Below are 55480 nucleotides of genomic sequence, written 5' to 3' on the forward strand. Positions count from 1 at the left end.
CGTGTCCTGGCCGTCGACGCGCCAGGCGGGGATGCCGAAGCCAATGCCGCGGCTCGACAGCCGCGACTCGCCGGTGGCCTCGTCGACCGAGGTCGAGACGGCGTACTGGTTGTTCTCGATGAAGAACAGGGTGGGCAGCTTCCAGGCTGCGGCCAGGTTCATGGCTTCGAGCACTGAGCCGATGTTGGCGGCACCGTCGCCGAAATAGGTCACGGCGACGCGGTCGGTGCCGGCCTGCTTGTGCGACCAGGCGAAACCGGTGGCGAAGGGCACGGCACCGCCGACGATGGCGTTGGTGCCCATCGCGCCGTTCTCCTTCCACTGCAGGTGCATCGAGCCGCCGCGGCCCTTGCAGTAGCCGTCCTTGAGGCCACAGATCTCGCTCATGGTGCGGTAGAGCACGTCGATGATGTCGGTGCTGAACTCACCGTCGAGGGTGAAGCCCTCGGGGTTGACGGCGTTGAACACCTTCGCCAGGAACTGGTGGTGGCCACGGTGCGAGCCGTTGATCTGGTCTTCGCGGCTCAGCGGCAGCGTCGAACCGACGGCGCCACCCTCCTGACCGATGGATGAGTGCGCCGGGCCGTTGACGAGCTTCTGGCCGGCGAGGTTCAGCACCTCTTCTTCGAAGGTGCGGATCAAGTGCAGCTGCACCAAGGCGTTCTGCAGGAACGCCGGCTCAGCCGCGTCGTAGTCAGCGTTGGTGGTCTTGAGTTCGACCCACGGAGTGGTCGGCTTCAGGTTCTTGACTGTTGACATGGATCCTGTCCTCGTCGCGGCGTCGAGCGCCTTGCTGTTGGGGGGCGCGCCACGCTGGGCGCCACACCGGGTAGTGCCTGGTTCCAGTTCTACAATGTGTGAACCCCGGAAGTGCGGCAGCACCCGATACAATCAGGAGTATACATGCCTATACATGTATGCATCACCCGTCCAGATGTTGTCCGCGCCCCCTGACCAGCGCTTCGTGAGAGAGGCACCCCCCGTGACCGCCGAAGTCCTCAACCGCAAGTCTGCGGTGCCCCTCTATGTGCAGCTGGGTGACATCCTTCGCAAGAAGATCCAGGACGGCGAATGGGCACCGGACGAGAAGATCCCCTCTGAGAACGAACTCAACCGCATGTACGGCCTGAGCCGCATGACTGTCCGCCAGGTGCTCACCAACCTCGTCGACGAGGACATGCTGTACCGGGTGCACGGCAAGGGCACCTTCGTCGCGCACCGCAAGATCTCGACGAAGTCGCCGTCCTACCAGGGCATCCGCGAGCAGCTCGAGGAACAGGGCTTCAACACCCACACCGAGATCCTGGACGAATCAGTCGTTCCCGCGGACGCCCGTACGGCCCGCGCGCTCGAGCTCGAGGTCGGCGCCCCCGTCTACCGCATCCGACGGCGGCGGCTGGTCGAGGGCTCACCGCTGTCGATCCATGAGAGCTATGTGCCCGAGAAGCTGGCCCCCCACCTGCTGGAAGCCAACCTCGCCACGCAACAGCTGTGCATTGTGCTCGAGCGCGACCACGGCCTGCGCATGGCGAGTGTGCACGAGTCGCTGGAATCGGCGATCGCCAGCAAGTCAGAGGCCGAGGCTCTGGATGCCCGCCCCGGGGCGCCGGTGCTGCTGCTGCAGCAGCACATCCGCCACGACAACGGGGTGATGTTCGAGTTCACCAAGATCGTGTTCCGCGGCGACAAGGTAAAGCTGGACTTCCAGTACAACCTGTGAGGTTTGCCCACCTGGCTGGCGTTCTTCGACCTGGCTGGCGCTCTGCAGACCAGCTACGTCGAACAACGCCAGCCACGTGGACGACCTCACGGCGTCCAGCGCACACACCACCATCGGACGACCGCCCCGCCGGCCCAAACCTGCACAACTGGCACCAGCGCCACCAACGCGCACCGCCGCGGCGTTTCGAGCTGCACAACTGACACCAGTGCCACGACTGCACCGGCGGGGTCGTCTCAGCACCCCTGACGAACCCGGCCAGCACGCCCAAACCTGCACAACTGACACCAGCGCCACGAATGCAACCAGCTGGGTCGTCCAACCACACCCCTCGACCACCTGGCTGGCGATACTCGACATGGCTGGCGCTCTGCAGACCAGCTACGTCGAACAACGCCAGCCACGTGGACGACCTCACGGCGTCCAGCGCACACACCACCATCGGACGACCGCCCCGCCGGCCCAAACCTGCACAACTGGCACCAGCGCCACCAACGCGCGCCGCCGCGGCGTTTCGAGCTGCACAACTGACACCAGTGCCACGAATGCACCGGCGGCGGCGCTCACGGCGTCCAGCCGCTCAGTCGCGCGCCGCGCCCTCGAGCATGCCGCTGATGAACTGCCGGTGCAGAAACACGAAGACCAGCAACATCGGCAGCGCCACGATCACGGCGGCGGCCGCCAACAGCGCCGTCTCGGCCGTGTACTGGCCCTGGAAGTTCGCCAGCCCCAGCGGCGCTGTCCGCAGACGCCCGCTCGGCGCCATCACCAGCGCGACCAGGAACTCGTTCCAGGTCCAGACCAGCAGCAGCACGCCGAGGGTGACGATCGACGGCCGGGCCGCCGGCACCAGGATGCGGGTGAGCCCCTTCACCGCAGTGGCTCCGTCCAACGCCGCGGCCTCGAGCAGGCTGCGCGGCATCGAGCGGAACTGCGCGCGCATCCAGAAGGTGCCGAACGCCACCGACTGCGCCACCTGGGGCATCGCGATGGCGAAGTAGGTGTCGGTCAGCCCCATCGTCCGCAGGTCGAAGAACAACGGGATGACCACCGCCTCGCTGGGGATCATCAGCCCCAGCAGGAACAGCTGGAACAGCACCTGCGAGCCCCTGAACCGCATCGTCGCGAAGGCATAGCCTGCCAGCGTCGACAGCGCGATCGCCAGCACGACCACGATCACCGCGACCACGACCGAGTTGATGAACGTGTCGGTAAAGTTGCCGATGCGCCATGCGTCGATGAAGTTGCCGGGGTGAAAGTCCCCCGTCTCGCCCAACCTCGCCGAGAACGCCGTGCGCAGGATGATCACCATCGGTGCCGCCGCGAACAGCGCGAACAGCACCAGGATGACGTAGTTCATGGTGCGCTCGGCGGCCGAGACCCTCATGCCTCACGCTCCCCGATGCGGGTGATGCCCAGGTTGATCACGAAGATGATCACGGTCAACACGATGGCGACCGCGCTGGCCGAGCCTACGTCCTTGAGTTCGAACGCGCGGCGATAGACCTCATAGCTCGGCACCGTCGTGGCCGTGCCGGGGCCACCGCCGGTCGTCAGGTAGACCAGGTCAAACGTCTTCAGCGCCGCAATCACCGTCAACACCAGCGCCGTGACGATCTCGGCGCGCACCGCCGGCAGGGTGATCGCGAAGAACTCCCGGACCGCACCCGCGCCGTCCAGCCGCGCGGCCTCGTACACCTCGTTCGGGATGCGCCCCATGCCGGCCAGCAGCAACAACATCACCAGGCCCATTTCGAGCCAGGTGCCGATGAAGCCGACGGCGGGCAGGGCGGCACCGGGCTCCCCCAGCCAGCCGCGGGCCAGGTTGTCGAGCCCGACCGCCTGCAAGAACTGGTTCAGCGGGCCGTTGGGGGCATAGATCTGGCGCCACGCGACAGCCACCACCGCCAGCGCGATCACCTGCGGAAGAAAGATGATCGTCCGGAAGAAGCCCATGCCCCGCACCTGCCCACGCCGCAGGATCGCGGCCAGCGCCAGCCCAATGACCAGCGGCAGCACGGCATAGAAGAACATCAGCACGAATGCGTGCCCCAGCGCCGCGCGGAAGTTGTCGTCCGCCGCCAGGTCGGCATAGTTCTGCAGTCCGACGAACGTGGCCGGGCCGAACCCCGACCACTCATAGGTCGAGAACTGCAATGCCCGGACGAGCGGGTACAGGCTGAAGGCCCCGTAGACCACGAGCGCCGGGGCGAGGAACAGGTAGGGGGTCCACCTGCTGCTCGCCAATACCGACGGCCGGGACCGTCGCCGGCGGACGGGCTCGGTCACTTGGTGAACTCGGCGTAGTCCTTCTGCAGCGCATCGGCCGCCTGCTGCGCGTTCTTCTGGCCACCGATGAGTTCCTGCAGGGTGTTGCCCGCGGTGTCGCTGAACGTCGGGGTGGCGTAGTCGAGGTAGGGCAGCAGCACACCATTGGTCGAGACCTCGTCGAATGCCGCGTAGACCTCTTTGTTGACCCCGCTCGCGGGGGCCAGCTCGGCGGTGTTGAGCACCGGCATGCCGCCCTTCTCGGCGATGATCTTCATGGCGTCAGCACTGGTGATGAAGTCGATGTAGGCGGCCGCTGCAGCGGGCTGCTTGGCCTTGGCCGGGATCGCGAACGGGATGCCGGTGCCGCCGGTGGTGGCCACCTTGCCGTCCTTGCCCGCGGGCGGGGCCATGAAGTGCAGGTCGTCGCCCATGACCTTGCCCATGTCACCGGCCAGCCACGAGCCGCCGATGAGCATGACGCCGGTGCCCTTGGTGAACGCGGGCCAGGCGGCGTCGTACGACAGGCCGTTCGGCGAGGGGCCGAGCCACTTGTCCTTGGCCATGTCGCCCAGCGCCGTCAGCGCCTCGAGGTTCTCGGCGCTGGTCCAGCTGGCGCCCTTGTTGCCCATGCCGAGCTTGATGATCTCGTCCGAGGCGACGTAGCGGCCCTGCAGCGGGCCGAAGACGTGCAGCGCGGGCCACTTCTCGAGGTTGCCCAGCACCAGCGGCTGCTCGCCGGCAGCCTGGGCCTTGGTCAGCGCATCGGTGAGCTCGTCCCAGGTCTTCGGGGCCTGCACGCCGAGGGCCGCGAGCTTCTTGGCGCTGTAGAAGATGCCGACGATCTCGCCGGTCTGCGGCAGCCCCCACAGCGAGCCGTCGCCGAAGGTCACGCCGTCGGTCGAATAGCGGGCCTTCGACAGCACCGAGGCACCGAACCGGTCGGTCCACTTGTAGGCCGCGGCATAGCCCGACAGGTCGGTCAGCTGGCCGGCCTTGACGAACTCGCCCATGTCGGCGCGGGCGTTGTTGACCTGCAGCACGTCGGGCACGTCATTGCCCGACAGCGCCAGCGCGGTCTGCTTCTTCAGGTCGTCGAAGCTCTGCTTGACCCGGTCGATGGTGACATTCGGGTACTTGGTCTTGAAGGCGGCGATCAGGGCCGTGATGGCCTCGTCCTGCGGGCCACGCACCTCCTGGTCCCAGACCTTGAGCGTGATCGCGCCGAGTGAGGCGATGTCGGTGCTGACGTCCGAGGCGGACGGCGCCGGGGCGCTCTGCTGGGGCTGGTCCGACCCGGGCGCACAGGCGGCGAGGGTGGTGACGGCTCCGGCGGCGATGCCAGCCGAGAGCAGGGTACGGCGACGCATGTGTGCCTCCTGGTGCAGGTCCGCCCGATCGGGCGCGGACAGGTGTGCCCATCATGCCACCCCGGTTGCCCGCCCCACTAGCCGTGTCACCGGCTTGTGACCAACCCAGGCTGGCTCCCCGGGCTGGTGCTGGCAGACTGTGCCCAGTGACTGCCGCTGCCCCCATCCCGCCCGAGACGACCGCGACGGACTCGCGCCAGACGGCCCTGGCGGCGCTGATGGTGGTCGGTTCGTGCACCTCGCTGCAGTTCGGTGCGGCGCTGGCCACGCAGCTGTTCCCGGCCGCCGGGTCGTGGGGTGCCAGCACCGCGCGCCTCGTGGTCGCCGCGCTCGTGCTGCTGGTCTGGGTGCGTCCACGAGTCTCGGGATGGTCGCGACGCACGTGGACGTCAGTGATCATCTTCGGCCTGACCCTGGGCTTCATGAACGGGTTCTTCTATGCGGCGGTGGCGCGGTTGCCCCTGGGGATCGCGGTCACCTTCGAATTCCTGGGGCCGCTGCTGCTGGCTGCCGCCCTGTCGCGCCGGTGGACTGACCTGTTCTGGGTGCTGGTCGCGCTGGGTGGGGTGGCGCTGCTGGGGCTGGATTCGCTGCTGGGTGCCACGTCGCTCGACCCGGTCGGCGTGGCGTTCGCGCTCGTCGCGGCGGCGAGTTGGGCGGCCTACATCGTGGCCGGGAACCGCGTGAGCCGCACGTTGCCGGGTCGCGACGGGTTGGCCGTCGGCATGGCTATCGGCGCGCTGGTCACCCTGCCGCTGGGCGCGTCCGGTGCGCTGCGCGTGCTGGACGACCCCTGGCTGGTGTTGCTGGCGCTGGGCACGGGCCTGCTGGCCTCGGTGATCCCCTACACGCTGGAATTCGCCGCCCTGCGCCGCCTCGACCCCGGCACCTTCGGCATCCTGGTCAGCCTCGAGCCGGGCATCGCCGCCCTGATCGGCATGCTGGTGATGGGCCAGGTGCTCGGGGTCTGGTCCTGGGTGGCCGTGGTGCTCGTCATCGTGGCGAGCGTGGGGGCCACGCGCATGCGACGCGCCACCGCGGCCTGAACGCTCCGCTGGGGCCGCCCGCCACGACGGCGGACGACCCCAGCGGGTGGCACGGCTCAGTTCTGGTGGGCCGCCAGCGCCTGCTCCAACGACTCGACGGTGATGATGCCGTCATGGGTCAGGTCAGGTCCGGCAAGGGTGGTGGCCGGGTCGTCGGCCTCACCCAGGTAGGTCACCACGGTCGACGCCGCCGGGAACGGGTCGTTGGTGGTGTAGTGGCTGACCGTGACGACATGGGCCAGGCCGGCGGCCTCAGCAGCCTTCGCGCCCGCCTCGGAATCCTCGATGACGACGGCCTCATCCTTGCCGACGCCCAGGTGCTCGAGCGCCATCAGGTAGATGTCGGGCGCGGGCTTCTTGGCCTTGACCATGTCACCGGCGAAGACACCGGCCATGCGGGCGCGGGTCTCGTCACCGACGACGGCCTTCAGCACCGCCTCGACCGAACCGACGGCCGAGGTCGAGGCGACCGCGACCTGCCAGCCGGCGTCGAGCGCCGACTCGATCAGCCGCTTCACACCGGGGCGTCCGGGCAGTTTGCCTGCCTCGACGATCTCGACATAGGCGGCCGACTTGGCCTTGTGGAACTCGGCAATGCGGGCGTCCAGCTCGTCACCCTCACCCAGCGCATGCTCGGGGTGCAGCGACAGGTAGTGGCGCAGGCGTTCCTTGCCACCGCCGATCTTGAGCAGGTCGCCGTACTCTTCAGCGCTCCAGGTGAAGCCGGTGCCGGCGTCGGCGAAGACCTTGTTGAATGCGACGAGGTGGCCGTCGAGCTCGGTGTCGGCGAGCACGCCGTCGCAGTCGAGGATCAGCGCGCGGCTCATGCCTGGCCCGCCTTGCCTGCCGAACCGAACAGCTCGATGTGTTCGGTGACCGCGGCCTTCATGGCGGTGATCTGGTCGGCGAACAGCTTCACGGGCTCCCACTTGCCGGTCTCTTCGGCCTTCTTGAGGTGGTCGAGTGCGCTGTGCATGTAGGCCAGCTTCAGGGCCGTCGAAATGTTGATCTTGCCCACGCCCGCGGCGATGAACTTCGCGAACTCCTCGGCTGACAGACCGGTGCCGCCGTGCAGCACGACGGGGATGTCGGTCTTGGCGGTGAACTCGGACACGCGGTCGAACAGCAGCACGGGCGAGGCCTTGTACAGGCCGTGTGCGGTGCCCAGCTGCGGGGCGATCAGGTCGGTGCCGGTGTCGGTGGCGACCTCGATCAGCTTGTCGACGCTGTAGGAGTGGGTGGCCTCGTCGGAGCCCACGCCGTCCTCGACACCAACGATGTTCTCGATCTCGGACTCGACGTCGACGCCCGCAGCGTGGGCTTCGGCGACGACCTCGCGGGTCTCGGCCCAGGCGGTGTCGAGGTCACGGTCGGACGCATCGAACAGCACCGACGACCAGCCGTTCTGGATGGCGAGGGTGATGACCGAGCGGTCCGGGCAGTGGTCAAGGTGCAGCGCGACGGGCACGGAGACGCGCTCGGCGGCGAGACGGGCAGCGGCGGCAAGCTCGGCGGCACCCAGCACCTTGATCGTCTTGACCGAGGTCTGCAGGATGATCGGCGAGCCCGCCTCGTTGGCTGCGTCAACCACGGCGTTGAGCGACAGCTGGTCAACAATGTTCACGGCGGGCACGGCGTAGCCACCGGCCCGGGCCGCAAGGCTCAGGGCCTTGGTGCTGGCGAAGGTCATGGGTTCTCCTCGGACAGGGTGGAAGTCATGGGGGGACGGGCCCAACTTCGGACCCGACGCTGTCGATCATACATGTATATACGAGTGTGTACAACAAGCGCCCGAAGACTGGTCCTGCGCTCAGCCCACGTCCGACTCGGCCGCCGCAACCCGCTGTTCCAGCGCCCGCAGGGCATCGCGGGCGGCCTGGTCGGCATCGATGCCATGGGCCTGGGCCCGGACGACGAGGCTGATGATGCCCTCCCCCACCTCGGACGACGCGAGCGGCGCATCGGGCAGGTCGACCGGCACCCGGTGGTTGCGGGCGCGGCTGGCCACCTTCGTCGCGCGGGCCACCACCGACAGCGACTCGGCGATGCCCTCGAGCGACGACGAGCGACCCTTCTCGGCCCGCTTGCGCGCTTCCCAGGTCGAGTTCAGGTCGTCAGGCACCTCGCCGTCACCGAACACGTACGGGTGTCGCCGCACCAGCTTGTCGGCGATGCCCCGGGCCACGTCGTCCAGCGTGAACCGGCCCTGCTGCGCGGCGATCTCGGCATGGAAATAGACCTGCAACAGCAGGTCACCGAGCTCTTCGCGCAGGTCATCGTCGTCACCGGCCTCGATGGCGTCGACGACCTCGCCGGTCTCTTCGACCAGATAGGTGACCAGGCTGCGGTGGGTCTGTTGGGCGTCCCAGGGGCATTCGCGGCGCAGGCGGTGCATCACCTCACGCAACCGGGCCAGCTGGTCGTCCATCGACATCAGCCCTCAGAATCGAGACTCGCGGGGCCCACCTTCGACAGCGAGCCGTTGCTGTTGCGCAGCGCCAGCTCGTCGGCGTCCCAGCTGCCCAGACGCGGGTTCACCTGCACGTCGAGCGCCTTGAGCTGCTTGGTCGTCTCTTCGTTGCCCAGCTGGGCGGCGGCCAGCAACAACTTGGCGGCGCCCTGCACCACGGGGGCGCAGTCGGCCACGGCGTTCGCAGCGGCCAGGTCTTCATTGGCCAGCACCTGCTGCACCTGGGCATCGCTGAAGGTGAGCCCATTCTGCTTGGCCAACGCATCACCAACCAGCGACTGCAGCGCCAACCCGCGGATCGCGGTGTCCATCACCGGCTTCGCCACGCCCAGGGGCGCGGCGCAGGCCTCGCCCGCGTCAGCCAGCTGGTTCAGCGACATCTTCTCGCCGGCCACCTCGAAGGCGGTGCCGCCCCCGGGCTGCGAGCACGCGCTGAGCGCGATGGCACAGGCGACGGCAAGGGCGACGGCGCCGAGGCGGGCACGGTTGGGACGCGACATTGGTGATCCTCACATTCTCAGGCCAGTTGGCATGATCCTAGCCCGTCAGGCTTCGGCGGCGACCGGCGGGAAGATGGTGGTCACCAGCTCGGTGGCCCAGTCCAGCAACTCCGAATCGGCGATCAGTCCCGAGGTCACCGAGGTGCGTGGACGAGGCACCAGCACCACGTTGAGCGCATTCTTGATCACCGCGCCCGGATAGAGCCGCTGCAGCCGCAATTGCCGCGACTCGGGCAGTTGCGCCGGCGCGATGCGCACATTGGTGCCGACCGTGGTGACCTCGCTGATGCCATGGTCACGGCACAACAGCCTGAACCTGGCCACGTCGAGCAGTGCCTGCACCGGCGACCCGAAGTCGCCGTAACGGTCGCGCAGCTCGCCTGCGACCTCGTCGATGTCGGCCTCGCCCCGCACCTCGGCGATGCGCTTGTAGACCTCGAGTCGCAGGCGTTCGGACTCGACATAGTCGGTGGGCAGGTGGGCATCGACCGGCAGCTCAATGCGCATGTCGGCCTCCTGTTCGACCTCTTCACCGCGAAAGTTCGTCAGTGCCTCACCGACGAGCCTGATGTAGAGGTCAAAGCCGACATCGGCGATGTGGCCGGACTGCTCGCCGCCCAGCAGGTTGCCCGACCCGCGGATCTCGAGGTCCTTCATGGCGATGGCCATGCCCGCACCCAGGTCGGTGTGCGCCGCCATGGTCGAGAGCCGGTCGTGGGCGGCCTCGGTCAGGGGCTTGTCGGGCGGGTAGAGGAAGTAGGCGTAGCCGCGCTCCCGGCCACGGCCCACGCGTCCACGAATCTGGTGCAGCTGCGACAGGCCCATCAGGTCGGCCCGGTCGATGATCAGCGTGTTGGCCGTGGCGATGTTCAGGCCAGCCTCGACGATGGTGGTGGAGACCAGCACGTCGGCGCGGCGCTCCCAGAAGTCGAGCATGATCTGTTCAAGCTGCTTCTCACCCATCTGGCCATGCGCGGTGACGATGCGCGCCTCGGGCACCAGTTCGCGCAGCCGGCGGGCGGTCTTCTCGATCGACTGCACCCGGTTGTGCACGAAGAAGGTTTGGCCCTCGCGCGCCAGTTCGCGGCGGATCGCGGCGGTCACCTGGGCCTCGTCATAGGGGCCGGCGAAGGTCAGCACCGGGTGGCGTTCCTCGGGAGGGGTGGCGATGGTCGACATCTCGCGGATGCCCGTGACCGCCATCTCGAGCGTGCGCGGGATCGGGGTGGCACTCATCGCGAGCACGTCGACGTTGAGGCGCAGCTTCTTCAGTGCCTCTTTGTGCTCGACACCGAAGCGCTGTTCCTCGTCGATGATCACCAGGCCCAGGTCTTTGAAGACGATGTCGCTGGCAAACAGGCGATGGGTGCCCACCACCACGTCCACCTTGCCGCTGGCCAGGCCGTCCTTGGTCTTCGCGATCTCGCCATCGGACTGGAACCGGCTCATCGGCGATACCGTGACTGGGAAGCCTGCATAGCGCTCGGTGAAGGTCTGGTAGTGCTGCTGCACGAGCAGCGTGGTGGGCACGAGCACTGCGACCTGCTTGCCGTCCTGGACGGCCTTGAACGCAGCGCGCACGGCGATCTCGGTCTTGCCGTAACCGACATCGCCCGAGACCAGCCGGTCCATGGGGACGACCGATTCCATGTCACGCTTGACCTCTTGCAGGGTCGCGAGCTGGTCGGGGGTCTCGACATAGGCGAAGGCGTCCTCGAGCTCACGCTGCCAGACGGTGTCGGGGCTGAACGCGTGGCCGCGGCTGGCCTGGCGGGCGGCATACAGCTTGATGAGTTCGGCCGCGATTTCTTTGACGGCCTTGCGGGCGCGGCTCTTGCGCTGGCGCCAGTCGGCACCGCCCATCCGGTCGAGGGACGGGTTCTCGCCACCGACATAGCGTGTGACCAGGTCGAGCGCGTCCATGGGCACGAACAGCCGGTCGCCGGGCTGGCCGCGCTTGCTGGGGGCGTACTCGATGACGAGGTATTCACGCGTCGCGCCCTGCACGGTGCGGGTGGTCATCTCGAGATAGCGACCCACCCCGTGGTGTTCGTGCACGACGGGGTCACCGGGCACCAGTTCAAGCGGCTCGATCTGGTTCTTGCGGCGCGACGGCATGCGGCGCGCGGCCTTGTCAGCGGCCTGTTGGCCCGACAGGTCGGCGATGGTGAGCACCGCCAGGCCAATCGCGGTGGCCCTGAAGCCGTGCTGCTGGGTGCCGGTGGCGATGGTGATCAGGCCTGCGGCGGGGGCGTCGGTGATGGCTTCGACGACGGCGGCGGGAATGTCGTGGTCGCCGAGCACTTCTTTCATGCGCGAGCCCATGCCGGGGCCGTCGACGGTCAGCACGACCCGTTCTCCGCGCGCCAGCGATTCCGAGATGTCAGTGACCGCGCCCTCGACATCGCCGCGCCACGACTCGGTCGCCTCGATGGCGAGGGTTTCACTCGGTACGCCGTCGAGGTCGTCGAGCGAGGGGGCCTGGTCGGTGGTGGCCGCTGCCGCCTCGGGGGCGGCGAACGATGACAGGGTCCACCAGGACTGGCCGCGGGCCAGGGACACCGCGCGCACGTCACCCAATTCGCGATAGGCCGAGCTGCTCACATCGATGGGCGCCTTGCCACCACCGGCCGCACCCGACCAGGAGGCCTGCAAGAACTCGTGGCTGGTGCGCACCAGGTCAGTGGCGCGGCTGCGCACGAGCTCGGGGTCGCTGACCAGCACCATGGCGCTGGTGGGCAAGACCTCGACGAGCAGTTCGAGACCATCGACGAGCACCGGGGTGAGGGCCTCCATGCCCTCGACGGCGTGGCCCTCGGCGAGCCGGTCGAGCATGTCGGTCAGCTCGGGGTGTTCAGGGATCAGCGCCCTGGCGCGGGCGCGCACGGTGTCGTTGAGCAGCAGCTCGCGGCAGGGGCTGGCGATGACCTCGTCGAGCTGTTCATCGCCCGAGCGCTGGTCGGCGACCGAGAAGGGGCGGATCTCGTCGACCTCGTCGCCGAAGAAGTCGATGCGCACGGGATGCTCGCGCACGGGCGGGAACACGTCAACGATGCCGCCGCGGACGGCGAACTCGCCGCGGCGCTCGACAAGGTCGACGCGGGTATAGGCCGCTGCGACAAGGGCTTCTGCCAGTTGGCGCGGGCCCATCTCGGCCCCCTTGGTGATGCGCACGGGGGCGAGGTCGGCCAGGCCCTTGGCCTGCGGCTGCAGCACTGATCGCACGGCTGCGACGACCACCAGCGGCGGGTTCTGCTCGTCCTTGCCGGTGATGCGGCGCAGCACGGCCAGGCGGCGACCGACGGTGTCGGAGCGTGGGCTCAGCCGCTCGTGGGGCAGGGTTTCCCAGGCCGGGTAGTAGGCGACGTCTTCGGGTGAGAGCCACGACTCGAGGCTGGCGGTGAGTTCTTCGGCTTCGCGAAACGTCGAGGCGACGAGCAACTGCATGCGCCCGGTCTTGCGGGCCAGCGTGGCCGCGATCGCTGCGCGGGAACTCGCGGGGGTGGTCAGGTCGAGGGCCGGCAGCCCGGCGCGGGCCTGTTCGATGGCCTCGGCGAGCTGGGGATCGGTGGCGAGCAGGTCGACGAGTCCGGAAAGTGTCACCGGACGAGCTTAGTCGTGGGGGTGGCCGATGCCGAAGCTGATCGCTGAGGGCGTCAGGGGCCAGGCAGCCTGACACCCCAGCAGCGCGCACCGACCGGCCGAGATTGCGCGAATTCGGCCGATTCTGCCCCGGTCGATGCGCATTGCTGGACCGCAGGGCCTGTGGATGGAGCACCCTCAGCGAATTGCTCCTGTGGACAACCGGCGCTCAGGGCGAACTCGGCACATAACCGGGGCATGACCACCACACACCACTGCCTGATCATCCGCCGAGAGGTGCCCGCCAGCCATAGGTCCCACCTCGATGAGCAAGTGCGCCGGGGCGCATTGCACGCCCTGCTGCCAGGGGTCTACACGGCCCACGAGAGCACCACGTGGCTCGACCAGGTGCAGGCCGCACAGGCCGCGCGGCCAGAAGCTGCCATCGTCTCTGCCACCGCGGCCAAGCTGTTGTTCTGGCCGCGCCTCGAGTGTGACAAGGTGCACATCTCCCCTGCCCGTTTCCGCAATCCCCCGGAGTGGCTCGTGCCCTGCATGGACCGAATTCCGGATGAGCTGACCGTGCGGGCGAGCGGGCTGAGGCTGGCGAGCCCGGCACTGGCCGCCCTGCAGTTGGCCGCAACCCTTGGCGGGGAACCGATCGACCAGTTGCTGCGCAGCCGCCGCGGCACGATCCAACAGTTGGTCGACGCGCACAGGCAATGGCCGCAGCGCGCGGGCAACCGTGAGCGGGCCCGCCTGCTGCGCGACTCGCGGGACAGCCCGTGGTCTGAACTGGAACGTCGAGGACATCGCGTGCTGCGCAAGGCTGGCCTGCAGGGGTGGCGCGCGAACCACCGCGTCGTCATCGCCGGCGAGGTCTACTACATTGACGTCGCATTCCCAGGGCTGAAGCTCGCGATCGAGTTCGACAGCTGGGCCTATCACGGCGACCGCGAGGCGATGGAGGCCGACGCCATCAGGCACAACAACCTCGTGGCCGCAGGGTGGACCGTGCTGCGCTTCACCTGGAAGACCGTGCACGAGATGCCCGCGGTGGTGATTCCCATGCTGCGCAAGCTCGCTCGGCGCTGAGGGGACGCCGGGTCAACCCAGCAGTGTGCATCGACCGGCGCGAATGGCACCGAAATCGCCCGTTTCGCAGCAGTCGATGCACACTGCTGGGCCCAAACTCAGCTGTTGAAGCGGTTCTGGGCCGCTGCCAACCCCTCGGACACCAGTAACTCGACGGCATCGACGGCGCGGCCTGCCTCGACGAGCACGTCTTCACGCATCGATGCGGGGAACGGCTGCAGCACGTAATCGGCCGGTGCCTGCCTCCCCGGTGGCCGCCCGACGCCGTACCTCACGCGGTAAAAATCACCCGAACCCAGGTGCGCCCGGGTCGACTTCAACCCGTTGTGGCCGTTGTCGCCACCGCCGAGCTTGATGCGCAGCTGGCCGAAGTCGATGTCGAGTTCATCGTGGACGACGATCACCCGGTCAACCGGGATCTTGTGGAACGTGCACAGGGCCTTCACCGCACGACCGGACTCGTTCATGTAGGTGCGCGGCTTGGCCAGCACCACCTTCACGGCATCGCCGATGGCCCCGAACCCCGAGGCACCGAGCCGCGTCTCGGCCACATCGGCGAACATGCCGCGCGGGCCGGAAAATGAAACCCCGCCGCGCCGGGCTGCTTCGTCCACGACGAAGAACCCGGCGTTGTGGCGGGTGGAGGCGTAGGCGGGGCCCGGGTTGCCGAGCCCCACCACCAGCCAAGGGGTTGCCATGCTCAGGCTCAGGCCTCGTCAGCCTCGGCCTCGGCAGCCGGGGCCTCGTGCTCGATGCCGGCCTCAGCCTCGGCACCGGCCAGCTCAGCGTCCAACTGGGCCTGGGTCGGGGCGTTGGTGATGTTGATGACCAGGGTCTCGGGGTCACCCTCGGCCTCGACACCCTCGGGCAGGGCGATGGCGCCGAGCAGGATCTGGGTGCCGGGGGTGAGGCCCTCAACTGAGACCTCGATCTCGCCGGGGATCGAGGTGGCGGGGGCCAGCACGGTGATCGACTGCAGGTCGACACCGACCATCGAACCCGACTCGGCGTCGCCGACGACGATCAGCGGGACGTCGACCGAGACCTTCTCGCCACGCTTGACGATCAGCAGGTCGACGTGCTCGATGAAGCCCTTGATCGGGTCGCGCTGCACCTGCTTGGGCAGGGCCAGCTGACCGGCCTTGCCATCGATCTCGATCGACAGCAGGGCGTTGGCCGTGCGCAGCGCCAGCAGGGTCTCGTGACCGGGCAGGGCGATGTGGACGGGGTCGGTGCCGTGCCCGTACAGGACGGCGGGCACCTGGCCATCACGGCGCAGGCGGCGGGCAGCGCCCTTGCCGAACTCGGTACGGCTCTGGGCGGCCAGGGTGATCTCAGCCATGGGTTCTCCTCAAACTTCGCAACTCAGTGGGGGCACAAGGCGCTGCGAGGGAGGAATCCGCAAGTCGATCACGGACACCGTCGTCCCTCGCCAAGCAACCTGAAAATACTAGCCCACCATGTGGGCGCGGCTCAATTCGAGGTCGGTTCGGTGACGTCGGCAACCTGCGCCCCGAGCACCCTGATGACGTCGTCGCCGTGGATCGTGGCCGCCACCCCGTGTGCCCCCGCCCCCAGCGACACTGTGCGCCCGGCGACGGTGGCGTCAGCCACCACCGGCCAGGCGGTCGTCGAACCGAACGGCGTGATCGTGCCCCGCTCATAGCCGGTGACCTCGAACGCCTGCTTGGCGTCAGGCATCGACATGCGGTTCACACCCAGCAGTTCGCGCAGCTTGGGCCAGCTGATCTCGCGGTCGCCCGGCACCAGCACGAACAGGTAGTCACCCTCACCCCGCCGGACGACGAGGCTCTTGATGATGTCGGCCGGTGCGACGCCACGCGCCTCGGCCGCCTCGGCGAGCGAACGCACCGGGCCGTGTCGGGTGATCGTGAACGGCACGCCGCTGGCCTCAAAGGCAGCCAGGGCGCGCTGTTCGGGCGGCTGCTCGCCCATCAAGCGTTGCCGTTGAACAGGCTCGTCACCGAACCATCCTCGAACACCTCATGGATGGCCTTGGCGATGAGCGGCGCGATCGAGAGCACCGTCAGCTTGGGGATGTCGACCCCGATGGGCTTGGGCAGCGTGTTGGTGACGATGACCTCTTCGAACGGGGAGGCATTCAGACGGTCCGCCGCCGGGCCCGAAAGCACCGGGTGGGTCGCTGCGGCGATGACCTTGGCAGCGCCGCGCTGCACCAGCGCCTCGGCGGCCTGGCAGATGGTGCCGGCGGTGTCGATCATGTCGTCCACGAGCAGGCAGGTCTTGCCGACGACGTCACCGACGACCTCGTGCACCTCGACCTCGTTGGCCTTGTTGGGGTCACGACGCTTGTGGATGATCGCGAGCGAGGCGTCGAGCCGGTCGGTCCACATGTCGGCCAGGCGCACACGTCCGGCATCTGGCGACACGACGACGATCTCTTCGTCGGCGTACTTCTGCTTGACGTAGTCGGACAACACCGGAAGCGCCCACAGGTGGTCGACGGGGCCGTCGAAGAAGCCCATGATCTGGGCGGCGTGCAGGTCAACCGACATGATGCGGTCGGCTCCGGCCACCTTGAACATGTCGGCGACCAGCCGGGCCGAGATGGGCTCGCGGCCCAGGTGCTTCTTGTCCTGGCGGGCATAGGGGTAGAACGGGGCGACCACGGTGATGCGCTTGGCCGAGGCCCGCTTGAGCGCGTCGACCATGATCAGTTGCTCCATGATCCACTCGTTGACCGGGGCACAGTGCGACTGGATGACGAAGGCGTCCGAGCCGCGCACCGACTCTTCGAAGCGGACGTAGATTTCGGTGTTGGCGTAGGCCAGGGCCCGGGTGGGTACCAGCGGCACACCCATCAGGTCCGAGATCTCCTGGGCCAGCTCAGGGAATGCTCGGCCCGTGAAGAGCTTGATCTCTTTGTCGTTGGGGCGCTTGACGCCAGTGCTCACTGATGCTCCTCGGTGGGGGTGTTCGGCTGGGCGTTCACGTGGATGGTTTCCGCGTCAAGGATGATCGCACCCGGCTGCATCACGGTACCGCTTTCGACCTCTACCCCGCCCACATAGCTCAGCGGAGCAACAGTCACGCCGTCGCCGATCGAGGCGTTGCGCACGGCCACGAAACCCGCAACGGTGGTGCGGTCACCGATCTGGGCACCCGGACGAAGGTGTGCCCACGGCCCGACCACGGCCCCGGCGCCCACGACGGCCAGTTCGCCATGGGTGCGCACGACGGTGGCACCCTCGCCCACTTCGACATCACGCAGGCTGGTGTCGGGGCCGATGGTGGCGCCCTCGGCGATCGACGTGGCCCCCTGCAGGTGCGTATTGGGCAGCACCGTGACGTCGCGGGCCAGATCGACCTCCGACTCGATCCACGTGGTGACCGGGTCGAGCACCGTGACGCCGGCCCGCATCCACTTCTCGACGATGCGCCGGTTCATCTCGGCGTTCATGCGGGCCAATTGCACCCGGTCGTTGACGCCCTCGGTCTGCCACAGGTCGTCGATGATGTGGGCGCCCACGCGGTGGCCCTCGCGGTTGGCGATGGTGATCACGTCGGTCAGGTACAGCTCGCCCTGGGCGTTGTTGGTGTCGAGGTTCGACAGGCCGAGGCGCAGCACCTCGGCATCGAAGACGTAGATGCCCGAGTTGATCTCCTGCACCGCCGCCTCGGTGTCGGTGGCGTCCTTCTGCTCGACGATGCGGGCCACGGTGTCGCCGTCGCGAATGATGCGCCCGTACCCGGTGGGGTCGGGCACGACCGCGGTCATGACCGTGACCTGGTTGTGTGCCCCGCGGTGGGCATCGACCAGTTGCTGCAGCGTCTCACCCGTGAGCATGGGCACGTCGCCGTAGGTCACGACGACCTCGCCCTGAATGTCCTCGAGCCCCACCAGCCCACAACCCACCGCATGTCCCGTGCCGTTCTGCTGTTCCTGGACGGCGGTGGTGACCTCGGGAGCGATCTCGTGCAGGTGCTCGAGCACCTGTTCGCGGTTGTGGCCGACCACCACGACAAGGTGCTGCGGGTCAAGTGCCTGGGCGGCCGAGACGGCATAGCTGAGCATCGTGTGCCCGCTGACCTTGTGCAACAGCTTCGACAGTGACGACTTCATGCGGGTGCCGCCACCCGCGGCCAGGACGACGACGGCCGCCACCGGCTGCGGTTGGGGTGTTTCCTGCGTGGGCTGGGTCACGGGGTTCTCCTCAATCACCGGCGCGTGGCCATGTGCCCACGCCATTCCTGCACGTCAGGGCCCACTCTAGTCAGTGCGCCCGGCGCGGGGTGCCGTCGGCGGGCAGGTATGACAGCTCGTCGAACTCGGCAACCAGGTCGTCGAGCACTGCCTTGGCGGTGTTCCAGTTCGCCACCAGCGGGTGGTGCAGCAGGGCCAGTTCGGCTGCTGTGCGCGACGGTTCAAGCGCCGCAGCGATCGTCTGGTTCTCGACGTACTTGGCATTGGCGACCAGGCCCCGGGCGTGCGGCCACAGGTCGTCGATCGGCAGCGGTGTGATGCCCGAGGCGTCGACGCGGCACGGCGCCTCGATGACGTCGTGATCGGCCAGGCCGGCGATCGTCCCGCGGTTGGCGACGTTGAGAATGAGCTCAGCCGGCTCGTCGTGGGCGATGGCGTGCATGATCGCCAACGCAACCTGGTCATAGCCGCCCGTCGCGAGGTCAGCCTCATCACGCTCGAACGAGCCGGCGGCCTCACGGTTGGTGGCCATGTAGGTCTGTTCACGCTCGAGCCGGACGGCGTTCCACAGCTCGAACGCGCTGGCGTCGTCCGACAAGTGCGCCATGCCTTCGTAGAAGCGGGCCTGCTGGCCCAGCAGGAACTTGCCGCGCGGTGCCTCGGCGGCATGTTCGGTGGCCAGGTTTTCGCGCCCGAAATAGTAGTAGTGCAGGTATTCGTTCGGGACGGCACCCAGCGCCCGGATGAGGTCGGCCCCGAACAGGCGCCCCTCTTCGAACGTCTCGATCAGGTCTGGTCGGGCCAGCAGCAGCGGCAGCACGTCGTCGCCGTCGACGTGCAGCCCCCGCAACCAGCCCAGGTGGTTGAGGCCAAGGTAGTCGAGGCGCACGCGACCAACCTCGGACGAGACCAGCCCCGCGCCCTGCAATGTGCTGAGCACCCGACGGGCCAGGCCCACGGGCGAGTCACAGATGCCGACGACACGGTCGCCCAGACCATTGGTGCCATTGGTGCCGTCGCGCAGCACCTGGGTGATGATGCCGGCGGGATTGGTGAAATTGATCACCCAGGCCTCGGGAGCGTGGCGGCGCACCTGCTCGACAAGGTCAAGCGCTACCGGGATGCCCCGCAACGCATACGAAATGCCGCCGGCGCCCACCGTCTCTTGCCCGATGATGTCGTGACCCAGGCAGATGCGCTCATCACTGGCCCGGCCGGCGGTGCCGCCCACCCGCATGGCAGAGAAGACGAAGTCGGTGCCCTCGAGCGCGGCGCCGAGGTCGGTGGTGGCGGTGACGACGGGGGCGTGTGGGTGGCCGTCGGCCAGTTCGCGCAGCACGCGGGTGATGGCCGCCAGTCGTGCTTCGTCCACGTCGTGCAGGCGCAGTTCACTGACGCCGCCCTCACGCTCGTCGGCGAGCAGGGCCTTGAACACCAGGGGCACGCGGAATCCACCGCCGCCGAGCAGGGTCAACTTCATGTCACCCACCGTAGTGGGCGGGTCTGACAAGAACTCGCCTGAGCAATTTCACAAGGTCTTTTGGGCGAGAACCGGCGTAGGCTGTAGTCGTTATCCAGTTTCCTGAGGAGGAGTCATGTCTGAGATAACGCCCTTACGCCGTGCAATGGTGCATGGCAGCGGGTTGAAGCGGACCGGCGGCCTGTGGGGGGAACTCCTGGCGGAGTTCCTGGGCACGTTCGTCCTCATCGCATTCGGCAACGGTGTCGTTGCCATGGCCGTGGTGGGCCTGCCGGGATCGGGACGTACGCAGGATGCCACCACCTTCTTCCTGGGGACCGGCGACTGGTTGCTGATCACCTGGGGGTGGTGCCTCGCGGTCGTCTTCGGCGTCTATGTCGCCGGCGGCGTCTCGGGGGCCCACTTGAACCCGGCGGTCACGCTGGCCTTCGCCGTGCGGCGCAAGTTCGCCTGGGCCAAGGTGCTGCCGTACTGGCTGGCCCAGTTGGTGGGTGCCTTCGTGGCAGCCGCGCTCGTCTACCTGCTGTACTACAACGCCATCGATGCGTACCTGCAGGCGGCCGGAGCGGTCAGGGCCGACAACATCGCGACGTACTCAATCTTCGCGACCTTCCCGGCCCCGTACTTCCACGGCAACCTGTTGATCCCGCTGATCGACCAAATCGTGGGCACGATGTTCCTGGTGATGCTGATCGCGGCCGTCGTCGACGCCCGCAACAGCGCAGTCAAGGCGAACCTCGGCCCTCTGGTGATCGGCTTCGCCGTCGCGGCGATCGGCATGTCGTTCGGCGCCAACGCCGGGTACGCCATCAACCCCGCCCGTGACCTCGGCCCGCGGTTGTTCGCCTGGCTTGCGGGCTGGGATGCACTCGCCATGCCCGGTACAGCACCGGGTGATGGCGGTTACACGGCCTACTTCTGGGTTCCCATCGTCGGGCCGCTGGTCGGCGGCGTGGTCGGCATCCTGATCTATGACCTGTTCATCGGCGATGTGCTGCACGCGCGGCAGCTGCTGGCCGAGAAGACCAGTGAAGCGGGACCGGCGAAGGAGGAGGCTGAGATCTGACCTGCACCGGGCACCGGCAGACCACGGATGCAACGAGCCACGAAATTCCCTAGAGTGGGTGTGCTGTTCGTTCCCCGGTTGGTCTGCCGGCAGGGCCCGCCTGACTTTGAATCAGGACTAGCGACGGTGGTTCGACTCCACCCCGGGGAGCCAGGATTGGGCCCTCTTTGCCCCTGAACGCAACAGTTGCCCTTGCTTCGAAGCAGGGGCAACTGTTGCGTTCAGGGGCAGTTGCGGTTCCGGGGTGTGCGTCCGGGCGGCACCACCCCCGGACGACGCCAGCGCCGCCCGCGATTCATGGACCCCGCTTGCATCCGTGCTGATGTGCGCCCTAAACTCCAATGTAACCGGTTTCAGAGACCGGTTACATCACGCCGAAGCGATCAAGGGATGACACTGTGGGCAGTCGGGCAGCAGCGGATGACGCCACGCGCGGCACGGGTTTTGGCACCCTGTCGCTGGTCACGGTCACCGCGATCTGGGGTTCGACATTCTTCATCATCAAGGACGCCGTCGCCCAGGTCGACCCCATCGACTTCCTGGCCGTCCGCTTCGCCATCGCGGCGCTCATCCCAGCGCTGATCTTCTGGAGGTCGCTTCGGGGCCTGACCCGGCGCCAGTGGGCCATCGGCCTGGGGTTGGGCGCCGTGTACGGCTTCGCCCAGATCGCCCAGACCATCGGCCTGGCCCACACGGCCGCATCAGTCTCGGGGTTCATCACCGGCACCTATGTGGTGCTCACCCCGCTGTGTGTATGGATTGGCTTCAGGGCCAAGCTCTCCCCCGCCACGTGGCTCGCGGTCGTGCTCGCCACCGTGGGCCTGGCTGTGCTCAGTCTCAGCGGCGGCGGCAGCTTCGGCATGGGCGAGGCCCTCACCCTGTTGGGCGCACTGCTCTATGCCATCCACATCGTGCTGCTCGGCCGCTGGGCGCGCAGCATGCCCGGCATGGCACTGACCATCCTGCAGCTGGTCGCCGTGGCCATCGTGTGCGGCGTGCTGGGGCTGCGCGGCGGCATCTCCGTGCCCGCCACCGCAGGAGTCTGGGGACCTATCTTCTACACGGCGATCGTCGCCGGCGTGGTGACCATGGGCCTGCAGTCCTTCGGCCAGCGCCACCTCAGCGCCACCCGCGTCGCCCTGCTCTTCACCCTCGAACCCGTCTTCGCAACCCTGTTTGCGATCTTGTTCGGCGGCGAGCACCTCACACCCCGACTCGTCGTCGGCGGTGTCCTCATTCTGCTGGCCACCCTCCTTGGTGTGCGTGGTGGCCAGTCCGAGTCACTCGACCCGGAACCACGGTTCGCCCGACGCCATGTCCACGAGCCGAAAACCATTTCCGTCATCAATGCCGATAACAGGAGCACATCATGACCAGTATTTCCCGTCGTCACTTCGCAGGACTCGCCGCAGCGCTCGCCTCGGCAGCCGCACTGTCGGCCTGCTCGGGATCGAGCGGCAGCAACGGCAGCTCCACCGGCAAGGTGGTGTGGTCGACCTGGGGTTCGCCCGAGGAACTCAAGGTCTTCGACACCTTCCAGGATGCGTTCAAGAAGGCCAACCCCGACATCCAGCTCGTGTTCCAGCCCACCCCGTCGTACTCCGAATACCACTCGAAGTTGCTGACCCAGTTGTCGTCCAACACCGCCCCCGACGTCTTCTACGTGGGCGACGACCGCATCGCCTCGGTCATCCGCAACAAGGTGCTCATGCCCATCGAGGGCGCCAGCGTCACCGAGGCGGATTTTGCATCCAGCCTTCTCGACATCGCCCGCTGGGACGGCAAGCTGTACGCCCTGCCCAACGACGTGAACCCCGACACCCTCTGGTACGACAAGCAGGCACTCAAGACCGCGGGTATCACCGAAGACCCGGCCGAGCTGGCCACCAAGGGCCAGTGGACCACCGCGAAGTTCTTCGAGATGACGGCCAAGCTGAACGCCGCCAAACTCACCGGCGCGGTCTACTGGAACTACTGGGCCACCCATGACGGGTTCATGACCACCTTCGGCGGCAAGGTCTATGACAACGAAAAGTTTGTCGCCCACGAGGATGCCAAGAGCGTGCAGGGCCTGTCGGAGTACGCCAAGCGCTTCCAGTCCGGCGAGTTGAAGCTGGCCGACCTGCTGCCTGAGGGTTCTGGTGAGGACACCCTGCTGGTCACCCACAAGCTCGGATTCCTGGCCGCCGGCCGCTACACCATCGGTGCGATCAAGGGCGCCGGCGTCGACAAGAACCTGTACGACGTGGTGCGCTGGCCCACCCCGGACGGCAAGGCTGCCCCCACGGGTGTGGCCGCCTCGTACCTGGCCATCAACGCCAAGACCAAGGACGCCAAGGCCGCCCTGACCTTCTTCTCCTCCTTCCTCAATGCCGAGGGCCAGAAGCTGCGACTGGAGGGTTCGGGCAATGCCGTGCCGTCGATCAAGGGCGCCGACGACATCGTGCTGGCCGACAAGTACCCGGCGCACGCCCAGACCATGCTCGACATGCGCGACAACGGCTACTCGAACTACCCGGCTGAGGCTGCGATCCCCGACCTGTCGAACGCGATCGCCGTCGACTACATGCAGCCGCTGTACCAGGGCAAGAAGACCGACGCCCAGGCCGTCCTCAACGAGGTCGCCGCCTTCGTCGCGAAGAAGCAAGGCTGATGTCCCAGGCGCTCACCGCCGGGCCCGCACCCCGGGCCCGGCGGGGCTGGCGCCGCGAAGACAAGCTCTGGGGCATGTTCTTCGTCGCGCCGCAAACACTGGGCATGCTGCTGTTCACGTTGCTGCCCTTCCTGGCAGCCTTCGTGCTGGCCTTCACCTCATGGAACGGCTTCGGCACACCCGAATGGGTGGGCCTCGAGAACTTCCGGGACCAGCTGACCAGCCCACTGCTGGGTCGCGCCATCGTGAACACGCTGGTGATCGCCGTGGTCACGGTGCCGATCGGCCTGTTCCTCGCCATCATCACGGCCGTCGTGCTCAACAAGATCCGCGGCCGCGCCGTCTACATGGTGATGTTCTTCGCGCCGGTGGTGACCAGCTCGGTGGCCATCGCCATGATCTGGCAGCAGCTGCTGCGTCAGGATGGCGTGGTCTCGGGCGTGCTGTCGCGGCTGTTCGGCATCGCGCCAATCGACTGGCTGGGCCACCCATGGCTCGCCCTCATGGCCGTCTGCCTGGTCACCGTGTGGTCGTCCCTCGGCCTCAACGTCGTGATCTTCATGGCTGGCCTGCAATCGATCTCACCTGCCGTGCTCGAGGCCGCTGCCATCGATGGGGCGGGTCCCGTGCGACGGTTCTTCAAGGTCGTGCTGCCGCTGCTGTCCCCCATCGTGTTCTACCAATCGGTGATCGCGTTCATCTCGTCCCTGCAGACGTTCGACCTGGTCTTCGTGCTGGTCCACAACGCCGGTCCCGACAACGGCACCCGCACCATCGTCTACCACATCTACGACCTGGGCTTCGCCCAATCGCAGTTCGGGTTGTCGAGCGCTGCGTCCATCGTGCTTCTCGCGCTGACCCTGCTGATCACAGCGGCCCAGTTCGGTGCGCAGAAGAAGTTCGTCCACTACGAGGCATGAGCATGACCACCACCACTGAGACCCCCACCCTGCCCGCGCCTTCGATGAGCCCCAGCCGCGCCCGGACCCGTCGCCGGCTGACGGGGGGATGGGCCGTGCACACCGTCGTGCTCATCGGTGCCCTGTTGATGGTCGCCCCTTTCATCTGGATGCTGCTGACCTCGCTCAAAGGCCTGCCGCAACTGCTGAACGACCCGCTGTCGGTGCTGCCCGACCCCTGGGTCTTCACCAATTTCGCCGATGCCTGGAACGCACTGCCCTTCGGGCGCGCCTATGCCAACTCGATCTACATCACGGTTCTGGTTGTGGCCGGCACCCTGCTGACGGCATCCATGGCCGCCTACGGGTTCGCCCGGCTACCCTTCCGCGGCTCGAAGACGCTTTTCTGGGTGTTTCTCGCACTGCAGATGGTGCCCAAGCAGGTGACGCTGGTGCCGTTCTACTTCCTGATGGCCAGGCTGGGCTGGGTCGACTCGCACTTGGCGCTGATCATCCCGGCGATCATGGTCAACCCGTTCGGCGTCTTCCTGATGCGGCAGTTCATTGCGTCCATCCCGGTCGAGCTCGAAGAGGCGGCACTCATCGACGGCGCCTCACGCTGGCACGTCTACTGGCGGGTGATCATGCCGGTGCTGCGCCCGGGGCTGGGGGCGCTTGCGATCATCGTCGCCCTGGATGCCTGGAACAACTTCCTGCTGCCGCTGGTGCTTCTGAACTCGACCGAATTGTTCACCGTGCCGCTGCTGCTTTCGCAGTTCCAGGGCCAGTACGGCGGAATGAACTACGGCCTGGTCATGGCGGCCACGGCACTGTCGACGGTGCCGATGCTGATCGCCTTCGTGATCGGCCAACGCCAGATCATCGAGTCGCTGGCCACCTCGGGGCTGGGCGGCCGCTGATGACGCGCGACCTCGGTGACGACCTCGTCGGGTTCATCAACCTCGACGACGTGGCCTACACCACCCGGTTCTCGCGCCTGCTGGTGCGCACCGGACCGGACGGTCTCGAGGTGGTCAGGGCGGCCTACGAGCGCAGGCTGGCCGACAGCCGCGTGCTGGGCGGGCTCGCGCTCGTCAGCCCGGACGGTCGCCGCGCCGAGGTCGCCCGCGTCAGCCCATGGCGCATCGAGTTCGACAACGGTGCCACGCTGGTGGTCACCCCCGAGGACGAGGTGCACATCGAGCACGTGCCGACCGGTTGGTCGGTGCGTGCCGACCTCGGCCTGCCTGCTGAGGAATCACGGCATGTCCCCGCCAGCCGGGTCGCCACGCTCGGTGGGGGTGCACACGTGGCGTTCGCGTGTGCCGGCCCGTTCGCCGACCTGCCCGGGTCGGCCGCCGAGAGGGTCGCCCACGACCTGGCTGAATGGATGGGCGACTGCCCCACGGTCACCGACCGGTGGCAGACCATGACCCGGCGGTGCTGGTGGGTGCTCGGCGTGAACACGCTGCACCTCGCCACCCCCACAGGCCCGCGCGATGCGGTGGTCCCATCCAAGGCCGGCTATGTGGGCCTGTGGCAGTGGGACGCGTACTTCATGTCCATCGGGCTGCGCCACGGCGACCCCGCGCTGGCCCTCGAACAGCTGCGGGTGGCCGCCGAGCATGTCACGGTCGACGGACTGCTGCCCGATGTGGTGCACGAGCAGGGCATCCTGGCCTCGAGCGATGACCTGCCACCCGGCGACCTCGAGACGTTGCGGGCCATGGCGTCGCCGTCGCTCGCGCATGCCCGGGTGCCACTGACCAAGCCGCCGCTGCTGGCGCTGGCAGTGGCGAAGCTGGCCGAAGTGCTCGGACCTGGCGTGGTCGATGAGTTCCTGCCCGTGATGCTGGCCAACCAGTCGTGGTGGTACGAGCGCTCGACGCTGTCAGGCCGGCCGGTCTACCTGCACCCCTATTCGTCGGGGCTTGATGACTCCCCCATCTTTGACCACGACGCCATCATCAGTTCCCCCGACCTTGACGCCTACCTGGTGCTCTCGGACGGGCTGCTGGCCCAGTGGCTGGCCGAGCGTGGCCGCGACGACGAGGCCGCACTGTGCCGGGGCCGAGCGGCCCACACCGCGTCCGACCTGGCCGCCGGCTTCGATGCCCGGCTGGGCTACCACCCATCCCATGGAGAGACGGGTGAGCCGATCGCGACCCAGACCGTGGTCTCGCTGATGCCGGTGCTGGCCCAGGGACTGCCCGGTGACCAGGTCGCAGCCGTGGTCGCGGCGATCGACGACCCCGCGAAGTTCGGTGCACCGCACCGGCTGCCCACCGTCTCGCAGGACGACCCCGCCTTTGCACCCACCCGCATGTGGCGGGGCCCGGTCTGGGTCAACACCACCTGGCTGGTGGCCCAGGGCCTGCGCAGCCAGGGCCACGGGAAACTCGCCGAGCGCCTCGAGGTGGGCCTCCTCGAGCTGGTCGACGCCCAGGGCCCACGGGAATACTTCCGCCCCGACATCGATGAGGACGCCCACACCGCGGTGCCCTGCTTCGGCTGGACCTCGGCGCTGGCCATCGACATCGCGGTCGGCCTGCGCTGAGGCCGCCCTCAGACCGGCCGCGCCACCATCTCGGGGCGCTCGGCCGGGTCCACCAGCGGGAATGAGGGCCCCTCGACCGTCACGTGCAGCACCATCACCTCGACATCATCCTCTGCGGGACCCACCACCCGGTAGGCCTCGTCAGTGCTGATCGCCAGCAACCCACCTGCCAGCACCCGCACAATGCGGCCGCTGCCGGTGAAGTACTGCCGGTCGGTGGTGTCGTCGTAGTCGCCGAGCGCCACCAGGTCATCCGTGCGTCCCACCTCGACGTCGAGGTGCCCACGCAGGCACGCGAGCACGGGCAAGTAACGCCGGTGCCCCACCAACTCGCCCCGCACCAACCCCGCGGCACTCGTCAAGCGGAACGTGCCGGAATCGCCCAACGAATAGGCGACCCCGGGTTGCAGCCGCCCGCGCAGCTCAAGGGCCAGCCCCACCCGTTGCCACTTGCGGTAGTTGCCGAGTTCGGGGGCGTCGTGGTCAGTGAACAGGCGCATGTCAGGCCTCCTTGCCGATGAGCGGGGTGAGCACGAAGCCCAGGTCGAATGGCTGCAGGCGCACCCGGTAGCGCTCGAGCACCTCTGACCCCCACGAGTTCGACCCCAGGCCGAGCATGAGGTGGTCGAGGTTCACGGTGATGTCATCGCGGGCCACCAGGTCGGTGCGGTGCCGGGCGGCGTCGATGTCGGACGCGGTGAACGGCCACGCCGAGAACTGGAACGCCGGCTGGTCGAGCGGTCGATGTGCCCGCAGGCCGGCGCCGGTGCCGTCGCTGAACTCGACCCAGCGCACCTCGCCGCGGTTGCCATAGTCCTGGGGCTTCACGTACGGCGTCACCATGTCGTCGACGGTGCTGGCCCACTGGCCCACGGTGGCCGCCTGCGCCGAGTCGGGATAGTTCTCACCCGGCCCGCGCCCGAACCAGGTCACGGCTCGCAGGTCGCCGGGCAGGCCCAGCGTCACGCCGATCCGCGGCACGAGCCCGTCATAGCTGCCATAGGGCTCGCCGACCATGCGTACGCCGGCCTGCCCCAACGGGTTGATCCGCCATTCCACCTGGGCATGCACACCGAAGTCGAACACCGGCGGGGCGACCCGCACCCGGTGGCTGACGACCACGTCATCGCCGTCGGTGTGCCAGGCCACGTCGCGCACGGATGTCTGCATGGCGTGCAGGTGGTGCGGCCGCCACGACGCCTGGGCATCGGGCTCGTGATTGTCGATCGTCGGCTTCCAGAAGCCGAGCCGCAGCGGGGCCGAGACCAGCGCCCGGCCACCTGCCGTCCAGTCGAGCAGGTCGCCGGTGACGGTGTCGAACGTGAGCACCGAGGCCCCGGCGCGCACCACCAGTCGCGCATCCTCGTCGACCGCTGTCACCGCCGAACCGGCCCGGACGACGCCAGCGGCGGTCGGCGGCAGCGATTCGACGACCGACAGCTGATAGCGGCCCAGCTCACGGCCCGGGGGCGTCCAGTCGTGGGCGCGGGTCGAGATGACCCGGGCCACGGTGGTGTGGGCGTCGAGGTCGACCCCGACCACGGTCGCGGTGAGGGTCGCACCAGGTGCGAGCGCACCGGGCATGATCGTGGCGACCGTGAGGGCCTGCCCGTTGACCCACTGGTCGACTTCGATCACCACATCGTCGAGGCCGGTGAACCAGCGGCGGTTGGTCACGGCGACGCCGTCCTCGACGCGCGCGAGGCGCACCGGGCAGATCACCTGCTTGTACTCCGCCAGCCCCGGGCTCGGCACCTGGTCGGGGCCGATCAACCCGTCAATGCAGAAGTTGCCGTTGTTGGGGTAGTCGCCGAAGTCGCCGCCGTAGCGGTGGTACTGGCGTCCGTCCTCGGTGTGGGCGAGCACGCCATGGTCGCACCATTCCCACAGGAAGTGGCCCTGGATCGAGTCGTACCGGTCGAAGACGGCCTGGTATTCGGCCAACCCTCCAGGGCCGTTGCCCATCGCGTGGGCGTATTCGCACAGGATGCGCGGCTTCGGGTGCGGGTGCTGGCCGAAGTCGTTCATCTGCTGCACCCGTGAATACATGGTCGAGACCACGTCGACGGTCTCGGCGAAGCGGTCTTCTTCGTAGTGCACGGGGCGGGTCGGGTCGAGCTGCTTGGCCCGGTGGTACATGGCCTCGATGTTGCAGCCGTACCCCGATTCGTTGCCCAGCGACCACATCACGATCGAGGCGTGGTTGCGCTGGGCGAGCACGTGGCGTTCTATGCGGTCGACGTGGGCGGCCTGCCACTCGGGGTCGTCGGTCAACCGTGCGGGGTCATCAACCAGGGCGAAACCGTGCGATTCCATGTCGGTCTCGGCCAGCACCAGCAGGCCGAGCTCGTCGCACATCTCGTAGAAGCGCGGGTCGTTCGGGTAGTGCGAGGTGCGCACGGCGTTGATGTTGGCGTGCTTCATCATCACCAGGTCGCGGCGCACCCGACCCATGTCGACGGCGCGACCCTTGCGATCATCGTGGTCGTGGCGGTTGACCCCGTGCATGGTGAACACCACGCCGTTGAGCTTCAGCAGGCCCCCCTCAATGGTGACCTCGCGCAGGCCCAGTCGATGGGGCACGTATTCGCTGACGCCATCAGGGCCGATGACGGTCAGCAGCAGGTCGTGCAGCACCGGCTCCTCTGGGTTCCAGAACACGGCGCCGGGAAGAACTATCCGGACGGTCGCGCCCGGCTGCACCGAGTCCGTGTGCACCTCACCCGTCGGGGTCGTGATCGCGATGTCGATGCGCTCGGCGCCCTCTGCCCAAACACTCAGGTCGACCATGGCGTCGTCCCCGGCCCGGTGGGTGCGCACGAAGAAGTCGGTCAACCGTGCGGACGGGCGTCGCACCAGGTAGACATCGCGAAAGATGCCCGAGGCCCACCACATGTCCTGGTCTTCGAGATAGGTGCCGTCGCTGTACTGCAATACCTTGACGGTGACCAGGTTCCCACCGTCGACGACGTGGTCGGTCACGTCGAATTCCGCCGCCAGTCGCGACCCCTTCGTCATGCCGACGAAATGGCCGTTCACGAAGATCTCGGCATAGCTCTCGACACCGTCGAAGCGCAACACCAGCTGCTCGCCGTCGCGCGCGGCCGCCAGCGCCACCACCCGCTGGTAGACACCCGTGGGGTTCTCGGCAGGGACCAGCGGCGGCTCGACCGGGAACGGGTAGCCCTCGTCGGTGTACTGCAACTGGCCGTAGCCGTCGAACTGCCACAGGTGCGGCACGCTCACCGGGTCCCAGTCGTCGTGGAGCCGCACGGCGGCATCTGCGGGCACGCGTCCGGGGTGGTCGAACAGCCGAAACTGCCAGGCACCGCTCAGGGACTCGAACCCGCGCGAGGCGGCGCGATCGCCCTCGCGTGCCGTCGCAGGGGTTTCGTAGCCGAAGAAATAGGCATGCGCGGGCAGCCGGTCACGCCCGGTCAGCTCCGGGTTCTCCCAGTCAGCACGAGTCTGCATTGACCACCCCTCCGTCTGGCCGAGGTGTCCCAGCCACTGCAAATGAAACCGGTTACATGATACCGTAACCGCAAGGTCTTCGCATGTCGGCCCACACCGGGAGCAATCGCTTGCGATCCTGACCTGAGCGATGAGGAGGTAGACCATGGCACCGAGGGGCGCGGCACCCAGGGGCGGGCGTTCGTCCCCGGCCACCATTGCCGACGTGGCCGAGGCCGCCGGCGTGTCCCGGGCCACGGCGTCGCGGGCGATCAACGATTCACCGCAAGTCACCGAAGAGACCAAGCAGCGGGTGCGCGATGCCGTCGCCGCCACGGGCTTCGTGATGAATGCCCGGGGACGCGCGCTGGCCCTGGGCCATTCGGAATCGATCGCGATCCTGGTCACCGAACCCCTCGACCAGTTCTTCGAGGACCCGACCTTCGGCGCGATCCTGCGCGGCATCAGCGAGGGCCTCGCGCAGACCAACACGATGCCGGTGCTGCTGCAGGCCTGGACGCCGGACGAGCACCGCCGGGCCCTGCGCCAGTTCCAGCGCCGGGCTGTCGACGCCGTCATCAACATCTCGCCCTATGTCGGCGAGGACATGCTCGAGGGCCTCGCCGAGTGCCACCTGCCCGTGGTGCTCTGCGGCCAGCTCGAAAGCCAGCCCTATGCCGGGTTCGCCACCGTCTATGCCGATGACGTGGTCGGCGCCCGCCTGGCCGCGCAGCGCATACGTGAGCGGGGTCGGCGCCGGGTGGCCATCATCAATGGCCCCCAGGACAACCCCGCCGCGGTCGACCGCGACCGCGGCTATCGCGAAGTGCTCGACCAGTGCGTGGACGAGTCGCTGGTGGTGGCCACCCACTGGGACGAGTCATCGGGCTTCGAGGCGATGCGCCACCTGCTGGCGCTGGCACCCGACCTCGACGGCGTGCTCGCGGCCTCGGACAGACTGGCCTCAGGCGCCCTGGCTGCGCTGTCAGCCGCGGGCCGTGCGGTGCCCGAGGACGTCTCGGTCATCGGCTTCGACGACCATCCCATCGCCGCCAGGTTGAGCCCGGCTTTGACGACCATCCACCAGCCGCTCATCGACCAGGGCCGCATCGCCTCACAACTGGCGCTGAAAATGGTGGGCGGTGCCCCCGCCAGCACCATCGTCCTCGACATGGAACTGGTCGAAAGGGCCTCGGTCTAGCATCTCACCACCCACGCCGTCTGCGGCGTAGCGTTGGTTCATGGCTGCCACTCCCGATCCCCGCGCCGACGACCTCGACACCGGCTTCATCGACACGACCGCCGCCCCCAGCGGCCCCGGCTGCGCAGAATGCCTGGCCACCGACGGCTGGTGGGTGCACCTGCGCCGCTGCGCCGCCTGCGGTCACATCGGCTGCTGCGACTCGTCCCCGCACCAGCACGCCACCGCCCATTTCCGCGACACCGGCCACCGTTACATGACCAGCTACGAGCCGGGCGAGTCCTGGTGGTGGGACTACACCACCGAGGCCGCGTTCGAGGGCCCAGAACTGGCACCGCCGACCCACTACCCACCCGAGCAGGGCTGGCCGGCGCCGCGCGACCGGGTGCCCGCGAACTGGCAGCAGCTCATCCACTGAACCCACCCGCAGGACACGCGGCCTTCCGGGTGTCTCGCCAGACAACCAAAACACTGTCCGGTAACTTTGTTTCAGGATGCCGGCGACGGAGCCGTCGCCTGTTCCCGGAAGGTTGCCGGCCATGCCCACCACATCTCGCATCCGCACCACCACCAGTCGCGTCGCGCTGGCATTCGTGCTTGTCATCGCGTCATTGTCGGCCCTGCCGCCACGGGCGCTCGCCGCCCGGGTCACCAGCATCGTGTTCAACAACGTCAGCGCGTCGGCCGCATTGAACACCACGCCAACCTCGTGGACCCAGGTCGACGACATCACGGTGCCGACGAGCACGGGCGCGACCGGCACGACACTCTTCCTCCCGGCCTCGGCATCGCCCGCCACCCTGTCGGGCTGGGTCGTCCTCGATGACGGCACGCACGAACCGTTCACCCCGGACGACTACACGTTGACGGCTGCGGCCACGCCCGGCGACTACACACTGGCGTTCGCACGCACCGACGTCACCTCACCGATCACGGTGCACCAATCCGCCGAAGTGCCGGCCATGTACATCCACACCGGCGGCGGGCTGGCCGCGATCGAGGCCGACAAGGACTTCGAGGACACCGGTGGCGCCATGGCCCTGGTCGACAAGTCCGCCGCGGCCACCTACAACAGCGCACTGTCCGAGATGAAGGGCCGGGGCAACTCGACCTGGGAATACCCGAAGAAGCCCTACCAGATCAAGGTGCCCACCCACACCGAGCTGGTGCCCGGCGCCGGGGCCCACAAGACCTGGATCCTGCTCGCCAACTACCTCGACAAGTCCTTGATCCGCAACGAGATCGCCTACAACCTCGAGGGTGCGGTGAACACCGCCGCCGGAGCGCCCAACTACGCCATCAAGGGGCGCATGGTCGACCTGTTCATCGACGGCGGGTTCCGCGGCTCGTACTTCCTCACCGAGAAGGTGCAGGTGGGCGGCACCCGGGTGGCGATCACCGACCTGCAGAAGGCCAACGAGGCGGCCAACCCCGACATCTCAACCTATTCCCCGACCCGCACCACCAGTCTGCCCGGGGCGCCCGGTGTGCGCGAGGCGGGCTATGTGCCCTTCCCGAACTCCCCCACCGGCTATGAGCAGAGCGGCTACCTGCTCGAGATGGACTTCATCAACCGGGCCCGCGAAGAGAACTCGTACGTGATCACCAGGCAGGGGGTGGCGTTCGTGTTGAAGGGCCCGGACGATGCCAATGCCGACGAGATCACGTTCATCGGCAACCGGCTGCAGAAGCTCGAAGAGGCGATCTATTCCAGCACGGGCAAGAACGCCGAGGGCACCCACTTCACCGAACTGCTCGACCTCAATTCGTGGGCCCGCTACTACCTGATGCAAGAACTGCTGGCCAATGACGACGGGTTCAAGTCCAGCGCCTACTTCCACCTCGACAAGGGCGGCTTGCTGCAGGCCGGCCCGATGTGGGACTTCGACCGGTCGCTCGGCACGATGGCGGCCACGGTGCCGGCCAGCGAACTGCTCGTCGGCAAGCCCTCACGGCTGCAGCCACAGTGGATCAACCAGCTACTGTCCCATGAGGCCTTCCGGGCTGCGGTGAAGCAGGCCTACCAGGACATCATCGCGCCTGAGATCGCGACGATCCTGTCCCCCGGCAGCGGCAAACTCGCCGCCTATGCCGCCGAAGCCGAACGCTCGGCGGTGCTGAACAAGCTGCGCTGGCCCGCCACCACGGCCACCACCCCCGTCCAGGACGTCGCTGTGGTGCGCACCTATTTCACCCAGCGCAACACGGCCATCGGCGCCATCATCGGCGGCAACTACGTGGCCGGGGCGATGCTGCCCGACGGCTACTACACGCTCGGCAACCGCACCCAGACGCTCGACGTGAAGTCATCGGGATTCGCCAACGGCGCGAACGTGCAGACGTGGGCGCCGAACGGCACCGGCGCCCAGACCTTCTGGGTCGAGCGTGGTGACGACGGCTATTACACGGTGACCAGCGCGAACTCGCTCAAGGTCGTCGACGTGCAGGGCGGCAGTGCGACCGACTCGACCAACGTGCAGCAGTACGTGGCCAACGGCACCCAGGCACAGAAGTGGCGCATCGCCACCTTTGATGGCGCCAATTACACGGTGGTCTCGGCGCTGGGCATGCACCCACTGCTGCCGGGCCACCAGGGCGAGGACGGCTATGTGCTGAACGTGGCCGCCGGCGCCACCACGTCAGGCACGAACGTGAACATCCTGACGGCGAACGGTTCATCGGCGCAGCGGTTCAGGTTCACCAAGGTCTCACTGGCCCCACCACTGGTCACCGGTGGCGTCTACCGCATCGCCAGTTCGCTGAACACGGGCAAGGTGCTCGACGTCGCCGGCGCCAGCACCGCGAACGGCGCCAACATCCGGCTGTGGACGTCGAACGGCACCAGGGCACAGCAGTTCACGGCGTCCCAGCTGGGCAACGGGTTCTGGGAACTGCGCACCGGCACCGCCCCCGGCAGGATCGTCGACGTGGCCCGCTCAGGCCAGACGAACGGCACCAATGTGTGGCAGTGGTCGACCAACGGCACCGCCGCCCAGCAGTGGACCGTGCGCCTGTCGGGCGACCTGAACGGCAGTTTCTACCTGGTCTCGCGGGTCAACGGACTCTACCTGGACGCCGCCGGTGGCAAGAGCGTCGACGGCACCAACATCTGGACCTACCAACCCAACGGCACCCGTGCCCAGAAGTACATGCTGACGAAGGCGGGCTGAGCCGCGGCGCGGGCCACGGCTGGCAACATCGGGGGTCATCGGCAAGACTGGGCGGGTGGACGACCATGCGCCCGAGAACCGTAGCGAGCCTGCCAGCCCCACCCCCGGCTCGCCCCGTGCACGGCGCGGCCGCGTCCGTATGACCAGCGCCGAACGGCGCGAACAACTCATCGAGGTCTCGAAGACGCTGTTCGCCGTGAGCGGCTTCGAGGGCACATCGGTCGAAGAGATCGCCGCCACCGCACAGGTCTCGAAGCCCGTGGTCTACGAACATTTCGGCGGCAAAGAGGGCCTCTATGCCGTTGTCGTCGACCGCGAGTCGCGGGCATTGCTCAACGGCATCCGCAACGCGTTGACGGTGCGCCATGCGAGCTTTCGTGAGTTGATCGAACGCGGGACGATGGCACTGCTCGACTACATCGATGCCGAACCCGACGGCTTCCGCATCCTGGCCCGCGACTCATCGGTGGGCAGCAGCAGCGGCTCGTTCGCGAGCATCCTCAGCGACATCGCCGCCAAGGTTGAAGACCTGCTGGCAAGGCCGTTCTCGCGGGCCGGCTACGACCCGGCCTTCGCGGGCCTGTACGCCCAGGCATTGGTCGGGTTGGTGGCGATGGCGGGCCAGTCATGGGTCGAACTGCGCGAGCCCCCGAAAGATGTGGTCGCGGCCCACCTGGCGAACCTCGCCTGGAATGGCATGCGCAACCTCGAGAAGGACCCCGACCTGATCATCAGCGGCAAGGACGGCTGACCCGGCCCTGCCTCATTCCGAATGCTGTTGGGCCACCAGCAACACCCGCAGGTCGCCCGCCATCCGGGCCTGGTCGGTGGCCGACAGCTCCTGCAGCAGCGCATCCTCGGTGGTCAACAGGCTTTCGAGCGCGGCATCGGCGCGCTGCTTGCCGGGGGCGGTCAACGTCACCAGCACGCCGCGCCCGTCGACGGGGTGGCTCTCGCGGGTCACAAACCCCCGCTCGACCAGCCGGTCGACCCGATTGGTCATGGTGCCTGAGGTGACGTGGGTTTCCTTGAGCAACTGCCCGGGGGTCAGCTGGTAGGGCTCCCCGCTGCGGCGCAGGGCCGCCAGCACGTCGAATTCCCAGACCTCGAGCCCGTGCTCGGCATAGGCGCTGCGCCGGGCCATGTCGAGGTACTGGCCAAGCCTCTTGATGCGCGACCACAGGGCCATCGGTTCCAGCTGCAGGTCGGGACGCTCCCGGTGCCAGGCCTCCACGATGTCGTCCACTTCGTCACGCATGGGCACCAGTCTTCCACGAAGCACTCAGCTGACCGGCCGCGCCCCGGGCACCGGTCCGACGGCACGCCGGGTCGCCCACACCGAGCGGTGGTGCGACAGCTCGGTGGCCAGGTCCATGGCCGCCTCTTCAGAGCCCACCAGGAAGGCGCAGGTCGGCCCCGAGCCCGACAACACCGTGCCGAGGGCGCCCGCGGCGCGTCCGGTGTCGAGGACGTCACCCAGCTCAGGACGCAGGCTCACGGCCGGGGCCTGCAGGTCATTGACGAGCTCGCGACCCACCCCGGCGACATCGCCCGCGGCCAGCGCATTCAGCAGCGCCGGCGGAATCTCGATGCTCGGGGTGACCTCACCGGCAGCGACCATCTCGTCGAAGCGGCGGTAGACCCCGGGCGTCGACAGGCCCTCGTCGGCGAGCGCCAGCACCCAGTGATAGGTGCCGCGGCTGAGCATGGGCACCAGTTCTGTGCCTCGTCCGGCACCGCGCGCAGTGCCGCCGACAAGGGCAAATGGCACATCACTGCCCAACTGGGCGGCCAGGTCGTGCAGGTCTTCGGGTTGGGTGTCGAGGTCCCAGAGCATCGCACAGGCCAGCAGCGTCGCGGCGGCATCGGCCGACCCACCCGCCATGCCACCTGCCACCGGGATCGTCTTCAGCACCGACACTTCGGCCCCCTGGGGGCAGTCATACGTCTCGCGCAGCAGCGCCGCGGCCCGCATCACCAGGTTTGAACCGTCGACGGGCAACGTGTCGGCCGAGTCACCGCGCATCTCGCAACTCAGGCCCTCGGCGAGCCGCGCCTCGACGTCGTCATACAGCGACAGGGCGTGGAAGACGGTGCCAAGCGGGTGGTAGCCGTCGTCACCCAGGGCACCCACCTTGAGGGCGAGGTTCACCTTGGCCGGCACGCGCACCTTGACGCGTCCCAGTGCACTCGTGACTGGCGTCGAACTCTGATCCACGCGCCCAACCTAGCGAAGATTCACGCGAAAACTGCCTCGGCGATCTTCGCGAACTGGCCGACGTCCAGGGTCTCGCCGCGCGCCTGCGGGTCGACACCTGCCGCGGCGATGCGCTCGGACGCCGCCTGCGACCCACCGCACAGCCCAGAGAGCGCCGCCCGCAACATCTTGCGCCGCTGCGCGAAGGCAAGGTCGATCACCTCGAAGACCTGTTCGCGGGTCGCGGTCGTCACGGGGGGTTCACGCAGCGTCAGCTTCACCAGCCCCGAGTCGACATTCGGCACGGGCCAGAACACCTTGGGCGGCACGGTGCCGACCCGCTGGGCGCCGGCATACCAGGCGAGTTTGGCCGACGGCACGCCATAGACCTTCGAGCCGGGGGCGGCGACGAGCCGGTCGCACACCTCGAGCTGTACCATCACCAACCCGCTGCGCCAGCTGTCGAACTGCGCCAGCAGGTGCAGCAGCACCGGCACCGAGACGTTGTAGGGCAGGTTGGCCACCAGCGCCGTGGGGGCGGGCCCCGGCAGTTCGCGGACGAGCATGGCGTCGGACTCGACAACCCGCAGCCGGTCACTGGCCCCGGGCATTCTTGTCGCGATGGTGTCGGGCAGTTGGCGTGCCAGCCGGTCGTCGATCTCGATGGCCGTCACCTGGGCGCCCACTTCCAGCAGTCCCAGCGTGAGCGAACCCAGCCCCGGACCCACCTCGATCACCACGTCATCAGCGCCGACCCCGCTCAGGGACACGATGCGCCGAATGGTGTTGGCGTCGATCACGAAGTTCTGGCCCCGCTGCTTGGTGGGCGTCAGGTCGAGCCGGGCAGCCAGGTCGCGCACGGCGCCGGCCCCGAGCAGGGCGCCCTCATGGCTGGTCACGCCGGGATTGGTCATGCGGGCATCCGTTCTGGATCGGGGGTGGCCAACTCGTCCCAGGGGCCACCGAATGCGGCGAAGGTGTTGGCCACCAGCAGGTCGCAGAATGTGGCCTCGTCCAGACCGATCTGGTCGGCGACGAAGCGCACGGTGTGCGCGAGCACATAGGGGGCGTTCTTCTTGCCGCGGGCGGGCACGGGGGTCAGGAACGGCGCGTCGGTCTCGACCAGGATGCGGTCGTGCGGGGTGATCGCCAGCGCCTCGCGCTGCGGCTTCGCCGAACCATAGGTGACGACCCCCGGAAAGCTGAGCCAGGCCCCGCGGTCGAGGCATTCGCGGGCGAAGTCGGCGTCGCCGCTGAAGCAATGCATCACGATGCGCGGCGGCAGGCCCGTGGCGTCGAGCACGTCAAGGACGTCATCATGTGCCTCGCGGTCGTGGATCACCAGGGTCAGGTCATGCGCGATCGCCAGCTCGATGTGGCGCTCGAAGCTGCGGCGCTGGCGGTCCCTGCCCTCATCGGTGGTGGTGCGAAAGTAGTCGAGCCCGGTCTCACCGATGCCACGCACGAAGGGGCCGGCGGTGGCCAGCTCACCCACACGGGCGAGGTGTTCGTCGAGTTCGGCATCGCTCGCGCGGGCCGCGTCGTTGGGGTGGATCGCCACGGTCGCGACGACGCCGGGGGTGCTGCGGGCCAGGTCGACGGCGTACTCGATGCCGTCGACATCACAACCGACCTGCACAACGCGGGTGATGCCGACAGCAGCCGCCAGGGCCAGGTTGTCGGCGGCGGACAGCCCGGTGTAGTCGGTGGTCGTGTCGGCGTGGGTGTGGGAGTCGATGACCGGGCGGGCCAGCCGCTCGGGCAGCGGCGGCAAGCCGGTCTCGGCCAGTTGGGCTGCGTCTCTCATCGGTCTCCGTCCCTGTCGGCGAGTGCAGCAGCATAGAGCTGCTTGCGGTTGACGCCCGTGTTGGCGGCGACCTCGGCGACCGCCGCAGACAGCTTCTCACCCTGGCTGATGCTCATGCGCACCAGCTCGAGCGGGTCGATGTCGTCCTCCCCGTCGTGGGGCGCACCGGCGATGACGATGCTGATCTCGCCCCGGGCATTCTCGACGGCCCATTCGGCGAGCGCCCCGAGCGTGTCGCGGCGCACCTCTTCGTACGTCTTCGTCAGTTCGCGGCAGACCGCGGCGCGGCGGTCGCCACCGAGCGTGGACGAGGCGTCGCGCAGGAAGTCCGCGAGCCGGTGGGGCGCCTCGAAGAAGACCATGGTGCGGGGCTCGTGCGCCAGCTCGGCGAGCCGGCGGCGCCGGGGGCCGTCCTTGCGGGGCAGGAACCCCTCGAAGCAGAACCGGTCGGTGGCCAGCCCGCTGACGGCCAGCGCCGTGAGCACCGCCGACGGACCGGGCACGGCGGTCACCTCATGACCGGCCTCGAGCGCGGCCTGCACGAGCCGGTAGCCGGGGTCGCTGACCAGCGGCATGCCGGCATCGCTGACCACCACCACGTCGCCGTCGGCGAGCGCCGCCACCAGTTCGGGGGTGCGCTCGGCCTCGTTCTGGTCGTAATAGCTGACCACCCGCGCGTCGGTGTGCAGGTCGAGGCGGCGCAGCAGGTCGCGGAACCGCCGGGTGTCCTCGGCGGCGATCAGCCGGGCGGTGGCCAGCGTGTGGCGCAGCGCGTCCGAAGCCTGTCCCCGGTCGCCGATGGGGGTGCCGACCAGCACCACCCGGCCGGGGGTGGTGACCGGGGAGTCGTGGGCGGGCGTGGTCTGGTCGGGCGCGGCGTTCACTCGTCCATCTTGCCCGTTGCGGGCAGGGTGGTGGGTCCGGTGACCGCCTACGATGGGCGGGTGACGCCAACGCCACGAGATGCCATGCAACTGTCCGAGCGCGAACCAGCCGCCCCCGAGGTCGAGCCGATCGTCTACGGACCGGTGACTGACGACCCATGTGGTCCCATGAGGCCACTGCCGGTGGGCCAACCGCGCATCGCCACCCCGATGACCGCGATCGAGCGACTCAAGGATGCGCCCCCGCGCGGCACGTGGGTCAGCTGGGCGGTCACCATCGGCATCACCCTGTTCGCGTTGGGGCTGCGGCTCTGGCACCTCGACTTTCCGCGCAAGCTCGTCTTCGACGAGACGTACTACCCCAAGGACGCGTGGGCGCTGCTGAACTTCGGCTTCGAGCACGACTTCGTGCCCGAGGCCAACGACAAGATCGCCAACGGTGACCTGGTCGACCTGTTCGTCAAGACCTGTGGACGCCCCAATGCTGTCGACGATGTCTGCTCGGCGTATGTGGTGCACCCACCACTCGGCAAGTGGCTGATCGCGTCGGGCGAATGGCTGTTCGGCATGAACTCGTGGGGCTGGCGCGTGCCCTCGGCGATCTTCGGGGCCCTGATGATCTTCCTGGTCATCCGACTGGCGCGCCGGCTCGGGCGCTCGACGCTGGTCGGCGCGATCGCCGGCATCCTGCTCTGCTTCGACGGGCTGCAGTTCGTGATGAGCCGCACCGGCCTGCTCGACATCTTCCAGGCGACATTCCTGGTGGCGGCGGTCGCTGCGATCGCCGCCGACCGTGACTGGTTCCGCAACCGGCTGGGCAGACATCTCGAGAAGGTCGGGCAACCCGACCTGGACGGCACGTTCGGGCCCGCGCTGTGGTGGCGCCCGTGGCGGGTGGTCTCGGGCGTCATGTTCGGCTGCGCCCTGGCGGTGAAGTGGAACTCGATCTATGCGCTGGCCGCGATTGGCCTGCTCACGGTGTTCTGGGACGTGTCTGCCAGGCGGCTGGCGGGTGCCCGCGCCGGGGCGTGGTGGGCGCTGCTGCGCGATGGCATCCCGGCGTTCATGTCGATGGTGGTGCTGGCCGTGCCGGTCTACCTGGCCAGCTGGATCGGTTGGTTCGCCACCGACGGTGGCTGGAACCGGCAGTGGGCGGCCCAGGAGGCCAACCAGGGTTCGGCATTGGCCGGCCTGCCGAACTGGCTGGGGTCGTGGCTCGACTACCACCGGTCGATGTATGAGTTCCACACCGGCGACTTCATCAACAACGCCACCCATGTCTACGAGGCCCACCCGGCTGGTTGGCTGGTGATGGCCCGGCCGATCGGCATCGATGCGCAGAACGGCATCGAACCGGGCACCCAGGGCTGCGAGGCCGTCAACGACACCTGCCTGCGGGTGATCTCGGGCCTGGGCACGCCGTTCCTGTGGTGGTTCGCGCTGGCCGCCCTGATCGCCGGGGTCATCTATTGGCTGGCCGGACGCGACTGGCGCTTCGGGTTGCCGATCGTGGCGGCCATGGCGATGTACCTGCCGTGGTTCCAGTACACCGAGCGTCCGCTGTTCTTCTTCTATGCGGTCTGCATCATCCCGTTCACGGTGGTGGTGCTGGCGCTGGTGCTGGGCAAGTTGCTGGGCGCACCCACCGACAAGGACCGCAGGCGCAATTCGTGGATCGTCTCGTCGGTGGTCGGCATCGTGGCGCTGAACTTCGCGTTCTTCTGGCCGATCTACACCGACGGCCTGCTGACCAGGCGGCAGTGGTTGATGCGGATGTGGTTCGGCAGCTGGATCTAGCCGACGAGCAGCAGCCAGAGCGCCAAACCCGACAGGATCGCACCCAGCGCCAGCACGCCCCAGCCGACCGATTCGGGCAGCCGGGCATAGCTGTCCATGAACTTCTTGAACCCCGAGCGGCGGTCGGGCGCAGCCACGGCCGCCTGCACGTACGGTGCGTGCGGCGCCTGCGCGTAGGGCCCGGGGACGGGCTGGAAGTTCGCCGGCGGCATGGGCCGGGCCATCGAGCCGGTCGGGTTGCGCCCGCTCACCGGCGAGTTCTGGAACTGCTGCCCGTCGCCGCCACCCCAGCCCGGGGCCGGGGTGTGCTGCTGCGTCCCTGCCGGTGCCTGCATGGGAAACTGCTGGCCCGACGGCAGGGACGTCACCGACGAACCAGTCGGGATCACGCCGGGACGAGGACCCAGTCCGCCAATGGCAGCTGCCGGGTTGCCCAGGCTGATCGGGCCGTCCGGTCCCCAGCCCTGTGGGAAGTCCGGGATGCGGTCGGGCACGACAATCGGACGATCACCCGCTCGCGGCACCGGGGTGGCCAGCAGCGCCTCACGCGCCGAGCGGGCCGTCTGGTAACGCTTGGTCTCTTCGTCGAAGAGCTTGGCGATGAATCGTCCGAGCGGCACGTCACGCGCCGCGGCCGGGATCTCGGGGATCCCATCCGCCGGCGGACGTCGTCCGGTGAGCATCTCGAGCAGCACGACGCCCACGGCATACAGGTCTTGCTGCGGCGTCGGGTCGGCGCCGTACTGCGCCTCGGGCGACATGTAGCCCGGGGTGCCGATCACCTCGGTCGCGCGGGTCATGCGCGGGTCGCCGATGGGCGCGGCGATGCCGAAGTCAGACAGGTAGGTGTAGGGGTCGGGGTTGGCCGTCCTGCTCGGTTCCATGAGCACGTTGGCCGGCTTGATGTCGCGGTGCACCAGGCCCCGGTCGTGCACCGCCTCGAGCGAGGTGAGCAACTGGTCAATGATCTGCACGGCCCACATCGGCGGCAGCGCGCCCTGTTCCTTGATCACCTGCGCCAGCGAGCCACCCCGGATCAGCGGCATGGTGAACATCACCTTGTCGTCCTCGCCGACCCAGCCCAGGGGTGTGATCACATGCGGGTGCTCGACCCGCCAGCTGGTCTCGCGCATGAAGCGCAGCAGCGAATCGGAATGCGACTGCTTCAGCACCTTGCCCGCGCGGTATTCGGACGACTTCGGGTCCCAGACACGCCAGATGACGCCGCCTCCCCCACTGGCCAGCGGGTCGACGAGCTCATAGCGCCCTGCGAAAACTTCACCCATGTCGGGGACCATCTTGCCAGCAGCGCGTGCCACAGGGCTGGTTCGGCTGATTCGCGACGGCTGGTGGCCGGACGCTGTGTCTAGACTCAGGTCATGCGCGCACCCCGTCTGTCGACCAAGGCCCTGGCCGCGGCCGTGGTGGCGATGATGCTGACAGCAACCGGCTGCAGCGGTGCTGCGCCCAGCCAGCCCGACGCCGTTGGCCCGCGCGTGCAGGGCACCAGCATTTCCACGGGCGCGCCCGTGCTCTCGTCCGGTGACGCGTGGGACGAACTCGGCGCCGAAGGCACTGACGCCGGGGTGCGCACCTATGTCATCGAGCGAGAACCGGGTGAGGATGTCGTCGCTGCTGTGAATGTTCCGGTGCCGGCCGGCACCGCCAAGGACGGCTTCGAACTGCAGCTCGAGGACACCGCCGGCAACCGCTGTGACAGCGGCAGGGCGACGCTGTATTCGGTGATGAGCGCGGCGCTGCTGTCGGCGCAGGTGGCCTCGACGGCCGGCTCCGACACGTGCCTCGAGGCGCAGCGACTGGTGTTGACCCTGCGACGCAGCGATGGCGGCAGCGAGACCCTGACGGCACGGCTGCGACTCACCAAGGTTGCCGGTGTCGAGAAGAAGGACTGGCCGACGACCGAGGCCGAGGCTCCCACGGTGAACGTGGGTGAGAGTTCGGTGGGCACACCCGGGGCATGGTTGTCCGATGCCGGGAACCTGACCTCGGGGCGCACCGTCAGTGGTGAGATCGGCAGCGGCGGCACCCAGACCTACGGCATCCCCGTGCAGTGGGGTCAGGGGCTGGTCGTGAAGCTGGTGTTGCCCAGGCCGTCGCCAAGCGTCGAACAGCAGTTGGCCGAGACCAAGGTGACCGCGGGCATCACGCTGGTCGGCCCGACGGGCGCGGCCAGCAGCTTCCAGCAGGTGTTTCGATCAAGCGGCACGGGCGGTGCCGACCTCACCCTCGACCCGGTGCAGTATGCCCAGGACCGCTGGGCGGGCCAGTACACGGTGGTGGTCACGATGGCCACTGACAAGGAGACAACAGCTGTGATCCCCTACCAGCTCATCGCGCAGACCTATGGCAACGTCGACCCTGCACTGGGCCCGAACGTGCCGATGGAGGTGGTCGCGACGTCAACCACCCCCCTGCCCGAACCCGTGCTGTGGACGATGCTGGTGGTGGGCGTGCTGTTGATCATCGCGGGCATGGCGCAGGTGACCATGCACCGGCAGCTGCCGAACTGATGGGGTGATGATGATGGTGGACGACGTGCGCACGGTCAGCGCGGGGCTGGTGGTCGCGGCTGCGGCCGAAGAGGTGTTCGCGGTGGTGGCAGACCCGGCGAAACATCCGCTGATGGATGGCAATGGCAACACCTCGCAGGTGCAGGGTGATGGTGGTGTCATTGCAGCGGCAGGTGGGTCGTTCCTGATGCTGAACAGCAATGGCAAGGTGCGCGAGAACCGGGTGGTGGAATTCGACGCCGGTCGACTGGTGGCCTGGATGCCCTGCCCCGTCGGTGGTGAGCCGTTCGGGTTCTTGTGGCGCTGGGAATGCGACCCGCTGGCTGCCGGGGCCGATGGGCTGGCGCAGACCCGGGTGACGCACACGTATTCGTGGGCGGCGCTGACCGATGAGTCGCTGTTCGACGAGGCCAGGACGATCGGTGAGGCGAACCTGATGGCGTCGCTGCAGCGGGTGAAGGCGCTGGTCGAGGGCTGAGGGGTGGAATTGCCCCTGAATGCAACAGTTGCCCTAGCGCCGGCGCTAGGGCAACTGTTGCATTCAGGGGCAATGTGAGCATGGGCCGCCGCTGGAAGGCTCAGCTGGCGCCGGCACCATCCGGCCGGCGCAGCAGTTTGCGACCGACCAGCCCAATGGCCAGCACCACGACACCAGTCACCAGCACCGTCCAGGTCAGCGTCGCGACCAGCGCCAGGCACAACACCAGCCCGAGCACCTGCAGCCACTTCGGAAAGCGCCGCCCCTGCGTCTGCTTCAGCGCCGCCAGGTTCGCCACCGTGTAATAGAGCAGCACCCCGAAGCTCGAGAAGCTGATCACGTCACGCAGCCCGCCGAACAGCACGAGCACGCACACCACCACCGCCAGGATGATCTCGGCCCGGTGCGGCACCTTGTACTTCGGGTGGGTCACGGCCAGCCAGGCCGGCAGGTCGCGCTCGCGCGCCATCGCCATGCTCGTCCGACCGATGCCCGTCATCAGGTTCAGCATCGCGCCCAGACATGCCAACGCCGCCGCAGCAGCGACGAACCAGACCAGCACACCGGACGAGTCCATGGCGCGGGCGGCGTCATGCAGCGGCCGCGAGCTGTGGGCCAGGGTCTCGACACCCAGCCGGTCAATCAAGGTCAGCGCCACGACCACATAGATCACCAGCGCAATGCCCAGTGCCCCGATGATCGCCCTGGGAATCGTGCGGGCCGGATCGGTGACCTCTTCGCCCATGGTGGCGATGCGTGCATAGCCCGCGAACGCGAAGAACAGCAGCCCGGCGGCCTGGAAGATGCCGAGCGCCCCGGCGTCCAGTTCGAACGAGGGCAGGTGGTGCGTGCCACCGGCGGCCAGGTTGGTGATCGTCCACGCGACCAGCACCGTCAGGACGATCGCGACGATCACCCGGGTGGCACGGGCGGTGCGCGTGACGCCGCGGTAGTTGATGGCGGCCAGCGCGACCACCGCGGCCACGGCCAGCGCCCGCTGCAGCCACCGGTCATCGGTCAGGTACGCCGAGAACGTCAGCGCCATCGCCGCCACCGAGGCCGTCTTGCCAATGACGAAGCACCAGCCCGCGGCGAAGCCCCACCACTCCCCAAGTTCGGCGCGTCCATAGGCATACGAACCGCCCGCCACCGGGTAGACCGCGGCCAGCTGCGCCGACGACGTCGCATTGCAGAAAGCCACGATCGCCGCAAGCAGCAGGGCGACCAACAGCCCCGAGCCGGCCGCGGCCGCCGCCGGGGCGAACACGGCGAAAACTCCGGCGCCGACCATGGAACCCACCCCAATGGTGATGGCATCGGTCAGGCCCAGGCGGCGCTCCAGCGCAGAAGAGGTCACGGCCGCGACGCTAGCGGGCCCGGGTTGCCAACAGGTGAACTGGCCCACCTCCACCCCATTTGTTACCGTTGAATCCAGAACCACCCATCTGACCGGCGTGGTTCGCGGACGAGGGAGCAGTACCCGCACAGGACAAGACTGACTCGAAGGAGTTGCTTGTCATGGCGTGGATTGTGCTCGTGTTGTCCGGATGCCTGGAGGCCGTGTGGGCCTCGGCACTGGCCGCCTCCCAGGGGTTCACACGCTGGCGCCCCACCGTGCTGTTCGTCGTCGCCCTCGTGGCGAGCATGGCGGGCCTCGCCTGGGCGATGACCTCACTGCCCACTGGCACCGCGTATGCGGTCTGGGTCGGCATCGGTGCAAGTCTCACCGTCATCTGGGGCATCGTCTCGGGCGCCGAGAAGGCGTCGTGGGCCAAGGTGGCGCTGCTGGTGCTGCTCGTCGGTTCCGTCGTCGGCCTGAAGGTGGTGTCCTGACATGGCATGGATCATCCTGCTGGCCAGCGCCGTCATGGAGGCGGTTTGGGCCACGGCGCTGGGCCAATCGAACGGCTTCCGCGAGCCCGGGCCGACCGCCGTGTTCTTCGTCGCCGCGGTGGCCTCGATGCTGGGGCTGGGCTGGGCGGTGAAGAAGATCCCGATCGGCACGGCCTATGCGGTCTGGACTGGCACCGGCGGCGCGCTGACCGTCATCTGGGCCATGGCCACCGGTGCCGAATCGGCCTCGGTCTGGAAGATCGTGTTCATCACCGGCATCATCGCGGCGGTCGTCGGCCTGAAACTGGTTGAGGACCCCGAGGCTTGACCCAGGTCAAGGAGTTCGGTCGCCGATCTTCCTACGGTGGAGTCATCACCCAGCCCACAAGGGCAGGGACCTCACCGAAAGGGACATGACATGACCACCACGAACCCCACCCACACCACCCTGCGCGCCGAGGGCTTCTCATGCCCCTCGTGCGTCGCCAAGATCGAAAAGGCCGTCACCCGCATGCCCGGCGTCAGCGCCGCCAAGGTGCACTTCGCCTCAGGTCGCATCGAGGTCGACCACGACCCGGCCGCCACCTCGGTCGATGACCTGGTGGCCGCCGTCGCCAAAGAGGGCTACCCCTCGAAGCCTGCGGCTTTCTGACGATCATGACCAGAATGCACACGTGGTTGCACGGCCGCTGGGGCATCCCAGCGGTCTCGGGTGCGGCGATCGTCGTCTCGCTCGCCCTCACCCACCTGTTGAAGGCCCCGCTGTGGGGTGACCTGTTCATGATCGCCGCGGCGGTCGTGGCCGGCACCCCCGTCGTGGTCAAGGCGGTCCGCGCGCTGCGCAATCGCGTGATCGGCATCGACCTGCTTGTCTCGGTCGCGGCCATCGGCGCGGTGCTCGTCCGCAACTACTGGGAGGCGGCTGCCGTCACCTTTTTGTTCGCGATCGGTCACGCGCTCGAGCAGGCGACGTTGAACAAGACCCGCTCGGCCCTGGCCGAACTGGTCGCCGTCGCCCCCGAGGTCGCCATCGTGCTGCGCGATGGCCAGCAGGTCGAGGTGCCCGCTTCCGCCGTCACCCCCGGCGAGACCGTCCTGGTCAAGAACGGCGCCAAGGTGCCCGTCGACGGCGAGGTCATCGCCGGCGCGGGCGCCCTGGACGAAGCCTCGATCACCGGCGAGTCGATACCGGTCGAGAAGTCGGCGGGCGACACCGTCTTTGCCGGCACGATCTCGACGGGCGGCCTGCTGCAGGTGCGCGCCGACGGGGTCGGTGCCGACACGACGTTGGCCCGCATCATCCACCGCGTCGAAGAAGCCCAGGACGCCAAGGCCCGCACCCAGACCTTCATGGAGAAGTTCTCGGCCTGGTACACGCCCGGCATCATGGTGCTCGCGCTGGTCGTGGGCCTGGCGACCCGCGATGTGGTGCTGGCCCTCACGTTGCTCGTGATCGGCTGCCCCGGTGCGCTGGTCATCTCGATCCCGGTCTCGATCGTGGCCGGCATCGGACGAGGCGCGCGTGACGGCATCCTCATCAAGGGCGGTGAGTTCCTCGAGACCTCGGCGAAGATCGACGTCGTCGCGCTCGACAAGACCGGCACCCTCACCGAGGGACGACCTGAGCTGACCGATGTGGTCCCCCTCGACGAGGGCCTGACGGCGAACGACCTGCTGCAGCTGGCGGCCCGCGCCGAGGCCGGGTCTGAACACCCCCTGGCCCGTCCGATCATCGCTGCCGCCGTGGCCCGCGGGCTCGACGTCACGGGACTGCCCGAGCACACCGAACCCGTGCCCGGCAAGGGCATCATTGCCACGCTCGACGGGCACAGCATTGCCGTCGGCAACCTGGCGCTGATGTCGTCCGGCGACGCCACCGACCGCGCCGCGACGCTCATCAACGAACTCGCCGCCCGCGGCCGCACACCCATGGCGGTCTCACGCGACGGCCGGGTGGTGGGTGTGGTGGCGGTGGCGGACCGCATCCGCGACAACGCGGCCGAGATGGTGCGCCGGCTGCATGCGGTCGGTGTGAAGAAGGTCGTCATGCTCACGGGCGACATCGCACCGGTGGCCAACGCCGTCGGCGATGCGGTGGGGGTCGACGAGGTGCGGGCAGCGCTGCTGCCCGAACAGAAGCTCGAGGCGGTGCAAGAGCTGCAGCGCCAGGGGCACACGGTGGCCATGGTCGGTGACGGCGTCAACGACGCCCCCGCACTCGCGACCGCCGACATCGGCGTGGCCATGGGCGCCGCCGGCACCGGTGTGGCGATCGAGACTGCCGACATCGCCCTCATGGCCGATGACCTGCTCAAGCTGCCGCAGGCGATCTCGCTGGCCAGGCGCACGGTGAACAACATGCGCCAGAACATCACCGTGGCTCTGGTGACGGTGGCGGCACTGCTGGCCGGGGTGTTGTTCGGCGGCGTCACGATGGCGATCGGCATGCTGGTGCACGAGGCCTCGGTGCTGGTGGTGATCGTCAACGCCATGCGGCTGCTGCGCCGCACGCCTGCCGGGTCAGCCCGCCGCCGACAACTCGAGCAGCGCGTCGATGTCGAGCAGCGTGATGCTGCGGCCGGCGCCGACCTCGATGACGCCCGAGCCCTGCAGTCGTCGTAGCTGGCGGCTCAGCGTTTCGGGGGTGGTGTCGAGCAGCGAGGCGACGTCCTTCTTCGCCAGCGGCAACTCGACGACCGTGCCTGATGCGCCCCGCTTCACCGGCAGCGACAACAGGTAGTCGGCCAGACGCGAACCGACATCGCCCGACAGCAGGGACGCCAACCGTCCCTCTGTCTGGGCGAGTCGTTCGCTGACGCTCTGCAGCATCCTGAAGCCGATCGACGGGTAGGTGCTGACCAGCCGGTCCAGGTCGGAATGGCGGAACACGCACATGCTGCCCGACTCGAGCGCAGCGGCGAAATGGTCAGGCGATGCGCCGGTCAGGAACGCCGATTCGCCGAAGAAGTCGCCGGGGCCGAGCACCCGCAGCACCTGCTCGCGACCTTCGGCGTCGATGCGTGAGATCTTGAGCTTGCCGGTGTGCACGACCATCAGCTGGGCCTGCGACGAGCCGGCCGCATAGACCTGTTCACCCTTGGCCAGCGCCGTCGGATGCGCAACGTGGGCGACCTCGAGCTGGTCGTCGCGGCTCAGGCCCTGGAACAGCGGCACGCGTGCCACGCACAGGTCGTCCATGGTCATGAGTTTTCGAGGCGGTCGAGTTCGGCGTCGAGTCGGCGGGTGCGGTCCTCGGCGCGTTGCAGCAGCACCCGGAACCCGACGATGAGGGTCACGAACCCGAAGCCCAACGGCACCATCCACCAAGGGCCCCAGCCCGAGGGCTGCCAGATCGCGATGGCAAGGGTCGCGACCATGAAGCAGGCCAGCAGGCTCACCAGCACGGTCGCGGTCTTCTTCACACCGCGATCCTACTCAGCCGACCACCACCACCGTGTAGCCACCCGGCTGTTGCTGCCGCTCGCCAGGAGCCCCACGAATTGGGCCCGGCAATGGGTCAATGCGAAGAGTTAGCTGAGGCGGTATTCCTCGTCGGTGACATGCTCGAGCCAGGTGGTGGTCGCGGCGGGGTCGTCCGCGTTCTCGTGCATGGCCAGGTGCACCATGAACCGGTCGGGAGCCGCGCCGTGCCAGTGTTCCTGACCCGGCGGGATGTAGACGGTCTGGCCGGTCTGCACCTCGAAAACCTGGCCGCCGCGAAACTGCATCCAGGCCACGCCGGTGGTGACGTGCAGGGTCTGGCCGCGGTCATGGGAATGCCAGGCAGTGCGCGCACCGGGGGCGAAGCGGACGTTGAGCACGTTCATGCGCTGGTCGCCCTCTTGTGGGGTGGCGATGGGGTCGAGCCAGACGTCGCCGGTGAAGTAGTCCGGCGGGTTTTTCACAGTAGGTGTGGGGTCGACGATCTTCATGGGCTCAGGCTATGCCGGTTGTGGCGTCCCGGTCAGGGTTCGGGCACGAGGACGGCGCTGAGCTCGCCCACTCGCAACGCACGTGACGAGCCGACGGTCACCGGAATCGTGCCGGACTGGCCCAGCACGGCCCAGGTGACCTGCCAGGATTCGACCGCACGCAGGCGGTAGGAGCCCGGTGTCGACGGCTCCTGGTAGACGTGGCCGCACGTCGGTGAGTGCATCTCGGGGGTCACTGCGGGCCTCCACTGGGTGGTGGTCGCACAGCTGAGCACCGTGCCATCGCCCATGCCGATCCGGGTCATGACGCGGCGGGCCGTCAGGGCCACGATGTGGCCGCGCACGCTCGCGGAGGCCTGGAACTGCGCCTCGCCCGGCGTGGAGATCCACAGCGGGTAGCCGACGAACGCCGACTTCCAGCGGTTGCGGGACGGGTCGGGGCCGATCTGGATCTCAGGGTTGGGGATGTGCAGCCGGGCCACGGCCTCGGCGCCGAGCACAGCTGGGTTGGGTGGCGGATTCGGCGGCAGGTTCCAGTTGGTCGAGCTGGGGTCGAGGCACTGGCGCATGTAGGTGTTGCGCACCAGGATCGCGCCGTCGGTGGCCAGCGCGGCCTTGGACTGGGTATCGACGAACATGAAGCGACACCGGGCGGCCAGTTCGGCGTAATACCGCTGCAGGTCGGCGTCGAGTTCGGCAGCAGTCTTGCCATTGACCGTGTTGTGGCGGGTTGAGTCGGTGTCGGGGTTGTTGCCGGTGGTGTCCTTGAGCTTGAGGTGGGCGGTGATCTCGGCACCATCGTCGCGGTTGGTGGCCTTGGTACCCCAATAGGACGCTCCACCCTCGTCGTCCGCCCCCTCTGCCCGCGCATGTAGAGGGACGAGGGACAGCACGAGAACGGCCGCCAGCATCAATGCCATCAGGCGCATGAGTCCACCTCTTCGCTCACCCAGGTGAACATCTTGACCCTGCCGTCAGAGTCGCGTTTGTAGTAGGAGGTGTGCTGGATCAGGACTCCCTTGAACTGCTCCCCCGCACGCTCAAAGGTGACTCCTCGCCCGTCACGACATGAGTTCAGGGCAATGAGTGAACCATCGCGCTCGAGGGACACCGCTCGGACGCCGTATTGCTTGGCCTGTCCGGACTTGTGTTTGACCTTCTCCTCCCAGGTGTTGCGCATCAAGCTCAATTCGAGGTCGAGCGCCCGGCCCATCATCACCCGCTTGAACTCGTCAGGCAGTGGCACCCCCACGGGCAATCCGCCTGAATGGCCCAAGCTCGACTCCAGATCAAAGCCCACTTCGAGGGCTTTCGTCGCCTCAGCCAGCAACGCCGCGTCCGCGGTCGGTGGCGGGCTGCTGCTCACGCTCGGGGTGCTCCGGCTCGGCGTCGACGACGTCGTCTGCAGGATCGGTGACACCGTGGGGCCGGGGGTCTGTTCAGTGTCTGAGGGTTGACACGCGGCCAACAGCATGGCGGCCGCAGTCACAGCCGCGACGAGGGCAGTTCGGTTCACGCGGTTATCCTTACCGCTGAGGGGGCCACACCAGGGCGCCGCCAACCACTCTGTGGATAACTCCCGCCCCCGTCCCCGGCTACTTGCCGCTGAACACCGGGAACGCGCTGTGCTCGCCGTAGTCCTTGGCGTCGAGGTGTTCGAGCGCGGCCATGTCCTCGTCCGAGATCACGAAGTCGAGCTCGAGGTTGCTGCGCATGTGCTCGGGATTGGTCGTCTTCGGCAGCGGCTGGGTGCCCAGCTGCAGCGTGTAGCGCAGCGACAGCTGCGGCACGCTCACCCCGTAACGCTGCGCCATCGCCACCAGCTGCGGGTTGCCCAGAATTTCCCCATGGGCGATCGGCGAGTATGCCTGCACGAGGATGTCCTTGTCGCGGCAGTATTCGATCAGGTCGGACGGGGTATTGCCCACGTGCACCAGCAGCTGGTTCACCTGCGGTGCCACGGTGGACGACTCCAGGATGTTCTCGATGTCGGCCTGTTCGAAGTTCGAGACGCCGATGGCCCGCGCCTTGCCAGCCTTGTAGGCATCCTCGAGCGCACGCCACGCCTCGCGGTTGCCCTCGGCGTAGTCACCACCGCGGAAGTCGGCCCACGGCTGCGGGCTGTGGATCAGGAACAGGTCGACGTGGTCGAGCCCGAGCTTCGCCAGCGACTCATCAATCGCCGCGGTGGCCTCATTGTAGTCCTTGATCTCGGCGGCCAGCTTGGTCGAGACGAACAGGTCGTCGCGTGCCACGCCGCTGGTGCGCACGCCCTCACCGACGCCGCGCTCGTTGCCGTAGGCCTGGGCAGTGTCGATGTTGCGGTAGCCGGCGGCGATGGCCTCGCGCACCAGCCCGGCGGCTGCCTCGTCCTCGATGAACCAGGTGCCGAACCCGACCTGCGGAATCGTCACGCCGTTCGAGAGTGTGTAGGTCTGTGTCATGTGGGGTGGTCCCTTCGATGTCTCGTCACGATCCAGCATGTACCCGCTCTCACCCCTGCAAAAGAGGACGACTACATCCCGGGATGACGTGGTCCCTCCTCAGCGCCGGCGGCGCCCGCGCGGGCGGCGCAGCCCCTCACGCATGCCCAACGCGCGGTCAATCCGGTGCTGGATGACCGGTGCCAGTTCAGCCACGACCTGCTCGCGCGGCATCGAGGCCAGCGGCTCGAGCCCGACCACGTAACGCATCGTCACCATGCCCAGCAGTTGTGCCATGGCCAGTTCGACCTGCACCGCCGCATGCCTGCTGCGACCCACTCGTGAGGCCACGTGCTCGTGCAGCGCCTCGTGGATGTAGCCGCGGAACCGCTGCGATGTCGCTGCATCCGTGACCAGTGCGCGCATCATCGAGGCCATCGTCTCGCCCGTCGACGGGTCGTCGTAGAGCTCAAGGGCATGCCGGACGATGCGCTCCCCCGCATGCCCGGGGTCGGGCAGCAGCAGGTCGAGGAATTCCACGGCCGGGTCGACAGGCAGGTCGAAGCAGGCCCGGAACAACTGCTGTTTCGAGCCGAAGTAGTAGCGGATCATCGCCGGGTCGCACTCTGCCAGCCCGGCGATCTGGCGCACCGTCACCGATGCGTAGCCCTCGGCGCTGAATGCCCGGTGCGCTGCTGCCCGAATGCGTTCGCGGACCTCACCGCGTGGGCCGCGTGGGCCGCGGACGTTGGCGGCGGCCATTTCCACACCCGTTTCCCCACCGGCTGCGCCATGGACGTCGTCCGGACTGTGCGGCACCTGCATTGCCCCAGTCTAATTTCTACAGCGTGGAAATCGCCAGCGCCCTTCCGTAGCATCCGGGCCATGCCCACACGTGTCTTCTCGGACGCAGAGCGCGGCAACGTGCTGTTCACCGACTTCGACGTCGACTCCTATTCCCGCAATGCGCGTGGTCGCATCGGCGTCGACGGTGACGCGGTCGCCGCAGCGGCCCCCGACGACATCACCGCCGCCGACCTGGCGTTCCTGTGGCGCCTCGACACTGCGGGGCTGTCCGAGACCCGTGCCATGCTCGCTGCCTGGACCGGCAACGAGGCCCGCATCACGGCCTTCATCGCGACCTGGGCCTATGAGCGCATGTGGCTCGCGCAGGCCGTCAAGGACGTGCTCGACTCCGCGGGGGTGCCGACCGAACCCCGTGACCACGACCATCTGGCAGCCAGGCTGCGCGGGGTCTGGGTCGAGCGCCTCATGCCCCTGACGGTGCCGCCGGTCGCGACCACCATCGGCGAGGCGTTCACGGCCGGGCACATGATTCGGATGGCGCTGCAAGAGGCGAGCCTGCAGGCCGCCTATGCCGAACTGGCACCACGACTCGAGGGCGAGGCACGCCGCGTCGTCGAGTTGATCGTCGAGCGCCGCCAGACCTTCGTCGACTTCTACCATCGCGAGGCATCCGCCCGGATTGCCCGCTCACCCCGGGAACGGACGATGGCCCGGCTGGCGCTGGTCGGCTGGCAGCCGCTGCGCATCGTCGGCGTGCCCGACCCGGACGAGCCGCGCGCCCTGGCGAACATTTTGTTGACCGACGCCGCCAGGCAGCGGCTTGACGATGCCCAGCGCCCCACCCTCGATCTGCTGCGGGGCATCGGCCTCGTCCCCGGCACCGATCGCGACGGCGGGCCCGCGCCCGCCCCCACCCGAGGCCTGCGACTGTGGAGGAAGCACAATGGCCTTTGACCTGCAGAACTTCGCCGAGACATCCGAGGCGGTCCAGTTCAGCGACCTGGACTTCGACGAATTCGACCGCCAACCCCTCGACGCCGACACCCTGCGCGTGCTGCGCTACATGTGCGACGTCGAGTACCACACCTCGTGCTACCTGCGTGACCTGCTGGTCACCCGTTCGCACCGCAAGGACGACGTCAACGGGTTCATGACCACCTGGAACCGCGAGGAGTTCTGGCACGGTGAGGCCCTGGCCGCGGTGCTGAAGAGGCACGACATCACGGTCGACTATGACGAACTGAAGGCCAAGCGGGTCAAGCTCGGCTGGAGCGAGGCCCTCGGGTCGAGCAAGCAGTCGGCGCTGTCGAACCTGGTCGGCGACGATTTCATCGCCGTGCACATGACCTGGGGGGCCGCGAACGAGCTGTCGGCGGTGGCGGCCTATCGCCGGCTCGCCGAGATGATGGACCACCCCACGCTGTCGCCCCTGCTCAAGCGCATCGCCCAGCAGGAGACCCGCCACGTCGCGTTCTACACCACGCAGGCGCGAGCCGCGCTGGAACGCTCGCCCAAGGCGCAGAAGCTGGTGCGCACGATCACGACGGCGGCGTGGCGCCCCGTCGGCTCGAGCATCATGGGCGAAGAAGAGGTGCGCTACGTGATGGGCTACCTGTTCACCGGGCAGGGTGAGGCTCTCGACAAGCTCGACCAGTCGGTCTCGCGCATGCCCGGTCTCGAGGGTGTGCAGATCTTCCGGACGGCGTTCACGAAGCTGGGCGTGGCGATCTGACCCATTCGTGGTGACCCTGCACCGGTCTGGCGTTTACTGGGGGCTGCCCCACCTCGTCGATGGTGTGCCCGCTGCAGGCACTCGTGGTGACGCTGGCCCGTTCGATGTTCGACACGGCGAACCACCGCATCGCATCGCGCAGGCGGCACCACCCGATCAGGTACCACCTGCCGCTCGTGCAGGCGAACAGCACCGGCTCGACGTCACGGGTGGTCGTGGTGCCGACCCGGGAGGTGTAGCGGAGGCGAACCACCCGCTGCTCGGCCATCGCCTGCTCGAGCGCGGACCTGACGGCGCGCGAGGGGGAAGGTGGCGCATCGACCCAGACCCGGTGGCCCAGTTC

54 protein-coding genes, 1 tRNA gene and 1 riboswitch (2 of these 56 running past the window's edge) are annotated in these 55480 nt (G+C 68.1%); of the genes, 23 read left to right on the plus strand and 32 right to left on the minus strand.

Features of this window, described 5'->3' with window-relative positions:
- A protein-coding gene (locus ACQCX5_RS07890) for an alpha-ketoacid dehydrogenase subunit alpha/beta (protein WP_434541482.1) crosses the window boundary here: on the minus strand, positions 1-759 show its 5' end (the start). It extends 1425 nt beyond the left edge of the window; 759 of the gene's 2184 nt are visible here — the first part of the coding sequence; the start codon lies at positions 757-759; its stop codon lies off the left edge, out of view.
- A 223-nt stretch (positions 760-982) separates the two neighbouring features.
- Between ACQCX5_RS07890 and ACQCX5_RS07895 the strand changes: the two genes are divergently transcribed.
- Positions 983-1720 carry a GntR family transcriptional regulator gene (locus ACQCX5_RS07895; RefSeq protein ID WP_434541483.1) on the plus strand — a complete coding sequence of 246 codons (738 nt, stop codon included), beginning with the start codon at positions 983-985 and terminating at the stop codon, positions 1718-1720.
- A 580-nt stretch (positions 1721-2300) separates the two neighbouring features.
- Here ACQCX5_RS07895 and ACQCX5_RS07900 read toward each other — a convergent pair.
- From ACQCX5_RS07900 to ACQCX5_RS07910, 3 genes are read right to left on the minus strand one after another with little or no spacing between them, the layout of a single operon-like run.
- Positions 2301-3107: a carbohydrate ABC transporter permease gene (locus ACQCX5_RS07900; protein ID WP_434541484.1), complete on the minus strand. Its 807-nt coding sequence runs from the start codon at positions 3105-3107 to the stop codon at positions 2301-2303.
- A complete protein-coding gene (locus ACQCX5_RS07905) occupies positions 3104-4009 on the minus strand; it encodes a carbohydrate ABC transporter permease (protein WP_434541485.1) in 906 nt (301 codons plus the stop codon). Before ACQCX5_RS07905 ends, ACQCX5_RS07900 begins: the two co-directional genes overlap by 4 nt.
- Positions 4006-5358 carry a sugar ABC transporter substrate-binding protein gene (locus ACQCX5_RS07910; protein ID WP_434541486.1) on the minus strand — a complete coding sequence of 451 codons (1353 nt, stop codon included), beginning with the start codon at positions 5356-5358 and terminating at the stop codon, positions 4006-4008. The genes ACQCX5_RS07905 and ACQCX5_RS07910 overlap by 4 nt, the downstream gene beginning before the upstream one ends.
- A gap of 146 nt (positions 5359-5504) precedes the next feature.
- Between ACQCX5_RS07910 and ACQCX5_RS07915 the strand changes: the two genes are divergently transcribed.
- On the plus strand, positions 5505-6404 hold the full coding sequence (locus ACQCX5_RS07915; RefSeq protein WP_434541487.1) for an EamA family transporter: 900 nt from the start codon (positions 5505-5507) through the stop codon (positions 6402-6404).
- A gap of 56 nt (positions 6405-6460) precedes the next feature.
- Here the strand turns inward: ACQCX5_RS07915 and ACQCX5_RS07920 are convergent, their stop codons facing one another.
- The 5 genes from ACQCX5_RS07920 to mfd form a co-directional block, all read right to left on the minus strand.
- Positions 6461-7231, minus strand: coding sequence for an HAD-IA family hydrolase (locus tag ACQCX5_RS07920; RefSeq protein WP_434541488.1), 771 nt, complete (start codon positions 7229-7231; stop codon positions 6461-6463).
- Entirely contained in the window at positions 7228-8094 is an 867-nt protein-coding gene (locus tag ACQCX5_RS07925; RefSeq protein ID WP_434541489.1) for a class II fructose-bisphosphate aldolase, read from the minus strand. Before ACQCX5_RS07925 ends, ACQCX5_RS07920 begins: the two co-directional genes overlap by 4 nt.
- A gap of 120 nt (positions 8095-8214) precedes the next feature.
- Positions 8215-8838, minus strand: a complete 624-nt coding sequence (locus ACQCX5_RS07930) for a MazG family protein (RefSeq protein ID WP_434541490.1) — start codon at positions 8836-8838, stop codon at positions 8215-8217.
- Positions 8838-9374, minus strand: a complete 537-nt coding sequence (locus ACQCX5_RS07935; protein ID WP_434541491.1) for a hypothetical protein — start codon at positions 9372-9374, stop codon at positions 8838-8840. The genes ACQCX5_RS07930 and ACQCX5_RS07935 overlap by 1 nt, the downstream gene beginning before the upstream one ends.
- Before the next feature lie 45 nt (positions 9375-9419).
- Positions 9420-12977, minus strand: coding sequence for a transcription-repair coupling factor (mfd, locus tag ACQCX5_RS07940; RefSeq protein WP_434541492.1), 3558 nt, complete (start codon positions 12975-12977; stop codon positions 9420-9422).
- 237 nt (positions 12978-13214) lie between these two features.
- Between mfd and ACQCX5_RS07945 the strand changes: the two genes are divergently transcribed.
- Positions 13215-14051: an endonuclease domain-containing protein gene (locus ACQCX5_RS07945; protein WP_434541493.1), complete on the plus strand. Its 837-nt coding sequence runs from the start codon at positions 13215-13217 to the stop codon at positions 14049-14051.
- 98 nt (positions 14052-14149) lie between these two features.
- On the opposite strand, the gene pth is transcribed toward ACQCX5_RS07945, so the two are convergent.
- The 6 genes from pth to ACQCX5_RS07975 all read right to left on the minus strand — a co-directional run bounded on the left by pth (position 14150) and on the right by ACQCX5_RS07975 (position 19717).
- A complete protein-coding gene (gene pth, locus ACQCX5_RS07950) occupies positions 14150-14749 on the minus strand; it encodes an aminoacyl-tRNA hydrolase (protein ID WP_434541494.1) in 600 nt (199 codons plus the stop codon).
- Between the two features lie 8 nt (positions 14750-14757).
- Positions 14758-15393 carry a 50S ribosomal protein L25/general stress protein Ctc gene (locus ACQCX5_RS07955; protein ID WP_434541495.1) on the minus strand — a complete coding sequence of 212 codons (636 nt, stop codon included), beginning with the start codon at positions 15391-15393 and terminating at the stop codon, positions 14758-14760.
- Between the two features lie 131 nt (positions 15394-15524).
- On the minus strand, positions 15525-16007 hold the full coding sequence (locus ACQCX5_RS07960) for an aminoacyl-tRNA deacylase (protein ID WP_434541496.1): 483 nt from the start codon (positions 16005-16007) through the stop codon (positions 15525-15527).
- A complete protein-coding gene (locus ACQCX5_RS07965) occupies positions 16007-16987 on the minus strand; it encodes a ribose-phosphate diphosphokinase (RefSeq protein WP_434541497.1) in 981 nt (326 codons plus the stop codon). The genes ACQCX5_RS07960 and ACQCX5_RS07965 overlap by 1 nt, the downstream gene beginning before the upstream one ends.
- Positions 16984-18282 carry a bifunctional UDP-N-acetylglucosamine diphosphorylase/glucosamine-1-phosphate N-acetyltransferase GlmU gene (glmU, locus tag ACQCX5_RS07970; protein WP_434541498.1) on the minus strand — a complete coding sequence of 433 codons (1299 nt, stop codon included), beginning with the start codon at positions 18280-18282 and terminating at the stop codon, positions 16984-16986. Before glmU ends, ACQCX5_RS07965 begins: the two co-directional genes overlap by 4 nt.
- Positions 18283-18307: 25 nt before the next feature.
- The gene (locus ACQCX5_RS07975) at positions 18308-19717 is read right to left on the minus strand and encodes a 6-phospho-beta-glucosidase (protein ID WP_434541499.1); all 1410 of its coding nucleotides are present in this window, start codon (positions 19715-19717) and stop codon (positions 18308-18310) included.
- Between the two features lie 115 nt (positions 19718-19832).
- Between ACQCX5_RS07975 and ACQCX5_RS07980 the strand changes: the two genes are divergently transcribed.
- The 7 genes from ACQCX5_RS07980 to ACQCX5_RS08010 all read left to right on the plus strand — a co-directional run bounded on the left by ACQCX5_RS07980 (position 19833) and on the right by ACQCX5_RS08010 (position 26892).
- Complete coding sequence (locus ACQCX5_RS07980; protein WP_434541500.1) at positions 19833-20783, plus strand: MIP/aquaporin family protein; 951 nt, start codon at positions 19833-19835, stop codon at positions 20781-20783.
- A gap of 71 nt (positions 20784-20854) precedes the next feature.
- Positions 20855-20936 (plus strand) — tRNA-Gln (locus ACQCX5_RS07985).
- Between the two features lie 245 nt (positions 20937-21181).
- Positions 21182-22156, plus strand: coding sequence for a DMT family transporter (locus ACQCX5_RS07990; protein WP_434541501.1), 975 nt, complete (start codon positions 21182-21184; stop codon positions 22154-22156).
- Positions 22153-23436, plus strand: coding sequence for an extracellular solute-binding protein (locus ACQCX5_RS07995; RefSeq protein ID WP_434541502.1), 1284 nt, complete (start codon positions 22153-22155; stop codon positions 23434-23436). The genes ACQCX5_RS07990 and ACQCX5_RS07995 overlap by 4 nt, the downstream gene beginning before the upstream one ends.
- Positions 23436-24356: a carbohydrate ABC transporter permease gene (locus ACQCX5_RS08000; RefSeq protein ID WP_434541503.1), complete on the plus strand. Its 921-nt coding sequence runs from the start codon at positions 23436-23438 to the stop codon at positions 24354-24356. The genes ACQCX5_RS07995 and ACQCX5_RS08000 overlap by 1 nt, the downstream gene beginning before the upstream one ends.
- A gap of 2 nt (positions 24357-24358) precedes the next feature.
- Positions 24359-25255, plus strand: a complete 897-nt coding sequence (locus ACQCX5_RS08005; RefSeq protein ID WP_434541504.1) for a carbohydrate ABC transporter permease — start codon at positions 24359-24361, stop codon at positions 25253-25255.
- Complete coding sequence (locus ACQCX5_RS08010) at positions 25255-26892, plus strand: MGH1-like glycoside hydrolase domain-containing protein (RefSeq protein WP_434541505.1); 1638 nt, start codon at positions 25255-25257, stop codon at positions 26890-26892. The genes ACQCX5_RS08005 and ACQCX5_RS08010 overlap by 1 nt, the downstream gene beginning before the upstream one ends.
- Positions 26893-26900: 8 nt before the next feature.
- On the opposite strand, the gene ACQCX5_RS08015 is transcribed toward ACQCX5_RS08010, so the two are convergent.
- Positions 26901-27392 carry a hypothetical protein gene (locus tag ACQCX5_RS08015; protein WP_434541506.1) on the minus strand — a complete coding sequence of 164 codons (492 nt, stop codon included), beginning with the start codon at positions 27390-27392 and terminating at the stop codon, positions 26901-26903.
- A gap of 1 nt (position 27393) precedes the next feature.
- Positions 27394-30366, minus strand: a complete 2973-nt coding sequence (locus ACQCX5_RS08020) for a glycoside hydrolase family 2 TIM barrel-domain containing protein (protein ID WP_434541507.1) — start codon at positions 30364-30366, stop codon at positions 27394-27396.
- Between the two features lie 145 nt (positions 30367-30511).
- On the opposite strand from ACQCX5_RS08020, the gene ACQCX5_RS08025 reads away from it, so the two are divergent.
- From ACQCX5_RS08025 to ACQCX5_RS08040, 4 genes are all read left to right on the plus strand, one after another.
- Complete coding sequence (locus tag ACQCX5_RS08025) at positions 30512-31546, plus strand: LacI family DNA-binding transcriptional regulator (protein ID WP_434541508.1); 1035 nt, start codon at positions 30512-30514, stop codon at positions 31544-31546.
- A gap of 40 nt (positions 31547-31586) precedes the next feature.
- The gene (locus tag ACQCX5_RS08030) at positions 31587-31964 is read left to right on the plus strand and encodes a UBP-type zinc finger domain-containing protein (protein WP_434541509.1); all 378 of its coding nucleotides are present in this window, start codon (positions 31587-31589) and stop codon (positions 31962-31964) included.
- Positions 31965-32085: 121 nt separating this feature from the next.
- Positions 32086-34716: an RICIN domain-containing protein gene (locus tag ACQCX5_RS08035; protein WP_434541510.1), complete on the plus strand. Its 2631-nt coding sequence runs from the start codon at positions 32086-32088 to the stop codon at positions 34714-34716.
- Positions 34717-34855: 139 nt separating this feature from the next.
- A complete protein-coding gene (locus ACQCX5_RS08040) occupies positions 34856-35467 on the plus strand; it encodes a TetR/AcrR family transcriptional regulator (protein ID WP_434541893.1) in 612 nt (203 codons plus the stop codon).
- Between the two features lie 12 nt (positions 35468-35479).
- Here the strand turns inward: ACQCX5_RS08040 and ACQCX5_RS08045 are convergent, their stop codons facing one another.
- From ACQCX5_RS08045 to rsmI, 5 genes are read right to left on the minus strand one after another with little or no spacing between them, the layout of a single operon-like run.
- On the minus strand, positions 35480-35974 hold the full coding sequence (locus ACQCX5_RS08045) for a MarR family winged helix-turn-helix transcriptional regulator (RefSeq protein ID WP_434541511.1): 495 nt from the start codon (positions 35972-35974) through the stop codon (positions 35480-35482).
- A gap of 24 nt (positions 35975-35998) precedes the next feature.
- Positions 35999-36934 (minus strand): 4-(cytidine 5'-diphospho)-2-C-methyl-D-erythritol kinase, encoded by a 936-nt coding sequence (locus ACQCX5_RS08050; protein ID WP_434541512.1) that lies wholly within the window; start codon positions 36932-36934, stop codon positions 35999-36001.
- Between the two features lie 20 nt (positions 36935-36954).
- Positions 36955-37827: a 16S rRNA (adenine(1518)-N(6)/adenine(1519)-N(6))-dimethyltransferase RsmA gene (gene rsmA / locus ACQCX5_RS08055; RefSeq protein ID WP_434541513.1), complete on the minus strand. Its 873-nt coding sequence runs from the start codon at positions 37825-37827 to the stop codon at positions 36955-36957.
- Positions 37824-38720 carry a TatD family hydrolase gene (locus tag ACQCX5_RS08060; protein ID WP_434541514.1) on the minus strand — a complete coding sequence of 299 codons (897 nt, stop codon included), beginning with the start codon at positions 38718-38720 and terminating at the stop codon, positions 37824-37826. The genes rsmA and ACQCX5_RS08060 overlap by 4 nt, the downstream gene beginning before the upstream one ends.
- Positions 38717-39604 (minus strand): 16S rRNA (cytidine(1402)-2'-O)-methyltransferase, encoded by an 888-nt coding sequence (gene rsmI, locus ACQCX5_RS08065; RefSeq protein ID WP_434541515.1) that lies wholly within the window; start codon positions 39602-39604, stop codon positions 38717-38719. The genes ACQCX5_RS08060 and rsmI overlap by 4 nt, the downstream gene beginning before the upstream one ends.
- Before the next feature lie 210 nt (positions 39605-39814).
- Between rsmI and ACQCX5_RS08070 the strand changes: the two genes are divergently transcribed.
- A complete protein-coding gene (locus ACQCX5_RS08070) occupies positions 39815-41401 on the plus strand; it encodes a dolichyl-phosphate-mannose--protein mannosyltransferase (protein WP_434541894.1) in 1587 nt (528 codons plus the stop codon).
- Here the strand turns inward: ACQCX5_RS08070 and ACQCX5_RS08075 are convergent.
- Positions 41398-42687, minus strand: a complete 1290-nt coding sequence (locus ACQCX5_RS08075) for a serine/threonine protein kinase (RefSeq protein ID WP_434541516.1) — start codon at positions 42685-42687, stop codon at positions 41398-41400. The two genes, ACQCX5_RS08070 and ACQCX5_RS08075, sit on opposite strands and share 4 nt — an antisense overlap.
- Before the next feature lie 93 nt (positions 42688-42780).
- Between ACQCX5_RS08075 and ACQCX5_RS08080 the strand changes: the two genes are divergently transcribed.
- Both ACQCX5_RS08080 and ACQCX5_RS08085 read left to right on the plus strand, forming a co-directional pair.
- On the plus strand, positions 42781-43932 hold the full coding sequence (locus ACQCX5_RS08080) for a hypothetical protein (RefSeq protein ID WP_434541517.1): 1152 nt from the start codon (positions 42781-42783) through the stop codon (positions 43930-43932).
- Between the two features lie 10 nt (positions 43933-43942).
- Positions 43943-44410 (plus strand): SRPBCC family protein, encoded by a 468-nt coding sequence (locus ACQCX5_RS08085; RefSeq protein WP_434541518.1) that lies wholly within the window; start codon positions 43943-43945, stop codon positions 44408-44410.
- Between the two features lie 100 nt (positions 44411-44510).
- Here ACQCX5_RS08085 and ACQCX5_RS08090 read toward each other — a convergent pair whose 3' ends face one another.
- Complete coding sequence (locus tag ACQCX5_RS08090) at positions 44511-45767, minus strand: APC family permease (RefSeq protein WP_434541519.1); 1257 nt, start codon at positions 45765-45767, stop codon at positions 44511-44513.
- 86 nt (positions 45768-45853) lie between these two features.
- Positions 45854-45915: riboswitch (guanidine-III (ykkC-III) riboswitch) on the plus strand.
- A gap of 13 nt (positions 45916-45928) precedes the next feature.
- Here ACQCX5_RS08090 and ACQCX5_RS08095 point away from each other — a divergent pair.
- The 4 genes from ACQCX5_RS08095 (at position 45929) to ACQCX5_RS08110 (ending at position 48865) form a co-directional block, all read left to right on the plus strand.
- Positions 45929-46243, plus strand: a complete 315-nt coding sequence (locus ACQCX5_RS08095) for a DMT family transporter (protein ID WP_434541520.1) — start codon at positions 45929-45931, stop codon at positions 46241-46243.
- Between the two features lies 1 nt (position 46244).
- The gene (locus ACQCX5_RS08100) at positions 46245-46571 is read left to right on the plus strand and encodes a DMT family transporter (protein WP_434541521.1); all 327 of its coding nucleotides are present in this window, start codon (positions 46245-46247) and stop codon (positions 46569-46571) included.
- Positions 46572-46661: 90 nt separating this feature from the next.
- Positions 46662-46895 carry a heavy-metal-associated domain-containing protein gene (locus ACQCX5_RS08105; protein WP_434541522.1) on the plus strand — a complete coding sequence of 78 codons (234 nt, stop codon included), beginning with the start codon at positions 46662-46664 and terminating at the stop codon, positions 46893-46895.
- A gap of 5 nt (positions 46896-46900) precedes the next feature.
- Entirely contained in the window at positions 46901-48865 is a 1965-nt protein-coding gene (locus ACQCX5_RS08110; protein WP_434541523.1) for a heavy metal translocating P-type ATPase, read from the plus strand.
- On the opposite strand, the gene ACQCX5_RS08115 is transcribed toward ACQCX5_RS08110, so the two are convergent.
- The 7 genes from ACQCX5_RS08115 to ACQCX5_RS08145 all read right to left on the minus strand — a co-directional run bounded on the left by ACQCX5_RS08115 (position 48764) and on the right by ACQCX5_RS08145 (position 53423).
- Positions 48764-49441: a Crp/Fnr family transcriptional regulator gene (locus ACQCX5_RS08115; RefSeq protein ID WP_434541524.1), complete on the minus strand. Its 678-nt coding sequence runs from the start codon at positions 49439-49441 to the stop codon at positions 48764-48766. The genes ACQCX5_RS08110 and ACQCX5_RS08115 overlap by 102 nt on opposite strands.
- 2 nt (positions 49442-49443) lie before the next feature.
- Complete coding sequence (locus ACQCX5_RS08120; RefSeq protein ID WP_434541525.1) at positions 49444-49665, minus strand: hypothetical protein; 222 nt, start codon at positions 49663-49665, stop codon at positions 49444-49446.
- Between the two features lie 108 nt (positions 49666-49773).
- Entirely contained in the window at positions 49774-50175 is a 402-nt protein-coding gene (locus ACQCX5_RS08125; RefSeq protein WP_434541526.1) for a (R)-mandelonitrile lyase, read from the minus strand.
- 32 nt (positions 50176-50207) lie between these two features.
- Positions 50208-51104, minus strand: coding sequence for a hypothetical protein (locus tag ACQCX5_RS08130; protein ID WP_434541527.1), 897 nt, complete (start codon positions 51102-51104; stop codon positions 50208-50210).
- Positions 51095-51691, minus strand: coding sequence for a hypothetical protein (locus tag ACQCX5_RS08135; protein WP_434541528.1), 597 nt, complete (start codon positions 51689-51691; stop codon positions 51095-51097). The genes ACQCX5_RS08130 and ACQCX5_RS08135 overlap by 10 nt, the downstream gene beginning before the upstream one ends.
- A 79-nt stretch (positions 51692-51770) precedes the next feature.
- The gene (locus ACQCX5_RS08140; RefSeq protein WP_434541529.1) at positions 51771-52619 is read right to left on the minus strand and encodes an aldo/keto reductase; all 849 of its coding nucleotides are present in this window, start codon (positions 52617-52619) and stop codon (positions 51771-51773) included.
- A 99-nt stretch (positions 52620-52718) separates the two neighbouring features.
- Positions 52719-53423, minus strand: coding sequence for a TetR family transcriptional regulator (locus tag ACQCX5_RS08145; protein ID WP_434541530.1), 705 nt, complete (start codon positions 53421-53423; stop codon positions 52719-52721).
- A 60-nt stretch (positions 53424-53483) separates the two neighbouring features.
- On the opposite strand from ACQCX5_RS08145, the gene ACQCX5_RS08150 reads away from it, so the two are divergent.
- Entirely contained in the window at positions 53484-54359 is an 876-nt protein-coding gene (locus ACQCX5_RS08150) for a hypothetical protein (protein WP_434541531.1), read from the plus strand.
- The gene (locus ACQCX5_RS08155; RefSeq protein WP_434541532.1) at positions 54349-55137 is read left to right on the plus strand and encodes a ferritin-like domain-containing protein; all 789 of its coding nucleotides are present in this window, start codon (positions 54349-54351) and stop codon (positions 55135-55137) included. The genes ACQCX5_RS08150 and ACQCX5_RS08155 overlap by 11 nt, the downstream gene beginning before the upstream one ends.
- Here the strand turns inward: ACQCX5_RS08155 and ACQCX5_RS08160 are convergent.
- Positions 55112-55480 carry the 3' portion of a helix-turn-helix transcriptional regulator gene (locus ACQCX5_RS08160; protein ID WP_434541533.1) on the minus strand. 357 nt of this gene lie beyond the right edge of the window, so 369 of the gene's 726 nt are visible here — the last part of the coding sequence; its start codon lies off the right edge, out of view; the stop codon is at positions 55112-55114. The genes ACQCX5_RS08155 and ACQCX5_RS08160 overlap by 26 nt on opposite strands.

Origin of the sequence: Aestuariimicrobium sp. G57 (genome assembly GCF_050110855.1) — a bacterium.
Lineage (GTDB): Bacteria > Actinomycetota > Actinomycetes > Propionibacteriales > Propionibacteriaceae > Aestuariimicrobium.

Coding starts and splice junctions, on each gene's coding strand:
- ACQCX5_RS08005 (WP_434541504.1), top strand. CDS start 24,359: ATGACCACCACCACTGAGACCCCCACCCTGCCCGCGCCTTCGATGAGC.
- ACQCX5_RS08015 (WP_434541506.1), bottom strand. CDS start 27,392: ATGCGCCTGTTCACTGACCACGACGCCCCCGAACTCGGCAACTACCGC.
- ACQCX5_RS08060 (WP_434541514.1), bottom strand. CDS start 38,720: ATGAGAGACGCAGCCCAACTGGCCGAGACCGGCTTGCCGCCGCTGCCC.
- ACQCX5_RS08035 (WP_434541510.1), top strand. CDS start 32,086: ATGCCCACCACATCTCGCATCCGCACCACCACCAGTCGCGTCGCGCTG.
- ACQCX5_RS08105 (WP_434541522.1), top strand. CDS start 46,662: ATGACCACCACGAACCCCACCCACACCACCCTGCGCGCCGAGGGCTTC.
- ACQCX5_RS07920 (WP_434541488.1), bottom strand. CDS start 7,231: ATGAGCCGCGCGCTGATCCTCGACTGCGACGGCGTGCTCGCCGACACC.
- ACQCX5_RS07935 (WP_434541491.1), bottom strand. CDS start 9,374: ATGTCGCGTCCCAACCGTGCCCGCCTCGGCGCCGTCGCCCTTGCCGTC.
- ACQCX5_RS07975 (WP_434541499.1), bottom strand. CDS start 19,717: ATGAAGTTGACCCTGCTCGGCGGCGGTGGATTCCGCGTGCCCCTGGTG.
- ACQCX5_RS08140 (WP_434541529.1), bottom strand. CDS start 52,619: ATGACACAGACCTACACACTCTCGAACGGCGTGACGATTCCGCAGGTC.
- ACQCX5_RS07945 (WP_434541493.1), top strand. CDS start 13,215: ATGACCACCACACACCACTGCCTGATCATCCGCCGAGAGGTGCCCGCC.
- ACQCX5_RS08125 (WP_434541526.1), bottom strand. CDS start 50,175: ATGAAGATCGTCGACCCCACACCTACTGTGAAAAACCCGCCGGACTAC.
- ACQCX5_RS08100 (WP_434541521.1), top strand. CDS start 46,245: ATGGCATGGATCATCCTGCTGGCCAGCGCCGTCATGGAGGCGGTTTGG.
- ACQCX5_RS07980 (WP_434541500.1), top strand. CDS start 19,833: ATGTCTGAGATAACGCCCTTACGCCGTGCAATGGTGCATGGCAGCGGG.
- ACQCX5_RS07925 (WP_434541489.1), bottom strand. CDS start 8,094: ATGACCTTCGCCAGCACCAAGGCCCTGAGCCTTGCGGCCCGGGCCGGT.
- ACQCX5_RS08145 (WP_434541530.1), bottom strand. CDS start 53,423: ATGCAGGTGCCGCACAGTCCGGACGACGTCCATGGCGCAGCCGGTGGG.
- ACQCX5_RS07910 (WP_434541486.1), bottom strand. CDS start 5,358: ATGCGTCGCCGTACCCTGCTCTCGGCTGGCATCGCCGCCGGAGCCGTC.
- ACQCX5_RS07900 (WP_434541484.1), bottom strand. CDS start 3,107: ATGAGGGTCTCGGCCGCCGAGCGCACCATGAACTACGTCATCCTGGTG.
- ACQCX5_RS08020 (WP_434541507.1), bottom strand. CDS start 30,366: ATGCAGACTCGTGCTGACTGGGAGAACCCGGAGCTGACCGGGCGTGAC.
- ACQCX5_RS07995 (WP_434541502.1), top strand. CDS start 22,153: ATGACCAGTATTTCCCGTCGTCACTTCGCAGGACTCGCCGCAGCGCTC.
- ACQCX5_RS08070 (WP_434541894.1), top strand. CDS start 39,815: ATGACCGCGATCGAGCGACTCAAGGATGCGCCCCCGCGCGGCACGTGG.
- ACQCX5_RS07930 (WP_434541490.1), bottom strand. CDS start 8,838: ATGTCGATGGACGACCAGCTGGCCCGGTTGCGTGAGGTGATGCACCGC.
- ACQCX5_RS08130 (WP_434541527.1), bottom strand. CDS start 51,104: ATGCGCCTGATGGCATTGATGCTGGCGGCCGTTCTCGTGCTGTCCCTC.
- glmU (WP_434541498.1), bottom strand. CDS start 18,282: ATGGCGTGGGCACATGGCCACGCGCCGGTGATTGAGGAGAACCCCGTG.
- ACQCX5_RS08010 (WP_434541505.1), top strand. CDS start 25,255: ATGACGCGCGACCTCGGTGACGACCTCGTCGGGTTCATCAACCTCGAC.
- ACQCX5_RS08155 (WP_434541532.1), top strand. CDS start 54,349: ATGGCCTTTGACCTGCAGAACTTCGCCGAGACATCCGAGGCGGTCCAG.
- ACQCX5_RS08110 (WP_434541523.1), top strand. CDS start 46,901: ATGACCAGAATGCACACGTGGTTGCACGGCCGCTGGGGCATCCCAGCG.
- ACQCX5_RS08025 (WP_434541508.1), top strand. CDS start 30,512: ATGGCACCGAGGGGCGCGGCACCCAGGGGCGGGCGTTCGTCCCCGGCC.
- ACQCX5_RS08115 (WP_434541524.1), bottom strand. CDS start 49,441: ATGGACGACCTGTGCGTGGCACGCGTGCCGCTGTTCCAGGGCCTGAGC.
- ACQCX5_RS08095 (WP_434541520.1), top strand. CDS start 45,929: ATGGCGTGGATTGTGCTCGTGTTGTCCGGATGCCTGGAGGCCGTGTGG.
- ACQCX5_RS08150 (WP_434541531.1), top strand. CDS start 53,484: ATGCCCACACGTGTCTTCTCGGACGCAGAGCGCGGCAACGTGCTGTTC.
- ACQCX5_RS08085 (WP_434541518.1), top strand. CDS start 43,943: ATGATGGTGGACGACGTGCGCACGGTCAGCGCGGGGCTGGTGGTCGCG.
- ACQCX5_RS08075 (WP_434541516.1), bottom strand. CDS start 42,687: ATGGGTGAAGTTTTCGCAGGGCGCTATGAGCTCGTCGACCCGCTGGCC.
- ACQCX5_RS08080 (WP_434541517.1), top strand. CDS start 42,781: ATGCGCGCACCCCGTCTGTCGACCAAGGCCCTGGCCGCGGCCGTGGTG.
- ACQCX5_RS08030 (WP_434541509.1), top strand. CDS start 31,587: ATGGCTGCCACTCCCGATCCCCGCGCCGACGACCTCGACACCGGCTTC.
- ACQCX5_RS07955 (WP_434541495.1), bottom strand. CDS start 15,393: ATGGCTGAGATCACCCTGGCCGCCCAGAGCCGTACCGAGTTCGGCAAG.
- ACQCX5_RS07960 (WP_434541496.1), bottom strand. CDS start 16,007: ATGGGCGAGCAGCCGCCCGAACAGCGCGCCCTGGCTGCCTTTGAGGCC.
- rsmA (WP_434541513.1), bottom strand. CDS start 37,827: ATGACCAATCCCGGCGTGACCAGCCATGAGGGCGCCCTGCTCGGGGCC.
- ACQCX5_RS08045 (WP_434541511.1), bottom strand. CDS start 35,974: ATGCGTGACGAAGTGGACGACATCGTGGAGGCCTGGCACCGGGAGCGT.
- ACQCX5_RS08000 (WP_434541503.1), top strand. CDS start 23,436: ATGTCCCAGGCGCTCACCGCCGGGCCCGCACCCCGGGCCCGGCGGGGC.
- pth (WP_434541494.1), bottom strand. CDS start 14,749: ATGGCAACCCCTTGGCTGGTGGTGGGGCTCGGCAACCCGGGCCCCGCC.
- ACQCX5_RS08040 (WP_434541893.1), top strand. CDS start 34,856: ATGACCAGCGCCGAACGGCGCGAACAACTCATCGAGGTCTCGAAGACG.